50 protein-coding genes (1 of these 50 only partly in view) are annotated in these 57,671 nt (G+C 42.8%); 35 read left to right on the forward strand and 15 right to left on the reverse strand.

Annotated features, from left to right (window positions below; translation table 11 throughout):
• A protein-coding gene (locus tag I3252_RS00215) for an NnrS family protein (RefSeq protein WP_238033842.1) crosses the window boundary here: on the forward strand, positions 1–177 show its 3' end. 1,065 nt of this gene lie to the left of the window's left edge; the window shows 177 of its 1,242 coding nt (coding positions 1,066–1,242); its start codon lies off the left edge, out of view; the stop codon is at positions 175–177.
• 268 nt (positions 178–445) lie between these two features.
• Positions 446–955 carry an Rrf2 family transcriptional regulator gene (locus tag I3252_RS00220; protein WP_045446348.1) on the forward strand — a complete coding sequence of 170 codons (510 nt, stop codon included), beginning with the start codon at positions 446–448 and terminating at the stop codon, positions 953–955.
• Between the two features lie 94 nt (positions 956–1,049).
• Here I3252_RS00220 and I3252_RS00225 read toward each other — a convergent pair whose 3' ends face one another.
• On the reverse strand, positions 1,050–1,796 hold the full coding sequence (locus I3252_RS00225) for a hypothetical protein (protein ID WP_238033843.1): 747 nt from the start codon (positions 1,794–1,796) through the stop codon (positions 1,050–1,052).
• A 307-nt stretch (positions 1,797–2,103) separates the two neighbouring features.
• Here I3252_RS00225 and I3252_RS00230 point away from each other — a divergent pair, with 307 nt between their 5' ends.
• On the forward strand, positions 2,104–2,895 hold the full coding sequence (locus I3252_RS00230) for an ankyrin repeat domain-containing protein (protein WP_238033844.1): 792 nt from the start codon (positions 2,104–2,106) through the stop codon (positions 2,893–2,895).
• Positions 2,896–3,031: 136 nt separating this feature from the next.
• Here the strand turns inward: I3252_RS00230 and I3252_RS00235 are convergent, their stop codons facing one another.
• Positions 3,032–4,021 (reverse strand): dienelactone hydrolase family protein, encoded by a 990-nt coding sequence (locus tag I3252_RS00235; RefSeq protein WP_238033845.1) that lies wholly within the window; start codon positions 4,019–4,021, stop codon positions 3,032–3,034.
• A 412-nt stretch (positions 4,022–4,433) separates the two neighbouring features.
• Between I3252_RS00235 and I3252_RS00240 the strand changes: the two genes are divergently transcribed.
• The 8 genes from I3252_RS00240 (at position 4,434) to mmsB (ending at position 16,163) form a co-directional block, all read left to right on the forward strand.
• Positions 4,434–5,633 (forward strand): MFS transporter, encoded by a 1,200-nt coding sequence (locus I3252_RS00240; protein WP_238033846.1) that lies wholly within the window; start codon positions 4,434–4,436, stop codon positions 5,631–5,633.
• A gap of 297 nt (positions 5,634–5,930) precedes the next feature.
• Positions 5,931–7,601: a fatty acid--CoA ligase gene (locus tag I3252_RS00245; protein WP_238033847.1), complete on the forward strand. Its 1,671-nt coding sequence runs from the start codon at positions 5,931–5,933 to the stop codon at positions 7,599–7,601.
• 218 nt (positions 7,602–7,819) lie between these two features.
• Positions 7,820–9,874, forward strand: coding sequence for a propionate--CoA ligase (locus tag I3252_RS00250; protein ID WP_238033848.1), 2,055 nt, complete (start codon positions 7,820–7,822; stop codon positions 9,872–9,874).
• 359 nt (positions 9,875–10,233) lie between these two features.
• Positions 10,234–11,718 (forward strand): CoA-acylating methylmalonate-semialdehyde dehydrogenase, encoded by a 1,485-nt coding sequence (locus tag I3252_RS00255; RefSeq protein ID WP_238033849.1) that lies wholly within the window; start codon positions 10,234–10,236, stop codon positions 11,716–11,718.
• 63 nt (positions 11,719–11,781) lie between these two features.
• Positions 11,782–12,942, forward strand: a complete 1,161-nt coding sequence (locus I3252_RS00260) for an acyl-CoA dehydrogenase family protein (RefSeq protein WP_238033850.1) — start codon at positions 11,782–11,784, stop codon at positions 12,940–12,942.
• Positions 12,943–13,023: 81 nt separating this feature from the next.
• On the forward strand, positions 13,024–13,806 hold the full coding sequence (locus I3252_RS00265) for an enoyl-CoA hydratase (protein WP_238033851.1): 783 nt from the start codon (positions 13,024–13,026) through the stop codon (positions 13,804–13,806).
• Positions 13,807–13,865: 59 nt separating this feature from the next.
• Positions 13,866–15,095 (forward strand): enoyl-CoA hydratase/isomerase family protein, encoded by a 1,230-nt coding sequence (locus tag I3252_RS00270; RefSeq protein ID WP_238033852.1) that lies wholly within the window; start codon positions 13,866–13,868, stop codon positions 15,093–15,095.
• A 123-nt stretch (positions 15,096–15,218) separates the two neighbouring features.
• A complete protein-coding gene (gene mmsB, locus I3252_RS00275) occupies positions 15,219–16,163 on the forward strand; it encodes a 3-hydroxyisobutyrate dehydrogenase (RefSeq protein WP_201502133.1) in 945 nt (314 codons plus the stop codon).
• Between the two features lie 75 nt (positions 16,164–16,238).
• Here mmsB and I3252_RS00280 read toward each other — a convergent pair whose 3' ends face one another.
• Positions 16,239–16,997, reverse strand: coding sequence for an IclR family transcriptional regulator (locus I3252_RS00280; protein ID WP_045446365.1), 759 nt, complete (start codon positions 16,995–16,997; stop codon positions 16,239–16,241).
• A 628-nt stretch (positions 16,998–17,625) separates the two neighbouring features.
• Here I3252_RS00280 and I3252_RS00285 point away from each other — a divergent pair.
• A complete protein-coding gene (locus tag I3252_RS00285) occupies positions 17,626–18,510 on the forward strand; it encodes a hypothetical protein (RefSeq protein ID WP_238033853.1) in 885 nt (294 codons plus the stop codon).
• A 119-nt stretch (positions 18,511–18,629) separates the two neighbouring features.
• Here I3252_RS00285 and I3252_RS00290 read toward each other — a convergent pair whose 3' ends face one another.
• From I3252_RS00290 to I3252_RS00300, 3 genes are all read right to left on the reverse strand, one after another.
• The gene (locus tag I3252_RS00290; RefSeq protein WP_238033854.1) at positions 18,630–19,430 is read right to left on the reverse strand and encodes a 4'-phosphopantetheinyl transferase family protein; all 801 of its coding nucleotides are present in this window, start codon (positions 19,428–19,430) and stop codon (positions 18,630–18,632) included.
• 121 nt (positions 19,431–19,551) lie between these two features.
• The gene (gene pal, locus I3252_RS00295) at positions 19,552–20,070 is read right to left on the reverse strand and encodes a peptidoglycan-associated lipoprotein Pal (RefSeq protein WP_109590035.1); all 519 of its coding nucleotides are present in this window, start codon (positions 20,068–20,070) and stop codon (positions 19,552–19,554) included.
• A gap of 156 nt (positions 20,071–20,226) precedes the next feature.
• Entirely contained in the window at positions 20,227–20,823 is a 597-nt protein-coding gene (locus tag I3252_RS00300; RefSeq protein ID WP_055124945.1) for a DUF6231 family protein, read from the reverse strand.
• Between the two features lie 395 nt (positions 20,824–21,218).
• Between I3252_RS00300 and pepN the strand changes: the two genes are divergently transcribed.
• Positions 21,219–23,819 carry an aminopeptidase N gene (gene pepN / locus I3252_RS00305; RefSeq protein ID WP_238033978.1) on the forward strand — a complete coding sequence of 867 codons (2,601 nt, stop codon included), beginning with the start codon at positions 21,219–21,221 and terminating at the stop codon, positions 23,817–23,819.
• 122 nt (positions 23,820–23,941) lie between these two features.
• Here the strand turns inward: pepN and I3252_RS00310 are convergent, their stop codons facing one another.
• Entirely contained in the window at positions 23,942–25,024 is a 1,083-nt protein-coding gene (locus I3252_RS00310) for a 3-deoxy-7-phosphoheptulonate synthase (protein ID WP_060491198.1), read from the reverse strand.
• Positions 25,025–25,451: 427 nt separating this feature from the next.
• Here I3252_RS00310 and lpxB point away from each other — a divergent pair, with 427 nt between their 5' ends.
• The 3 genes from lpxB (at position 25,452) to I3252_RS00325 (ending at position 29,481) form a co-directional block, all read left to right on the forward strand.
• Positions 25,452–26,759, forward strand: coding sequence for a lipid-A-disaccharide synthase (gene lpxB / locus I3252_RS00315; RefSeq protein ID WP_238033855.1), 1,308 nt, complete (start codon positions 25,452–25,454; stop codon positions 26,757–26,759).
• Positions 26,760–26,832: 73 nt separating this feature from the next.
• Positions 26,833–27,687: a ribonuclease HII gene (locus tag I3252_RS00320; protein WP_238033856.1), complete on the forward strand. Its 855-nt coding sequence runs from the start codon at positions 26,833–26,835 to the stop codon at positions 27,685–27,687.
• Between the two features lie 564 nt (positions 27,688–28,251).
• Positions 28,252–29,481 carry a CAP domain-containing protein gene (locus I3252_RS00325; protein ID WP_238033857.1) on the forward strand — a complete coding sequence of 410 codons (1,230 nt, stop codon included), beginning with the start codon at positions 28,252–28,254 and terminating at the stop codon, positions 29,479–29,481.
• A gap of 287 nt (positions 29,482–29,768) precedes the next feature.
• On the opposite strand, the gene I3252_RS00330 is transcribed toward I3252_RS00325, so the two are convergent.
• The gene (locus tag I3252_RS00330) at positions 29,769–30,434 is read right to left on the reverse strand and encodes a DUF924 family protein (protein WP_238033858.1); all 666 of its coding nucleotides are present in this window, start codon (positions 30,432–30,434) and stop codon (positions 29,769–29,771) included.
• Positions 30,435–30,524: 90 nt separating this feature from the next.
• Here I3252_RS00330 and I3252_RS00335 point away from each other — a divergent pair, with 90 nt between their 5' ends.
• Both I3252_RS00335 and I3252_RS00340 read left to right on the forward strand, forming a co-directional pair.
• Positions 30,525–31,763: a carboxynorspermidine decarboxylase gene (locus I3252_RS00335; protein WP_238033859.1), complete on the forward strand. Its 1,239-nt coding sequence runs from the start codon at positions 30,525–30,527 to the stop codon at positions 31,761–31,763.
• A gap of 285 nt (positions 31,764–32,048) precedes the next feature.
• Positions 32,049–33,323, forward strand: coding sequence for a saccharopine dehydrogenase family protein (locus I3252_RS00340; protein WP_055124939.1), 1,275 nt, complete (start codon positions 32,049–32,051; stop codon positions 33,321–33,323).
• A gap of 104 nt (positions 33,324–33,427) precedes the next feature.
• Here the strand turns inward: I3252_RS00340 and htpX are convergent, their stop codons facing one another.
• Entirely contained in the window at positions 33,428–34,342 is a 915-nt protein-coding gene (gene htpX / locus I3252_RS00345) for a protease HtpX (RefSeq protein ID WP_238033860.1), read from the reverse strand.
• Between the two features lie 325 nt (positions 34,343–34,667).
• On the opposite strand from htpX, the gene I3252_RS00350 reads away from it, so the two are divergent.
• The 4 genes from I3252_RS00350 to I3252_RS00365 all read left to right on the forward strand — a co-directional run bounded on the left by I3252_RS00350 (position 34,668) and on the right by I3252_RS00365 (position 36,745).
• A complete protein-coding gene (locus I3252_RS00350) occupies positions 34,668–35,129 on the forward strand; it encodes an isoprenylcysteine carboxylmethyltransferase family protein (RefSeq protein ID WP_238033861.1) in 462 nt (153 codons plus the stop codon).
• Between the two features lie 61 nt (positions 35,130–35,190).
• Positions 35,191–35,520, forward strand: coding sequence for a DHCW motif cupin fold protein (locus I3252_RS00355; RefSeq protein ID WP_238033862.1), 330 nt, complete (start codon positions 35,191–35,193; stop codon positions 35,518–35,520).
• Between the two features lie 73 nt (positions 35,521–35,593).
• Positions 35,594–36,400 (forward strand): PhzF family phenazine biosynthesis protein, encoded by an 807-nt coding sequence (locus I3252_RS00360; RefSeq protein ID WP_238033863.1) that lies wholly within the window; start codon positions 35,594–35,596, stop codon positions 36,398–36,400.
• Between the two features lie 12 nt (positions 36,401–36,412).
• Positions 36,413–36,745, forward strand: coding sequence for a YnfA family protein (locus I3252_RS00365; RefSeq protein WP_201539692.1), 333 nt, complete (start codon positions 36,413–36,415; stop codon positions 36,743–36,745).
• Between the two features lie 88 nt (positions 36,746–36,833).
• On the opposite strand, the gene I3252_RS14175 is transcribed toward I3252_RS00365, so the two are convergent.
• A complete protein-coding gene (locus I3252_RS14175; RefSeq protein ID WP_020443648.1) occupies positions 36,834–36,956 on the reverse strand; it encodes a hypothetical protein in 123 nt (40 codons plus the stop codon).
• A gap of 314 nt (positions 36,957–37,270) precedes the next feature.
• On the opposite strand from I3252_RS14175, the gene I3252_RS00370 reads away from it, so the two are divergent.
• The 11 genes from I3252_RS00370 (at position 37,271) to radA (ending at position 48,469) form a co-directional block, all read left to right on the forward strand.
• Positions 37,271–37,894 carry a 6-carboxytetrahydropterin synthase gene (locus I3252_RS00370; protein WP_238033864.1) on the forward strand — a complete coding sequence of 208 codons (624 nt, stop codon included), beginning with the start codon at positions 37,271–37,273 and terminating at the stop codon, positions 37,892–37,894.
• Positions 37,887–38,411, forward strand: coding sequence for a tRNA (adenosine(37)-N6)-threonylcarbamoyltransferase complex ATPase subunit type 1 TsaE (gene tsaE / locus I3252_RS00375; protein WP_238033865.1), 525 nt, complete (start codon positions 37,887–37,889; stop codon positions 38,409–38,411). The genes I3252_RS00370 and tsaE overlap by 8 nt, the downstream gene beginning before the upstream one ends.
• A gap of 90 nt (positions 38,412–38,501) precedes the next feature.
• On the forward strand, positions 38,502–40,301 hold the full coding sequence (gene mutL / locus I3252_RS00380; RefSeq protein WP_238033866.1) for a DNA mismatch repair endonuclease MutL: 1,800 nt from the start codon (positions 38,502–38,504) through the stop codon (positions 40,299–40,301).
• Between the two features lie 88 nt (positions 40,302–40,389).
• The gene (miaA, locus tag I3252_RS00385; protein ID WP_238033867.1) at positions 40,390–41,538 is read left to right on the forward strand and encodes a tRNA (adenosine(37)-N6)-dimethylallyltransferase MiaA; all 1,149 of its coding nucleotides are present in this window, start codon (positions 40,390–40,392) and stop codon (positions 41,536–41,538) included.
• A 616-nt stretch (positions 41,539–42,154) separates the two neighbouring features.
• The gene (hfq, locus tag I3252_RS00390; RefSeq protein ID WP_193008159.1) at positions 42,155–42,688 is read left to right on the forward strand and encodes an RNA chaperone Hfq; all 534 of its coding nucleotides are present in this window, start codon (positions 42,155–42,157) and stop codon (positions 42,686–42,688) included.
• Positions 42,689–42,903: 215 nt separating this feature from the next.
• Positions 42,904–43,896, forward strand: a complete 993-nt coding sequence (locus tag I3252_RS00395; protein WP_045452836.1) for a KpsF/GutQ family sugar-phosphate isomerase — start codon at positions 42,904–42,906, stop codon at positions 43,894–43,896.
• A 99-nt stretch (positions 43,897–43,995) separates the two neighbouring features.
• Positions 43,996–44,562, forward strand: a complete 567-nt coding sequence (locus tag I3252_RS00400) for an HAD hydrolase family protein (RefSeq protein WP_060491184.1) — start codon at positions 43,996–43,998, stop codon at positions 44,560–44,562.
• Positions 44,559–45,143: an LPS export ABC transporter periplasmic protein LptC gene (lptC, locus tag I3252_RS00405; protein ID WP_045446404.1), complete on the forward strand. Its 585-nt coding sequence runs from the start codon at positions 44,559–44,561 to the stop codon at positions 45,141–45,143. Before I3252_RS00400 ends, lptC begins: the two co-directional genes overlap by 4 nt.
• Positions 45,144–45,329: 186 nt before the next feature.
• Complete coding sequence (gene lptA / locus I3252_RS00410) at positions 45,330–45,812, forward strand: lipopolysaccharide transport periplasmic protein LptA (RefSeq protein ID WP_193008236.1); 483 nt, start codon at positions 45,330–45,332, stop codon at positions 45,810–45,812.
• Positions 45,813–45,960: 148 nt separating this feature from the next.
• Positions 45,961–46,671 (forward strand): LPS export ABC transporter ATP-binding protein, encoded by a 711-nt coding sequence (gene lptB / locus I3252_RS00415; RefSeq protein WP_193008235.1) that lies wholly within the window; start codon positions 45,961–45,963, stop codon positions 46,669–46,671.
• A 358-nt stretch (positions 46,672–47,029) separates the two neighbouring features.
• The gene (radA, locus tag I3252_RS00420) at positions 47,030–48,469 is read left to right on the forward strand and encodes a DNA repair protein RadA (RefSeq protein ID WP_238033868.1); all 1,440 of its coding nucleotides are present in this window, start codon (positions 47,030–47,032) and stop codon (positions 48,467–48,469) included.
• A 168-nt stretch (positions 48,470–48,637) separates the two neighbouring features.
• On the opposite strand, the gene I3252_RS00425 is transcribed toward radA, so the two are convergent.
• Complete coding sequence (locus I3252_RS00425; protein WP_045446414.1) at positions 48,638–49,252, reverse strand: septal ring lytic transglycosylase RlpA family protein; 615 nt, start codon at positions 49,250–49,252, stop codon at positions 48,638–48,640.
• Between the two features lie 920 nt (positions 49,253–50,172).
• Positions 50,173–51,315 (reverse strand): rod shape-determining protein RodA, encoded by a 1,143-nt coding sequence (rodA, locus tag I3252_RS00430; protein WP_055124925.1) that lies wholly within the window; start codon positions 51,313–51,315, stop codon positions 50,173–50,175.
• Between the two features lie 263 nt (positions 51,316–51,578).
• Between rodA and I3252_RS00435 the strand changes: the two genes are divergently transcribed.
• Positions 51,579–52,523, forward strand: a complete 945-nt coding sequence (locus I3252_RS00435; RefSeq protein WP_238033869.1) for a D-Ala-D-Ala carboxypeptidase family metallohydrolase — start codon at positions 51,579–51,581, stop codon at positions 52,521–52,523.
• A 183-nt stretch (positions 52,524–52,706) separates the two neighbouring features.
• The gene (locus I3252_RS00440) at positions 52,707–53,282 is read left to right on the forward strand and encodes a hypothetical protein (protein WP_146192879.1); all 576 of its coding nucleotides are present in this window, start codon (positions 52,707–52,709) and stop codon (positions 53,280–53,282) included.
• Between the two features lie 154 nt (positions 53,283–53,436).
• Here I3252_RS00440 and I3252_RS00445 read toward each other — a convergent pair whose 3' ends face one another.
• From I3252_RS00445 to I3252_RS00455, 3 genes are all read right to left on the reverse strand, one after another.
• Positions 53,437–54,990: a pitrilysin family protein gene (locus I3252_RS00445; RefSeq protein ID WP_201553770.1), complete on the reverse strand. Its 1,554-nt coding sequence runs from the start codon at positions 54,988–54,990 to the stop codon at positions 53,437–53,439.
• Between the two features lie 69 nt (positions 54,991–55,059).
• Positions 55,060–56,571, reverse strand: coding sequence for a pitrilysin family protein (locus I3252_RS00450; RefSeq protein ID WP_238033870.1), 1,512 nt, complete (start codon positions 56,569–56,571; stop codon positions 55,060–55,062).
• 84 nt (positions 56,572–56,655) lie between these two features.
• Positions 56,656–56,820: a hypothetical protein gene (locus tag I3252_RS00455; protein ID WP_157908393.1), complete on the reverse strand. Its 165-nt coding sequence runs from the start codon at positions 56,818–56,820 to the stop codon at positions 56,656–56,658.
• Between the last annotated feature and the right edge of the window lie 851 nt (positions 56,821–57,671).

A 57,671-nucleotide genomic window follows, 5' to 3' on the forward strand; every position in this document is an offset into this window, starting at 1 on the left:
TATGGTCTGATGGTATTGGTATTTGTCAGTCGCGTGCTGTTGCCGCTTGCCGATATGAGTCACTATCTATTATGGATCATGATTGCCCAAGGGGCGTGGATTGCTTGCTTCGTGCTATTTTGCATCAGTTATTTGCCGATGCTGGCACGTCCTAGACCTGATGGTTTGTTTGGTTAGAGCCTGTAGAGCCGTTATAATGCTATCGCCAAAATAATAGGGGATTTATCCAAGTCTATCGACTGATTGTTGATATTTTTAAGTAGATTATTTTGCAAATGTTATAAGGTTTTAAGACCTTTGTTTTCCAGACACTGTTTGTTTGAAATACCGTTTGTTTGAGACACTGACTTTTCAAGACCCTCATTTTCAAAATTATAGAGTTACATTGCTAAAATTTAGGCTGATACATACTTGAGAGATTTATATAAAATAGGAGCGCAAATAAATGCGATTGACCAATTATAGCGATTATGCACTGCGCTCATTGATTTACTTGGCGGTGAGACCAGAGCCGCCATTACTCGCAAATATCAGTGGTATTGCCGACAGTTATGGCATTTCTAAAAGTCATTTGACCAAGATTATTCATCAGTTGGGTCAGCTTGGTTATATAGAAAGTGTGCGTGGTAAAAATGGCGGTATACGTTTGGCTCGTGCGCCAAAAGACATCAATTTGGGTGTATTAATTAAACAAATAGAGCCAGACTTTGATTTGGTCGAATGCTTTGCGACACCCGCGAATGATAAGGGTAGTGATGGTCGACAGACTGGTTTGCCTATTACGCTTATTGATGAAACGACAAATAACGCTAGAGGCTGTGTCATTAGCCCAGCATGCCAACTAAAAAGTGTATTCTTTGAAGCATTAACGGCATTTATTAACGTCCTTGAGCGCTATACCTTGGCAGATATCATCAATAACGAAGATGAGCTAGCGTCTTTATTGTTTCGTTAATAACTTTTGATGTTGATGGCGTCATTGCAAAAAAGGGAGCGACCATCTTGGTCACTCCCTTTGTTATACTTCTAATGTGAGGTTATACGGTCAATTAAGCTTTTTCTAATTTTGGACGGGCTTTATCAATGGCTTTTAATAGCGCCACTTCAAACTCACCGTCATTGAATGTCACTAAATAGGAATGTGCAGCGCAGAAATTACGCACATCGCGCCATTCATGTGCCAAATTGCTTGCCCAATCGCAATATTGCTTGCCTGCATCGGGCTCATTTTTTAGCGCTTTTTTGGTCGTTGGGTGTAGTATCAGTTCGGGTAATATCGCCTCTAATAACTTCATCGGTGGACTCATAAAGGTATCATCGACGTGCAAGCTTTGACTGGCAGGATGATAGGCTAATAGTGAGCCTGCATGAATCATCTCATTGGGTGAGATATAGTGGATGCCTTGTGACATTGAGAACTTAAGCTCAGGGTAACGCTTGGCGACCGCATCGCTTTCAACCAAGTCATCTGCCCATTTTACTTCAGGTACTTTTTTATGGTGGCGGCTACTGCCATAAAAGGTCGCCTGCGGGAAGTCTTTTGCCATTTGTGCACAGTGCACCGTATGGAATGGGTGGACGTTCAGTACTGCTTCGACATCTTGACCATTATTGGTTAATGCCATCACCTCATCGCGTACGTCACCAGTCAATGAATAGCTATCCAAAAATATAAACTTTCCTGAATTTAACTGTATAAGTGAGCAGTGAGTGCCAATGTTTAGAACACCGCCAATGCGAAAAGATCCGCGTATATTCCAAAATCCTGCCCCTAAATCATGAATTTTATCGGTCATTGAAATTATTCCTTAGTGTTTTTATTCGAGTTTTTTAATGTCTTAGTAATTTTAATAATAAATATTTCTCATCAATAGATGACAACTTATTATAAATGACCTCTTATTATGGTGAGTCATGTACCTAAAGTCTGTTATAAAAAAGATGTTGATCGTTAGGTTCAGTGTATAACGTTAAAGTCTGATATAAGCCTATATTAACCGAGGGTCATTGTCATTCATAGCTTATAATTTATAGATTATTATTTAATGAATCTGTATAATCACTATCACTATCGCTATTTAATTTGTATTTGAAGGTTGAGTCATGAGATTTTTTGGAAAAATGAGCGCATCAGCGGTTATGGCAACGATGTTATTAGCAGGTTGCTCAAGCCTAAACAATGATAACAGCGTCACTAAAATGGACACTATCCAAGCTGCTCAAACAGCACCAGTCCCACAAGTGGGTTTTCGTTTCAGCACTACTGAGAATTTTGATCTTGCCAATCAAAACAAACTTTCTTGGCGTGTGTTTTATGACAAACCCTCTACAGGTGCAGATGCTACTTGGTTTGACGCCGTAAAACATGGTGATCTAGCCACGGTCAAATACATGGTTGATAATGGTCAAGACTTAGAAGTTAAGGACACAGGTAGCCTTAATCAAACGGCGTTAGGCTGGGCTGCCTTTATCGGCTATGAAGATATGGTCGATTACTTAGTCAGTAAAGGCGCTGATATCTATGCTAAAGATGACGGTGATGTGTATAACGTCATGAAATCTGCTGTACTGGGAAAAAATACCAATATTGTCAAAAAAGTACATACGTTATTGAATGAAAAAGCGCCTGTGGACTTAAATGATCAGACGGTAGAAAGTGATGGTGAAACCTTGATTATGGTTGCAGCTAGTAATAATCGCCTTGAAACTGTCAAATATTTATTGGCGCAAGGTGCTAATCCAAATCTAGTGGCAACGACCAAAGACAAAAAAATGGGCTCGTATAATCAAGGTGCCTATTCATATGCGTGTTCGCGAGATTTGGTTGATATGCAAAAGCTATTAGCCGCCAATGGTGCTGTGAATCATCGCACTGGCAAAGCGAGCTGTGAATAATTGTGTTAATGACTTTACAAAAAAGGCTGCCATTTCGGTAGCCTTTTTCTATGCTAAGCGCTCCTAAGTCAGAGATTGACCATCAGATTGTTTATCAGTACCTAGTTTATAAGTGCTTTTCTCATGAATGCCTCGTTTATGAGCAGTTTTTATAGTCGTAAGCGGATATACGAGGATTGTTACCATAATTGTCGTTACGACATAAAAACTGATCGAATCGGGTATCGCCATTAATATAGCGATGCATCCAAGCAATACCTGGCTTGCTCAGTAATATCTCATTAAAACGATAACTTGGACAAAAATGGCTACCATTCTTTATCTCAATCTTCATTTTTGCGCCTGTAGCTTTATCATAAAAACGACTGCTGTATTTTTTATTTGAGGCAATACGGTCATTTTGGCAAGTAATGAATAAAGCAGGCGTGTTCATTTCGCCATACTCTTTATCATGATAGGGCGTTTGCGCAATAATCGCTCGAACCGTCTGACGTTTTGTCGCTAGCTGGAGCGCACCGCCGCCGCCCATTGACCAGCCAATAGCACCCAAGCGCGTACTATCTATCTGAGCGCCTACCGTATTGTCACGAAGCATATGATCGAGCGCGGCACTTAACTGCGCCGCACGGCTCTCTGGGTCATCATAAATGGAGTTGGTATCGATGGTAATAACCACAAATCCCCAAGATGCCAAACGCGGCCCCCACCATTTAATAGAAGATTCGTAGGACACATAACCGGGTATCACTGCGATTCCGCCTAACAGACCACAGCCGTCTGCGTTGGTTGGATAATAAATGGTTCCGCCGCCAAAGCCGTTGGCTAACTGACGAGGAACGGGTTTTTTGGCCACCGAAAAAGGCCCCTTATCACGCGTATCTGACAGATTAGCCGCTGTAATAATACTGTCGGCGATACAGTTTGATGGCACGGCTGGTGTTGATACAGGCGATGTTATTGCAACCGCTGACGCTATCGGGGTTGATACTATTTTGGTCGATTGCTCTTTAATTGTGAGCTTGTTCGTTGCGGCTACTTCGTCTAACGTAACTGCCGACGCACTTATAGAAAAAACTAGGGCACCTATAGCGACAATCCATTGCGAATAAAAAGGGTATTTGGGCATGATAGAGAGTCTGTTATAGGTGAGTTGGATTTTGTCGCAGGTTATATTTTGTGGATATAAGTTTTTGTGAATTGCATTTATATATAATAGATCAAAATAATAGTAGACAGTAATCTGCTTGCTGTCAAAAATATACGTCACCTACGCAGTATATAAATCAGCAGTTTTTAGTGTTCAACAGACCCTAAGCATCAATAAAGCAATACCGATAACACACCGAAACCAGAGTCTGGTATTTGGTGTGCTAAAATCATACATGACGCCTATCCCTAGCATCAGCCATTATTTACATTATTATTTTTGTCATTATTTCAGCTATTATCGTCCTATTTCTATTACTCACGCCAGATCATCCGCGTCCAACATAGCCTGTATCCCTGTGAAAAATACCATCAGTAAACCCCAGAATAATATGCCAGAACCTATATCTACACCAATCAATAATGCGACATCGTGGGTCTTAAAACTCACCATTGGCTTGATTGGGATGTTTGCTTTTTTGCAAGTGTATTCTATTCAGGCCATTTTGCCCGTATTAATGGTAGACCTGTCTGCAACTGAGGTGCAAGCTGGTATGATCGTCGGTGCAACGGTGATGGCGATTGCTATTATGTCGCCATTCTTGGGCATGCTGTCTGACGCTGTGGGGCGTAAATCCTTTGTCGTTGGCGCGTTATTATTTTTAGCGATACCAACTGCTTTAATTGCCCAAAGTCCGAGTATTGGTTGGATGGGCATGTGGCGGTTTATGCAAGGGTTGTCTGTACCGGGCATTACCGTGGTGACGATAGCTTATATCGGTGAAGAGTTTGAGGGACGCGCTGTCACGGAACTGATGTCGTTCTATGTCTCAGGCTCGGTACTTGGCGGCTTTATGGGGCGATTTTTACTTGGGCACTTGCACGAGCTTATCGGCTGGCGTGCAGGCTATTATGTGATGGCAGCGATGACCCTTATCGGTGCGCTGTGGGTCGGCAAGATGCTACCATCGTCACAGCAGTTTGTGGCCAATCCGAATTTTCGTTCCGCGATGCAGACGCTCGGTGAGCATTTAACCAATCGTTATGTGGTGACGGCGTGTCTGCTAGGAGCGTGTGTTTTATTTTCACTCGTGGGTTGTTTTACCTTTATCAATCTACATCTTGCTAAGACGCCATATGAGTTGAGTACGGGTGCGCTTGCCAATATTTTTGCCGTTTATTTGATAGGCGTTGTTATTACGCCATTGTCGACGACCTTGCTACGTCGCTTTGGTTCAGCGCGCACAGTACGTGTGGCTGTTTTCGTTTCTATGATTGGGGTGCTGTTAACACTAGTGACGCCGTTATGGGGCATTATTATTGGTCTTGCTATTATGTCCTCAGGTGTCTTTATCACCCAAGCTGCTACCATCAGTTATATCGCCGTCAATGTTAAAAAAGGGCGCTCATTGGCGTCTGGTTTATATTACATGGGGTATTATGCTGGCGGTACGATGGGTGCGTGGTTATGCGGTATGGCTTATGCGCGCGGGCAGTGGTCGCTCACAGTATGGCTGCTCTTATTTGTACAGATTTTGGCATTACTGGTTGCCAGTTTTGGCATGATTAAAACAAAATCACGTGTGGCTTGATGGCTGTTTTTGAGCAATTTTCATCAAGCTATTGCCTCTTAGGATGTTTACGTAAGGTTGCTTTACATAGCATCTATTTTTTCTTACTATCGATATAGCCTGTTCAATACACCCTAATAATTCTATTAATACTGTTAGCCACTATCAATTTTTAAACAGCCAATTTTTAAATAGCCACTGGTTAAACCGCAATTTTTTATAAATAAAAGCTAAAATAACTAGGGCTGCGTGCCATCAATTATTTATGATTCACCCGCATAATAACTTATCCGCATGACCAACAAGGACGTCACATCTATGTCAAATATTTACCACAGCGCCCCTTCTGCTTACGATTATCCCTTATTAGTTAAGCAGCTATTGAACCGTGCCAAAACGGTGTCGCTAGAGCAAGAAATCGTTTATGCTGACAAAAAACGCCTTACCTATAAAGATTTATTCAATCGTATCAATCGCTTGGCCAATGTCTTAGCAGGTTTAAATCTAGATGCAGGTGATATAGTGGCGGTGATGGATTGGGACAGCCATCGTTATCTGGAGTCGTATTTTGCGGTACCGATGTCAGAGTATATTTTGCAAACCGTTAATATCCGCCTATCGCCAGAAAAAATTCTTTATACCATCAATCATGCTAAGCCGAAAGTGCTGCTGCTCAACTCTGAGTTTGCGCCATTGGTCAAAAGCTATCAGTTTGAAAACTCTAGTATTGAGCACATTATTTGGCTAGATGATGATGGCGTGACATCTGAAGGAGTCTTTGGTGGTAATCAAAACCGAGTAGTGGGTGAGTATGAAGCGTTATTACAAGCTGCCGATAGTGAGTTTGACTTCCCAGATTTTGATGAAAACACCATTGCCACGACGTTTTATACCTCAGGCACGACGGGCGATCCAAAAGGCGTATTTTTTAGCCACCGCCAGTTAGTATTGCATACCCTCACCGAAGCGGCGACACTAGGTATGCTGCCCGACAAGCAAGGCGTCAGTTACGGTGATGTCTATATGCCGATGACGCCGATGTTCCACGTTCATGCATGGGGCTTTCCATTTACCGCGACCATGGCTGGTCTGAAGCAAGTGTATCCAGGACGCTATGCACCAGATGTGTTAATGGATTTGATTATTAATGAAAAAGTCAGTATTACCCATTGTGTCCCAACGATTTTGCAAATGGTGCTCAAAGAAGCGCAAGATCGCGGTGCTAGCTTTAATGGTTTAAAAATGATCATCGGTGGTTCAAGATTGACTGAAGGTCTGGCAAAAACAGCCATGGCACAAGGCATCGAAGTATATACCGGTTATGGTATGTCAGAGACAGCGCCCCTTATTAGCTTGACAGAATTTAGTCTCGACGAGCCTAAAATGAGTGAAGATGAAGATATCGCTCGCCGTTGTATGACTGGTAAGCCCGTACTGATGGTGGATGCTCAAATATGGAGTAGCAATAATGAGTCGGTTGGTACCGGTCAAGACAATACTGGTGAGCTGGTATTACGCGCACCTTGGCTAACGCAAAGCTATCTAAAAAATGACGATGCAGGCAAAGAGCTGTGGGAAAACGGCTATATGCACACCCAAGACATTGCTTATATACGTCCTGATGGTTATATTAGAATTACTGATCGCTTAAAAGACGTCATTAAGTCAGGCGGCGAGTGGATATCGTCATTAGAGATTGAGACGATTTTGTCGTTACATCCAGCGGTCGCTGACGTATCTGTGATTGGGGTACGTGATAAGCAATGGGGTGAGCGTCCATTGGCCTTGATTGTGTTAAAACCTAATGCTCAAGACACGAGCGTTGATGATATCAAAGCCATCGCCGAGAAAGCCGTAGAGCGGGGTATTATTCCGAAATATGGTGTGCCAAGTCAATTTAAGTTCGTCAATGAGCTACCAAAGACTTCTGTTGGTAAACATGACAAAAAAGTGATGCGTGAGATGTATGCTGATCAAACTGAGGTATAGGCTTAAAGTGGCTTAACTATTGAGCAGATAACTGGCTTAGTAGTTGACCTTTATTGTTAGCTCTGCTACATTTTAAACCGATACCTACTAAATCGATACGTAGTGTATCGGTTTTTTGTTCTATTAGAGATAGCTGGCAGGGATAGCCAATCTTTACTATGACATTATTAGACAATATTACATCGTATTACCCATCATTTATGCTAAGGACAGCTATTATGAGCGAGCAAACCGCCACTTCAGTGACCAACCAATCGTCAGACCAAGCTCAGACTTCTCAAGCGTCATCCAATACCACTCAAACTTTTGCTGAAATTTATCACTCTTCTATTGAAAATAAAGAGCAGTTTTGGGCAGAGCAAGCAAAGCGTATCTATTGGCATAAAGAGCCTGAACAAATCCTTGATGACAGCAATCTGCCATTTGCGCAGTGGTATGTCGGTGGCGAGACCAATCTTTGCTATAACTGTGTGGATCGCCATCTTGCAGAGCGCGCAGAACAGGATGCTTTTATCTGGTTATCCTCTGAGATTAACCAAGAGTTAATAGAAACCTTTCCTGCAGTCGTCGATGCGTTTAAAGACTTGGGTAATAACGTTGAGCTTTATACGGACTATACCAAGCGTCGTCTGACCTATAATGACCTATATAAAGAAGTCAATTATTTTGCTGATGTGCTACAGCGTCATGGTATTGGCAAGGGCGATCGCGTTGTCATTTACATGCCGATGATTCTAGAAGCCGCTTATGCCATGTTGGCTTGCGCTCGTATCGGTGCGGTACATTCGGTGGTATTTGGTGGTTTTGCGGCTCATAACTTAGCCATTCGTATGGATGATGCCGAAGCAAAAATGGTCATCACGGTGGATGCAGGTTTGCGCGGTGGTAAAGTTATTAATTATAAAAACCTTGTCAATCAAGGGGTCGAGCAAGCAACAGTTAAGCCCGAACATGTATTGGTTATCAATCGTGGCATTTTACCATTTGAGCCAAAAAATATTGATGTTGATTATGCAACCCAGCGCCGTATCAGCTGTGAAGCCAATGCGATTGTCGAGCCAGTTTGGCTTGAGTCAAATACGCCATCATATTTACTTTATACCTCAGGCACTACGGGTACGCCAAAAGGCGTGCAACGTGATACAGGTGGTCACGCGGTTGCGTTAACGACGTCGATGGACTATATCTACGATGGCAAGGCGGGCGAGACATTTTGGGCGATATCAGATATCGGCTGGGCGGTCGGGCATTCTTACACCATTTACGCACCATTGCTGGCTGGCATGACGAGTGTGATGTATGAAGGTCTGCCGCATCGCCCAAACCCCGGTATTTGGTGGCGAATTGTCGAAGCAAACAAGGTCAATATCTTATTCACGGCACCGACGGGTGTCCGTATGCTGAAAAAACAAGATGAGACATGGATGACGCGCTATGATGTCTCCAGCGTCAAATCCTTCTTTTTGGCAGGTGAACCACTGGATGAATCCACAGCCAATTGGCTGACTAAGCATTTAGGTGTGCCAATTTTAGATCATTATTGGCAAACAGAGTCTGGCTGGCCAATTCTGAGTAACACGCCCAAATTTAATCATAAGCCGCACAAGCAAGGTTCACCCGGTTATCCCATGTATGGTTATGATGCGCATGTCATTAATGAAGAAACAGGCGAACCTTGTAAAGCTGGCGAAAAAGGACTGCTCGCGATTCGTGCACCATTGCCGCCCGGCTGTCTGACCACGGTATGGCGAAATGACGAACGTTTTGTCAGTAGCTATTTTGGTCTGTTTGATGGCAAGCAATACTCAACCTCAGACTATGCCGTGACTGATGAGGAGGGTTATTTTTATATTTTAGGACGAACTGACGATGTGATTAACGTCGCCGGTCATCGTATTGGCACGCAAGAAATTGAAGAAGCGATTAGTACGCATCCAGAGATGGCAGAATGTGCGGTTGTGGGTATTCATGATGAATTGAAAGGAGAGTTGCCGATAGCCTTTTGTGTGCTGAGAGATCATGAACAAGTCACGACCACCGAAAATCGTTTCCGTATTGAGCAGCAGGTCATCGGTGCTGTGGTCAAATCCCTTGGTGGTATCGCAAGGCCAGCGGCAATTTATTTCCCGCAAGCACTACCAAAAACGCGCTCTGGCAAAATCTTACGTCGAGCCATTCGTGCTTTAGCAGAAGGCAACGAAACAGGAGATATGTCAACGCTTGATAATCCAACAGCGATTGACGCGATTAAGCAGTCTATGAAAGACTACTAATACGATGGCGTATTAATTGAAAAAAGCCATCTGACGTTAATATTGAAAAAAGCTCATGCACAATCATGGGCTTTTTTGTTTTTAATTTAAGGCGTCTCCTAATTTTTATCAGCACTTAGTCGCTTTCGCTCAAACTGAAAATATATCTTATATAAAGTTTTTTTCGTTAACATAAACTCAGATAAAATTTTGACAAAGCGCTTGACCCTAAAAATGATTTATTGGTATAGTCAATAACGATACGAAATAAATCATTTTATAAATTATGTTTGATCGATAAAAACTCATCATTTTTTCTCTCTTTTTGAATATTAAGACACCGCTTAAGGGTAGTCTCGCAAACAAGATAAGGATATCTTATGCACCACGTCAAGCAGCTTATCAATGGTCAATTTGTTGATTCTAATACCAGTGAATGGATTGATATCACCGATCCTGCCACGCAAGAAGTCATAGCCAAAGTTCCGCAAACTACTGACAATGAAATAAATCAAGCGGTCGCTGCTGCTCAAGCAGCGTTTCAAACGTGGCGCAAAACGCCCATTACCACACGTGCCCGTATCTTTTTAAAGTATCAGGCGCTGATTCGCGACCACATGGATGAGCTAGCAGAAATCTTGACCGCAGAGCAGGGCAAGACTATTGCTGATGCACGCGGTGATGTATTCCGTGGTTTAGAAGTGGTTGAGCATGCTGCTGGTATTGCCAATTTGCAAATTGGTGACTTCGTTGAGAACGTTGCATCAGGCGTTGATACTTATAGTATTTGGCAGCCATTAGGCGTCTGTGCGGGTATCACGCCATTTAACTTCCCAGCGATGATTCCACTGTGGATGTTCCCAATGGCGATTGCCACGGGCAACACTTTTATCCTAAAACCATCTGAACAAGATCCGATGGTAACCATGCGTTTGGTTGAGCTTGCTGTTGAAGCGGGTGTACCTGAAGGTGTGCTAAACGTCGTACATGGCGGCAAAGCTACCGTTGATGCGATTTGTGATCATCCAGATATTAAGGCAGTTTCTTTCGTTGGTTCGACCAACGTCGGCAAACACGTTTACGAGCGTGCCAGTCAATCAGGTAAACGCGCACAGTGTATGATGGGCGCAAAAAACCATGGCGTTATCTTGCCGGATGCTAATAAAGAGCAAACGCTGAATCAACTAGCAGGCGCGGCATTTGGTGCTGCTGGTCAACGCTGTATGGCGTTATCTGTGGTTGTCCTTGTCGGTGCTGCCGGTGAGTGGATTGATGATATCAAAGCCAAAGCTGAGGGTTTAATCGTCTCAGCTGGTAAGCATGATAAAGATTTGGGTCCCCTTATTTCTCCTGCCGCAAAAGCGCGTGTTGAGCATTTGATTGGTACTGGTGTAGAAGAAGGGGCGAGTTTGATACTGGATGGTCGTGGTATTACAGTTGAAGGTTATGAGAATGGCAATTTTGTTGGCCCAACTATCTTTGATAATGTCACAAGCGATATGCAAATTTATAAAGAAGAAATCTTTGGACCTGTCCTGTGTATCATGCGCGCTAATAGCTTAGATGAAGCGATAGAGATGCTGAATGCCAACCCGCATGGTAACGGTACTGCTATCTTCACTCAGTCAGGGGCTGCAGCGCATAAGTTCCAACAGGATATCCAAGTCGGTCAAATCGGTATTAACTTGCCGATTCCTGTGCCACTACCGATGTTCTCATTCTCAGGCTCACGTGCTAGTAAGCTTGGTGATTTGGGTCCTTATGGTAAGCAAGCGGTGCAATTTTATACCCAAACCAAGACCGTTACGGCGCGCTGGTTTGATGATGAAGCAAGTCGCGGCGTCAATACGACTATTTCAATTTAACGCTGAATCACCTATATTTGCACTGACGACTTAATATACCCTATTCAGCACAAGGATGACCCCATGGATTTTTCATTGACCGATGACCAAATTGCCTTTCGCCAAACGGCCAGACAGTTTGCCCAAAAAGAGCTAAAGCCCAATGCCGCTGAATGGGATCGCACTTCGCATTTCCCAATTGATGTCATCAAAAAATCAGGCGAGCTTGGCTTTTTGGGGTTATATACCAATCCTGAGTATGATGGCTTAGGTCTGCCGCGTTTAGATTCTGCCATGGTTTTTGAGGAGTTGGCATGGGGTGATACCGCAGTAGCTGCTTATATGAGTATTCATAATATGGCAGGCTGGATGATTGGCGAGTTTGGCAGTGATGCATTGTGCAAAAAATATTTACCCAATATGGTCAGCGGTGAATGGCTGGGCAGTTATTGTTTGACCGAGCCTAATGCCGGTTCTGATGCGGCATCACTGCGTACCAAAGCCGATAAGCAAGGCGAGCATTATATACTGACCGGCGAAAAAACCTTTATTTCAGGCGCAGGCTCAACCGATGTGTTAGTGGTTATGGCTCGTACGGGCGCTGCAGGACCCAAAGGCATCTCAGCATTCGTTGTCGATGCCGATAGTGCTGGTATCGAATACGGCAAAAACGAGCATAAAATGGGCTGGAAAGCACAGCCAACGCGGACGATTAGCTTTAAAGACGTCAAAGTGCCAGTAGAAAACCTCATTGGTGAGGAGGGTCAAGGCTTTCGTATTGCTATGAAGGGGCTTGATGGCGGCCGGATTAATATTGGTATCTGTGCAGTAGGAACAGCGCAAGCGGCGCTTGAGACAGCGACCAATTACGTGCAAGAGCGCAGTCAGTTTGGCAGCCCGATTGCCAGCTTACAGTCGGTACAGTTTAAGCTTGCAGATATGTTGACCCAAACCATTACCGCACGGCAAATGCTCTATTTAGCGGCGAATAAAGTCGACAATAATGATGCACAGGCCTCTACTTATTGCGCAATGGCAAAGCGTTTGTCTACTGACTTGTGTTTTGATGTCGCCAATGAAGCCTTACAGCTGCATGGCGGTTATGGTTATCTCAATGAGTATCCGCTTGAGCGCCATGTGCGAGATTTGCGTGTGCATCAAATCTTAGAAGGCACCAATGAGATTATGCGCGTGATTGTCTCACGTCAGCTGCTACAAGACGATGCGTTAAGCCAGTTACGCTAATCATTTTATATGAATAGATAATTTGCCTATTCGAATGTATGGATAACGCAATTTTATAAAAAATTATAACAAGGATATTTCATGACGGATTATGCCAACTTAAAACTATCGATTGATGGTCATACTGCAACGCTAACATTGAAAAACCCACCTGCTCATACGTGGACGATGGACAGTCTCAATGCGCTTAAGCAGCTGGTCACTGATCTCAATACCAATGATGATGTTTATGCGTTAATCGTCCATGGCGATGGCGAGAAGTTCTTTTCAGCGGGCGCTGATTTAAATAATTTTGCAGATGGCGATAAAGGTCGTGCGATCAGTATGGCGATAGCCTTTGGTGAAGCGTTTGAAGCGCTGTCAGCCTATCGCGGCGTAAGCATCGCTGTCATCAATGGTTATGCGATGGGTGGTGGTCTTGAGTGCGCACTCGCTTGTGATATCCGTATCGCAGAAGACCATGCACAAATGGCATTGCCTGAGACTGGCGTTGGTTTGTTACCTTGTGCTGGCGGTACCCAAAATCTAACAGCTTTAGTAGGTGAAGGCTGGGCAAAGCGCATGATATTGTGCGGCGAGCGCGTCGATGCCGAGACAGCCTTGCGTATTGGTTTAGTAGAAGAAGTTGCTATAAAAGGTGATGGATTACAAACAGCACAAGCCTTGGCACAAAAAGTCGCTAAACAATCACCAGTTGCGGTCAGTTATTCCAAAACACTTATTCAAGCTGCTAGAAATACGCCACCTGCACAAAACCTTATCCATGAGCGTGAAGCCTTTGTTAAATTGTTCGACACTGAAGATCAGCGCGAAGGTGTACAAGCATTTTTAGAAAAACGTAAACCCACTTGGCAAAATAAATAAACGCCATAAAGTCAAACTTAATGATACTATTTTTCTTTTAATATTTGTAGGTCACTTTTATGACAACAGCTATAGAAGGCAAACCAGAAGCGCCGGTACTATTCAGCACCGAACCGACAGATTGTGGTCACCTGATTGGGATAATGACGTTAAATATGCCAAAGTCTCTTAATGCCCTTAGCGTTAAGATGTGTCAATTGTTATCGCAGCAACTAGAGCAGTGGGAAAATGATGAGCAAGTGGTGGCATTGCTATTAAAAGGCGCAGGCGATAAGGCGTTTTGTGCTGGCGGTGATATTCGTAAGCTTTATGACAGTATGTCTAGTGATGCACCGCTACCGAATCCTTACGCGACAGAATTTTTTGGTCATGAATATCGTCTTTATCGGAAAATGCACTTTTATTCCAAACCACTAATACTCTGGGGTGACGGCATTATTATGGGTGGCGGCATGGGCTTGATGGCAGGTTGTAGTCACCGCTTGGTCACAGAGCGTACCCGTTTTGCGATGCCAGAAGTAACTATTGGGCTGTTCCCTGATGCTTCTGGCAGTTGGTTTTTGCAGCGTATGCCAGCTAAGACGGGCTTGTTTTTAGGGTTAACGGGCGCGATGTGTAATGGCAATGATGCGCTATTAGCCAATCTTGCAGAGTATCCCGTCGCCAGTAGTGACTATGATGCCGTCATACAAAGTTTAAAACAGAGTGATTGGCAGGTTGCCGCTAGTCGTACCGATAAATGCGATAACAATAGTGCTCATAGTATCGTTAGCCGTGTGCTTGCAGCGCAACCAATTGCCGAGTTGCCTGCTAGTAAATTGGCAATCCATTGGCAATCTATTCAGCAGTTGATGAACAGCGGCGGACTGGGTGATATCGATGCTTTATTACAAAGTGATGCGGCACTCGCAAAAATAGATACAGAGTTTGCCAATGATAGCTGGACGCAGCGAGCAGTAGATACTTATCGCCATGGCTGTCCAGTTACCGCTGCTTTAACTTATGCGCTTTATTATAAAGTCACTGACTTATCACTAGAGCAAGTTCTGTATTTAGAAGCCAATGTAGCCGTACATTGTGCCGCCAATCCTGACTTTAAAGAAGGGGTACGTGCGCTGCTCATTGATAAAGATCGTAATCCACAATGGTCGCGTTCACTAGCAGACTGCCTAAGTAGCGAAGGGCAGGCGTACATACAGCAGCACTTTGTGAATCCTTATGCTAAAGGTGAGCATCCGTTAGGCGATTGGTTGGGTGATGAGGCTTTAGGCAGTCAGTCTGTGCGTTAAAAATTGAATTTATCAATTCAATATAGACATCAAATTAAAATTACACTCAATTAAATAGTTTACAGCTATATGTGTAGCAACGCCTGCGCGCATGATTAATACTAACCATCAAGGAATGATGAGATGAATACAAAGGATGTAAATGCCACCGATAACGATACTACTAAGCCAAATATTGCTTTTATTGGGCTTGGTAATATGGGCGCACCGATGGCAGAGAACTTGTTAAAAGCAGGTTATACGTTGTCGGTTTATGATTTATCCGCAGAGGCGACCACGCGCTTGCAGCAAGCAGGTGCCAGTGTAGCAGACAGTCCTAAAGATGCTGCACGTCATGCACAGGTCGTTATCAGTATGTTGCCTGCTGGCAAGCACGTCCATTCTGTCTATTTAGGAGATAATGGCGCTGACGGCCTACTTGCAGAGTTACCGAAAGGTACTTTAGTCATTGATAGCAGTACCATTGCAGCCGCTGATGCAAGGAAGGTCGCAGAGGCTGCAAGTAAGCTTGGTATAGACTTCTTAGATGCCCCAGTCTCTGGTGGTACGGGCGGTGCTATCGCTGGTACGTTAACCTTTATCGTCGGTGGCAGCACTGATGCCTTTGCCAAAGCTGAGCCGATACTGGCTGTGATGGGCAAAAATATCTTTCATGCAGGCGAGCATGGCGCAGGACAAGTGGCAAAAATTTGTAATAATATGCTGTTAGGTATTCTGATGGCAGGAACAGCAGAGGCGATTAACTTAGGCGTCAAAAACGGTCTGGACCCTAAAGTACTATCAGATATTATGCTGCAAAGCTCAGGTCGTAACTGGACGCTAGAGGTATACAACCCTTATCCGCAAGTGATGGAGAATGTCCCATCGAGCAATGGCTATCAAGGCGGGTTTATGAGTAAGCTCATGCAAAAGGATCTTAACCTTGCCATGCAGACCGCTGAAGATACCAATGTAGAGACGCCAATGGGCGCTAAAGCGACTGAGCTTTATGCTGCACATACTGTCGAGAATGGTGATAGAGATTTCTCAAGCATTATGGCGCGACACGACAGCTCTGTATTGACTTAAATTATCAAAGTACCTATGAAAAAGGTCTGCATTAGTATCTTAATGCAGACCTTTTTTTTGCTTATATTGCATCATCTAGCTGGGTAGGTCATAGACGAGAGACTGAATATCTTTCGCTGCTTTTTGCAGTCGTGGGACATGGGTTAAGAGATCATCTAAAGACACTCTTATGGTCGGTGCATGAAGATACAGCGAGGCAAGGTAGCGCGACTTCCTATCCCGTATCGGTACGGCGATTGCCACCATCTCAGAGATAAACTCTTCATTATCGATACCAATACCTGTTTCAGCGATACGATCAAGCTCAGCGTTTAGCGCATCGATATCGGTAATCGTATTTTTGGTAAACTTATCCAGTGACAGGTTTTGCAGTATTTTGTCGCGGCTTGTGCGCGGTAACTGGCTTAAATACAGCTTGCCAGTCGCAGTACACCACATTGGTGATTTTGCGCCCACTGGCAAATAAATCTGTATCGGCAAGGTCGTATTTGCACGGTTGGTGTAGATCATGTTCATCTGATAAGGCACACCGATCCCGCAGGTCTCTTTTAGCTCATCAACCAGCTTTTGCAAAATCATTTGTCGCTCATTAAAGAACAATCGCTGTTGCCAAAGCTCAACACCCAAGTTGCGTACCCGCTTGCCCGGTATAATACCGCCGCCAATATCCACAGTCACGAATCCTTCATCGAGCAGATTTTGAATCAATCGATGAATGGTCGGCTTTGGAATATCAAGCTCTTGCGATAGCTCAAGTGGCGAGAGCGGTTTTGAGGCATAAGACACCGCCTCGATAATCTCTAACACACGGGTAATCGACGATACTTTAGGCATATGAGTGGCTCAATAAGAATAAAAAGAATATAGTAGGAAATACAACAAGGCATTAACAGATAAAAGTAAATACGCAGCCTTGCGACAAATTTTCCTATTCTCTAATTTAGCATAATATCAAGCTTAGACAAGATCTAGTTACTTTATATGCCAATACTAAATGCATCAATACTAACGTCACACAGTCATACGACATTGAAATTTATACTAATGCTTTATTTTTCTGAAAAGTTTTCTAAAAGCAATAATTACTACACCATCTCACAAAATACAACAAACTGTAGTAATAAGCTATATAACTGTCATTGAGTTAAATAAAGAGGTAGGTCATTATAATGACATATTTTGTAATATCCTTACATGAAGATTAAGCTAACCAATATTCATGTTTGCGCTGCTGAGTTACTTTAAGAGCATTGTGTAACAGAAAGTCGAAGTTTTGCGGATTGGTGTAGTAATTATTACAATATCTATGCAATCTTTACATAACGGCAAATAAAAAGCGCTCCTAGAGGGGTGACTTTTCCGGCCAAAATTGTTTTAATCTGCTCAACAAAATGATCGATTTAAGAAAAGCTAAATTGTCATTTTTTATGGGCGACTTATTCCACACTTTAGGAGAGTATTTATGAGACTTATTAAATTAACAGCAATTTCTGCTGCCGTTTTAGCGTCAACTGCTGCACTAGCTGCTGAACCTGTTATCGTTGTTGATGGTAACGATGCAGTTGTTTACGAAGCTGAGCCTGTTGCTGTTGCATATGAAGCTGAGCCTGTTGCTGTTGCATACAATGCTGACGCTGGTATCGTTCGCAACACTACTGGTGCTGTTGTTGGTGGTACTAAGACTTTCTTCCAAACTGCTATCAACCCAGCTTCTGTTAGCGCTGAAGTTGGTACACTAGGTTACGGTGCTAACATCGGTTGGTCACTAAATGAGAAAACTGAACTACAAGCTGGTTGGGCAGGTGGCGATGTTGCTGACCTATTCGGCGGTGATTTTGACGCAAATGACGTAAACTATGACGTTGATTCTGACTTCAGCAACCCATACCTAGGTGTGCAATTACGTCCTACTGGTAACTGGTTCACCATGGGTGCCGGTATCATCGTACCTGACAACGATTTTGACGTAACTGCTAATCCAGATGGCGGCGTATACAAAATTAATGATGTATCATATGTTGCAGATTCTGTAGGTGCTTTACAAGGCAGCATGGAACATCGTAACAAACTAGCCCCTTATGGTACTATTGGTTTCCGTCCTAACATCACTAACAACTTCGGTTTATTCGGTGAAATTGGTGCAGCATACATGGGCAAAACCAATGCTACTGTAACTGCAAGTAAAACTGGACCAGTACGTGTAGAAGATGGTTTTACTGATGGTGGCACGATTGTACCTGGAGTAACTCCTGGGGATGTTGCCGCTCTTGCTGAGAAAGAACTAGAAGATAAAGATTATCTTGAGTGGATGCCAATTGTTAAGCTTGGTGCAACTTACCGTTTCTAATCTAATCACAGTTTAAGTACTGTTATTAGAAGAAGAGTAAGAAAAAACGATCCTTTTTAGGGTCGTTTTTTTTGTTTGTGAAAGGGTAGTTGTTAGAATGAATTATATGTATAAATAATCTAGAAAATAACGATGGTTTGTTGCGCTGACAATACCGCGATACGGTAATCGGACTTAATGTCTGCTATGACCATTAAATATGACGGTTCTCTAATAGTATGAATCAAATCAGCAATCAGGTAGGAGTAATCTATTCCTAACCCTTGTACCAGTTTGTATTGATGAATTTTGATAAAACTTTCTTTTATTTGCCACAGTAATTTAGCGATAATCTTACGCTGAAGTGGGGACAGTGCTTGTAAAGCAGCCATCTCATGCTCAGAATAAAACCGCTGTGCCACGCGCCATGCTACATGATTGGTTTCAATATCAATACCAATGGGACGGTGACGACTAATGACCACGGTTACTTTACTGTTCAATGATGTATTGATTGTCTGAACGGTATTTTGATTAATATCATGATTCTTGCTGCCTGTATGACTAAAGCATACGTAATATTCACTGCTGCTAAGCCGGTACGGGAAATTTGACTCATCCAAAGTATCGCGCAACTTTAGCTCATCCAGTAATTGTTGTAGCAATAATCGAACGCCTTTACGTTGTATGTGACGTTGATGCTGCGCCATTTCACGCATTGATAAACTTACTGGTGACAGGCAGTAATGCCAATTAAGCTCGTAAATTTTCTGAAAATCTACCTGTGATATATTGTTCGCGGATGACCACAGTAATTCATCCCACAGTCTTTTAAAGTTGAGGGATGAACACTCGCTTACTTGTGCAGTGGCGCACCACGTTGCAGGATCGAGCTGGATATATTGTACATGGGTCAGGTTTAAGATAGAGCTTGGCATCATTAATTACATCTATTGGATTGGTTCGCTTAGTAACATGCAAAAAGCCCAGCGATATATTATTGCTGGGCTTTCAATTATAAAATATGTTGAGCTTTATCGACTGTGATTGGTTTTACTGGTGTTAGTAAGACAATTCAGCACGGCGATTTAGTGCGTAAGCTTCTTCAGTATTACCAGCGGCAGCAGGGCGCTCTTCACCATAACTGATGATGCGGATATTGTTTACTGCGACGCCTTGAGTAGCAAGGTAATCACGTGCTGCAGCAGCACGGCGCTCACCTAGTGCCATGTTGTATTCACGGCTACCGCGTTCATCAGTATTACCTGCGATAACAACGCTGGCTGCTGGATTTGAGTTGAGCAAGCTGGCATGTTGATTAAGAATGCTCGCTGCTTGTGAAGTAATTTCGCTGCTATCAAAAGCAAAGTAAACAACTGCCTGTAGGTTTTCTGCGCCCATAATAACCGCGCTTGAGTTATCTACGATGACTGCGCCAGTGTATCCAACTTGACCACCTGGGATACCTAGTGGGGCAACCACGACTTCAGAAGTAGCACGTTTGGTCGCACAACCTGTGGTTAGTGCCACAGCGCTTGATAATACAGCGAGGACTGCGATCTTAGAAAAACTGGTTGACATAATGAGCTCCTAAAATTTTAATTAATTAAAATTGTTTTTTTTGAACTGCTTACGATAAAACTTAGGCAATTGCTATCTATCATATACTAAATGTTACTTTATGTAAGTAGTATTACTGTAAATAATGCTAGAATTTACAGATAGATATGAGATCTACTACCAGCGGTGCTTGCCCCAATTTTCAGGATTGGCCCAATAATCCGCATTTAACCAATTTGGCAGCTGTTTATAGTCATATAAATTGAACTGCCAAAGTCTAGCGGACGCTGATGACTTTACAGATGAAGGCTGCTCTGATTTGTCAGTAGTATTCATCTCTAAAGATGGTTCATTCAAGATATCAAATGGGGTAAAGCCATAAGCTTTTAGATCTAAGGTGTCATCAAGGGCGATTAGCAGGTGTGCCGCATAAAGATCTCGATAGCGCATGAGCAGCGGAATATACTGCTGCAGAAACTCTGGTGAGAGTGTGGGCAACCAAAAACAGGCGAGCTCATAACGTTCAGGTAATTGTCGTTGATTGAGCTCTAATAATGTCGATATTTGTGGTGAGCGGGTATTTTTTAGCAGTGTCTTTAATGCTAACCGCGCATTTTGATCTGGGACGACCCACAGCAACTCAGTGTCATTATTAGTAGATTCAATCGTTGTGGATGCGTTCGCTTGTATGGTTAGTGAGGGCAAAAGAGCCTCAACGTAATCTATCAGTAATGGTAACGTAATGTCTGAGCGACTGTCGGTTTGCTTTATCATATAATAGGCCGTTTATCGAGTGTTGGTCATCAGTGACCCTATTAAATCATTTTAATCGCGATTATCCAATGGGTGATTGATGCTGATTATGCTGCTCTTTTAATATGTCGACTCTCTTATTCTTTTGATATATCGACTATCTCATTGCTATCGCATTTTGATAAGTATCAGGGACGATGAACATAATAAAATTGGGACCTGCTCTTGAAATTTGGCAGTTTAGGTCAATGTAGCAAGATACCATTATCATGTTAATGGTCATAAGATTATGCTAATTGATGACCTGCCTTAACCTAAATTATCCCGCTTTTTACCATATATATTTTTTGCCATAAATAATAATAGGAATACCCATGTCTATTGCTGAAACTGATGCTCAAATCATTAATCCTGATATGCCAGATGTGCCACCGCATGCACCAAGTAAAATTAATTTAAAAGATTACCAGAAACCTAGCTTTGATGTGGAAACGGTTGATTTAGATATTAAACTGTTCGAAAATCATGCACAGGTAGACAGCACTCTGAAGATGGTACGTCAAACAGCAGGAGATCTCGTATTGTTCGGTGAGGAGTTGGAACTGATCGCCATTACGATGAATGGTAAGCCATTGACGGCTGAGGATTATCAACAACAAGCAGGCACGTTGACGATTGCTAATGCACCTGATGTGGTTGTTTTACAGATTCAAGTACGTATCTGTCCGCAGACCAATACCGCACTTGAAGGGTTCTATATGGCGGGCAGTGGTGATGAGACGATGTTTGTCACCCAGTGCGAGCCGGAAGGTTTTCGTAAAATCACTTTTTATCCAGACCGCCCCGATGTGCTAGCGATATTTACCACGCGTCTTGAGGCGGATAAGCGTTATCCAACACTATTGGCCAATGGTAACTTGGTTGAAGCAGGTGAGGTGGCAGATGCCCCAGACCGTCATTATGCGATATGGCATGATCCAACCAATAAGCCAAGCTATCTATTTGCCTGCGTTGTCGCTGATTTAGACGTATTAACGGATTCTTATACCACTAGCGAAGGTCGTGAGGTGTTGCTGGAAATATACGCAAAGTCTGCTGACATTGATAAATGTGATGTCGGTATGCAAGCGTTGAAGGATTCGATGAAATGGGATGAGGTCAATTATGGTCGCGCCTACGATTTAGATCGCTATATGATTGTTGCCGTGAGTCAATTTAATATGGGCGCAATGGAAAACAAAGGTCTGAATATTTTTAATACCGCTTGTGTGTTATCCAGTCCTGAGACGACAACGGATGCGCGTAGCTTTAGTGTGAAAGCCATCATTGCCCATGAGTATTTTCATAACTGGACAGGCAATCGCATCACTTGCCGTGATTGGTTTCAATTGTGCTTAAAAGAAGGTTTTACTGTTTACCGCGATCAATCATTCTCAGCGGATCAGCAGTCGAGTGCCGTACAGCGTATCGATGATGTGGCGACCTTGCGTGCTCATCAGTTTGCGGAGGATGCAGGACCACTGGCACACCCAGTACGCCCTGAGAGTTTTGTCGAGATTAATAATTTTTATACGACGACTGTTTATGAGAAAGGCGCTGAAATCGTGCGCATGATTGCCAATACGTTAGGAGCCGAGAATTTTCGTAAAGGCACGGATGAGTATTTCCGTCGTTATGATGGGCAAGCAGTCACGGTTGAGGACTTTTTATCTGCGCTTAGCATCACTGATAGCAAGATTGAAAGCTTTATCGACTGGTATCGTCAGCCGGGAACACCAATGGTGTCTGGTCATCAACATTATGACCATGCAGCGCAGACACTGACGGTTACGTTAAGTCAGCAAACCCGTCATGTCAGTGGCTTTGCTGCGCCAAAACCATTGCCTATTCCGGTCGCGACTGCGCTATTTGATAAAGACACTGGTGACATTGTGGCTGAGCATATGCTGCTACTCGATCAAGCCACGCAAACCTTTACCTTCGAAAATATAACGCGTGAGCCTGTTGTATCCTTGCTACGTGATTTTAGTGCGCCAGTACAGCTCAATTATGATTATCAAGATGCAGATTTGGCATTTTTGCTCAAACATGAAACCAATGGTTTTAACCGCTGGCAAGTGACGCAGATGCTGGTCAATCGTATCTTGCTGCAAGGTCAAGGCGAGAAGAGCAGTCCTGATATCTATCTGCAAGCACTAGCGCAGACATTGCCTGTGCTCGCGGCTGAGGATGCGATGTTGGCTGCCCGCTTGCTTGATATTCCATCAGCGCAAGAGCTGGCGTCTGCTATTCATAAAGATTACGATCCAGCATTGGTGAAAGCGCAGCGCGACGACTTGTATCAGCAGCTTGCAGATGCTTTAAAAAATCAATGGTCTGAGCTTTATGAGCAGTTACCTATGCAGTCTTATGAAGATAGTGCCGAGGCTCGTGGCACCCGTGCCTTGCGTAATGTGGTGCTCGATATGGCGCTGACCGCGAATGTCGATGGCGCAGATGAATGGGCGCAGCAGCAGTATGATGATGCAAGCTGTATGACGGAGCGTTTCGGTGCGTTGAAAGCGATGGTCAATCATCAACTGCTAAATGCTGATGAGTATTTGGCGGACTTTTATAATCGCTTCCAAAATAATGATTTGGTCATCGATTTATGGTTTAGTGTGCAGGCGTCTGCTGATACTGTGACCGCTGATACTATCCAATCCTTGATCGCTCACGCAGATTTTGATTGGAATACGCCCAATCGTGTACGCTCAGTGGTCAGTGCCTTTACCTCGCAGCCAACGGCTTTATGGACGGCAGAAGGGTTAGAGCTTTATATTGGTGTGATTAAAAAGTTGGATGATGCCAATCCTGTTTTGGCGTCGCGCTTATTGCAAGTGCTAGCGCGTTGGAATACCTTGGCTGAGCCACGTCGTCAAATGGCGCATGAGCGGTTGATTGAGTTGCAAAAGCAGGCTTCTTCTAAGCATGTACTTGAAAGTCTAAACAGTGTTTTAGGTGCGGCAAATATATAAAGCGTAATATTTTATCAGTTACGTTGAAAAGTTAAACGTGATAATCTAATAAGTTAAAGCGTACAAAAAAGCCCGTCTGACATATCATGTCAGACGGGCTTTTTGATGAGGGGCTGTCAATATTAACGGTTAGGCAAAACGTCTTTAACCATATCACGTAGATTATATAGGGCAGTGACCGTACTCTCCCAATCTAAGCAACCGTCAGTGATAGATTTGCCATATTCGAGCTGACTTAAGTCAGCCGTCAATTTTTGATTGCCTCCCTTTAGATGACTCTCAATCATCATGCCGATAATTGATTTATTACCGTTTTGAATTTGCTCTGCAACGTTTTGGATGACCATCGGCTGTAGATATGGGTCTTTACCTGAGTTGGCATGGCTTGAGTCAATCATAATCTTGCTATTGGTTTTGCCTTTTGCCAGCTCGTTTTCCACTTGTGCAACCGCAGTTTCGTCATAGTTGGGCTTGCCGTTACCACCGCGGAGTACCACGTGCGCGTAAGGGTTGCCTTTAGACTTGATAATTGAGACTTTGCCATCTGCTGATAAACCCAAGAAGCTATGACCTTCTTTCACGGCTTGCATTGCGTTAACAGCGACCGTCATGCCGCCGTCTGTTCCATTCTTGAAACCTACTGGGCACGATAAGCCTGAACTCATTTCACGATGCGTTTGGCTCTCAGTGGTACGTGCGCCAATCGCTGACCAGCTGATCAAATCCTGCATGTATTGCGGCGTATTGGGGTCTAAAGCTTCAGTGGCGCAAGGAAGACCTTTTTCATTCAAATCGAGCAGTAGCTTACGGGCAGTACGCAGACCTTTTTCAATATCGAAGCTGTCGTTCATATCAGGGTCATTAATCATGCCTTTCCAGCCAACGGTTGTGCGTGGCTTTTCAAAATATACGCGCATCACAACGAACACGCTATCTTCGATTTCTTTTGCTAATATGGCCAAACGATCGGCATATTCGTGAGCGGCTTTGATATCATGAATAGAGCAGGGGCCGATGACCACAAAGAGGCGCTTGTCTTTACCATCCAAGATGTTTTGGATGGTATTACGACCGTTTAATACGGTTTTATAGGCTGCATCTGATAAAGGTAGCTCAGTTTTTAGCTCAGCGGGAGTGATCAAAGGAATGAACTTTTCAATATTCACGTCGTCAATATCTGCATTATGGGTAACTGATGTTGTCATGGTTATATATCGTCTAGCTGATTTATAGGGAGTTTCATTATGCGGACAAAAGTGTTGGTTGACAAGGGCAGTCGCGCAGTTAATTGACTGATAACTGGAATGAGGAAACCAAAACTTAGTTATACTTGTTCAGCGCCAATCGTATATGAGCGCTTCAACAAGCAAGATTGTTACTCAATTTATCTGTCCGTATAGAAAAACAAATTAACCCGTTAAGTAGTTATTTCTGGCTTTTATCAGCTAATTTAGCTATTTGTATCATCGTCACGTATGATGACAACATAAAAGGTATGACGATAAAATAGTGAGTATGGCGAATGCTTATATATCACAGAGCTTTCACGCAGATTTTATGCGTCGTATTTTATAATAATCATTCATTTATTTTATATGCATTTATTGTATTTTTTAATATCGAGAGCTTGTCATGACAGATTCTGCTACGCCTGATCAACATCATAACCTTATAGACCAAACAGAGACTGAAATTCGAAGTGCTGAATTACAGACTGTGCCATTGGTCATCGGTATCGTCGCAGGTGAGGTGTCAGGGGATAGCTTGGGCGCAGACTTCATGCAGCAGATGAATAATCTACGTGGTGATATTGTGTGGGTCGGTGTTGGTGGTACAAAGATGCAAGCGCAAGGGCTACACAGCATTTTTCCGTTGGAGCGTTTGGCGGTGATGGGTTTGGTAGAAGTCATGGCGCAATTGCCTGACTTGCTTAAAGCTCGCCGTGAATTATTGAGCGCATTTAAAGCCGCTGATATTGATTGGTTTATTGGCATTGATGCGCCTGATTTTAATCTTAGAGTGGCTAAAAAATTAAAACCGCAAGGCGTATTCTGCGTGCAGTATGTCAGCCCTTCTATTTGGGCATGGCGTGAGTCACGTATTCATAATATTAAAGCAGCGACCGACCTTGTGTTGTGTTTGTTCCCCTTTGAGCTGTCCGTTTATGAGCGCCATAATCATCCAGCAATATGTGTTGGTCATCCGCTGTTGCGTACGATCGATCAAACATTATTAGAGACACCGATCAATCAGCGCCGTAGTGAGCTGGTTTGGCACAACGATGGCTTGCAGCAGTTTTTTATTGAACGATTTGACGATGTCAGCCAGCTTATTTGTGTAATGCCAGGCTCTCGTCGCGGTGAAATCACTGCTATTTTGCCATTGATGTTAGATGGTATTCAAAAGTTGATATTGCTTGACCCCAAGCTGTGCTTTATCATTCCGACCGTCGACCAGAATCACCAATACATCGTCCAAGATGTTATTGATCAGCGCTCAGAGCAACTACGTGCTGCCATCGTTGTGGTCTATGATGATAGCCAGCCGGCCTTTAGTCAACAAGCGATGGCAGCCTCAGATATTGTGATGCTGGCATCTGGCACTGCAACGCTAGAGGCGATGCTATTAGAGCGACCGATGGTGGTGGTTTATCAATTAAATAAACTCACCTATCAGATTGCCAAACGCTTGGTCAAAGTGCCTTATGTGGCGCTGCCCAATATTTTGGCTAATACTGCAATCGTTCCTGAGCTGATCCAAGAGCAGGCGAGTGGTGACAATATCTGTCGTACGGTCATGCGGCTATTGCAACCGCGTGCCTATGCTGAGCAATTAAAAGATCTCATCGCCACTAAGCACTTATTACAACAGCAGAGTAATCATGATCCTGCTAATAGTGTGATTGAGCAATGGTTTATCCAAGCGAAACATCGGATTTAAGCCATTATTGATTGCGATCATTTCTTCTTCTATTAATCATAATGATACCTAATAACAAAGATACCGCGCCCCTATGAGTAACCAGTACCAAACCGACAACTCTGTCACCCCCATTGAAGTAAATATTGAGCAAATTGATATCAAAGGTCAATATCTACAGCTGGTTGAGCCTATTCGTTTATCGGGTCAGGTAGATGTTGATGAGCTACTTACTCAGTATCCGATCAAGGTGGAACAAGGCTTACAGCAGTCAACGCTACAAATAGGCGTTGATGAAGCAGGACGTGGGCCGTTGCTCGGTAGCGTCAATGTGGCTGCTGCGATATTGCCTAAAACTTGGTCAGGATTGATTGAGATGCAGCCATTAAAGGACACGCCATTATCTATCTTGACTGACTCCAAGCAGCTGAGCGAAAAGAAGCGTGACCGACTTTATCCATTGGTTCAGCAGCATGCTATTGGTCATGTTGTCGCCGAGATCCCAGCAGCGGTCATCGATCAAGTCAATATCTTGCAAGCGACGATGCTCGGTATGCGCTTATGTACCGAAGTGTTGTTAAAAGCCATTGCTCATCATCTTGTCAACTCTATGAGGCAGGTCGAAGTTTTGTTCGATGGTAATCGCTGCCCTGAATTAAATGAGGCAATGCTCGCTGAACTGGGTATAGAAAAATCGATTATCGATTGCCAAGCATGGGTAAAGGGCGATGCGCGTCATACCAGCATTGCTGCCGCCAGTATATTGGCTAAAGTCAGCCGTGACAAAGCCATGTATGCGCTTGATGCTGAGTATCCAGAATATGGTATCGCCAAACATAAAGGCTATCCAACACGCGCACACATGGAGGCAATCGAAAAATACGGCGTATTATCTGCGCATAGACGTAGTTTTGCACCAGTCAGAAAGTCATTAGAGAAAGCCACTTAAGAACAAGGCACTTAAAAATAAACGTTAAGCTGAGCATGCTTCTTTAAAATAGCCTAAGCGGAAATAGTCATGACTAAAAATAAGACAGTCTATAATGAACGTATCAGTCTTCAACAAACACCAAGTAAAAATTTTTGGACTGTATTACAATGCCATTACAAATAAATTCAATACTGTGATGTTAGGGCGTGTTAAACATTCGACTATGGCACTGACAGGGACTATTTTTCAGGCGATTCGACGTTAAAAATAGTAAGTTTAGTCATTCTAAGCGTATATTTTTAACAATGAAGCGGCAAAAAAGAGTTCTGTCCCCTTCTGTTAATATTGGGGCTGATACTAAAATTGCCCCCAGCTATTTACAAGCAGGGCGTTGCAATTCTAGCTAAGGTCTTAACATTATCGTCGACTTGCGCCTTGGCTGTAACAATTTTAGCTGTCAGCAGTGCCCATTTGTGAATGTTTAACACGCCCTAGCAGCTTAAGTCTACTTAGCTTATGTACCCATAATTAACGCTGGCATTTATTGACTTATATACGCGCTACTATTCTATAGGATAAAAAATGACGCTCAGTACACTACCAATCAGTACGCCACAGAAAAATCTTGCTGCAGTGCTTTTTTTGACAGTGTTTCTAACGGCTTGTGGTGGGGGCGGTGGTGGCTCTGATAGCAGCTCTAATACCAATGCGCCAAGTCCGAACCCACCTGCTATCGAGCCAAATGATCAGCCCAATGATAATACAAGTGACAATTCAAGCGATAATGTTGACGATCAACCTGATAGCACTACTGCTACTAATGAGGTAAAGGCTGCATTAATTGCCAACAATAAGTTCAGTTTGGCGCGTGCCAGCTGTGGTCTGAGCGGCTTATCTGTTGATACCGCGCTTGATGATGTTGCCATTAAACATGCAAATTATATTAAATACGTCTTTGCCAATAGCTCACCGACCGCATTCAGCGCGCATTACGAAAATAAGATTGCAGATATTTCGGGCGTTACCAGTAGCAATAATCCATTTTTTGGTGGGTTAAGTTTTACCGATCGCTTATCAAACGCAAATTATCCAAATGTACGATATGGTGTGACTGAGAATATTGCCCAATCTATCTACTATAGTTCAGCAGGCAATCTTATTCGCTCAGATGTTGTGGCAGGCTCGATGGCAAAGTCCTTGCTGGCAGCACCTTACCATTTGCGTTCATTAATGATGCCTAGTGCAAGCGTGACGGGTACTGGCGTGGTTATCTATAAGCCATACAATAAAGAGGCGGCGAATAACCAAGGTTATGTATTGGTCAACCATGCAGCAGCGACCCAAGCGACTAAAGATAATACGGTTAAAGGCGTATTCACTTATCCATGTGAAGGCGTGACGGATACAGTAACCGCACTATATAATGAGACGCCAGATCCTGTCAAGCATACAGGGCGTGACTTGCGAGTGGATCCTATCGGGCAACCCATTTATATCAATATGCCATCCGCTCAAACGATTGATATCAGCAATGTGACATTCCATGATATCCAGCGAAATATCGATGTACCGATTGAGCTGCTAGACTATCGCCAAGATCCCTATAAAAGTACGGCAAATGCACTACCAGCAAATGAGGCTTTTATATTACCAATCACTGATAATTTAAAAAGCTGCCAGATTGCCAGTAAAAAAGGCAAAAACTGTGGTTTACATGGCAACAGTGACTACCGTGTCAGCTTTGATATTTTAGTGGATAATAAAACTATCGAGCGTGAGAGCTTTACCTTTACGACAGGGATAGTGAACTAATAATTAAGTGAACTAAGACGTGTTCTTAATCTGAATAAAAGCACCAATCTGGACGAAAATATCTAAAGAGTAAGTAGAATAAAGCAAGGGCTGAACCAGTTATCTGATTCAGCCCTTGCTTTATTATCATAGTCAATCCATTACTCTATAAAAGAGTTCGGCGTTCCTCTCGCTTGAAATAGTGTATATGCCTATACTTGGTTGCCTTGTACTTCACACTTCTTTTGAGTTGAAGTAACTATATTGGAATAAACCATATTGCAATCAATCATATAAATATATAAGCGCTAAAACGATGAGTTCGGTTGTTGCAAGAAGGCTTCTTCTTTATCCGTTGACTCACGATCTAAAATGTCATTGCGATGCGGATAGCGACCGAATTGCTCAATGATATCTTTATGACGATTTTCGAAATCCAGCGTATTGTCATCATGTAATTTTTCAAACAATGGTAAGTAGCGCTTATGGATCATCAATGATTCAGAGTGCATAAATGGCATGATGATAAACTTGCGCCATTCAGTCGGTAATGTATCAAAGTGTGGTTGTCCAATAGCCTCTTGTGCCAATGCGATAGCCATACTATCTTGTGCAAAAGCGCCTGCTTGCCCGCGACATAAATTACGCGAAAACTGATCTAAGACAATAATTTCTGCTAGTCTGCCTGCCAACGCCGTGATGGAGCTATTGCTATCTGTTGGCGCGTTTGCGATACGCCATGTCACGCATTCACCTTGCTTGGCAGCTTGCCAGATGTCACCGAATTTATCCTTTATCTGCGTATCAAAGTCATCATTTTGCGCAAACCAATGTTGCTCATTGTCTTTGTCGAACCAAAACTCCAGTACAGCATGCGCATTAGCATCAAGATGTTCTAAATGAATATTTTTTGGGTCGAGCTGCGATGAATAAGCTTGGCTAGTAGCAGTGGAATAATCGGTTGATAGTGACATAAGATATTCTAATTATGATGGATTTAGTCTACTATAGCGCAAATATTTATGTCTGTCATGATGCCAACAGCAGCTATTAGGTAACCTCTTATGAATGCAAAAACTTCGCTAAACACTACCCAATCACCTCTACCGCCCACGCCTTATTATTTGCTTGATGAAGCGGCAATCGTTGCCAATATGCAGATTATCTCGCGGCTGTGTGAGCTATCAGGCGCTAAAGCATTATTGGCGCTCAAATGCTTTGCCACTTGGGGCGTGTTTGATGTGATGCAGCCTTATTTGCATGGCACGACCTCATCGTCACTGAATGAAGTGCGTTTAGGCTATGAGACCTTTGGTAAAGGTAAAGACAGTGATAATAAAAAAGAAACTCATGCTTACAGCGTCGCCTATAGCGCTGATGAGATCGATGAAGTATTGAGCTATGCTGATAAAATTATCTTTAACTCTATCTCACAGTTAAATGCTTTTAAAGGTCAAGCGGCGGCAAAAAATATACCAGTGGGACTGCGCTTAAACCCAAAGACCAGTAATTCATCGTTTATCATCGCTGATCCTGCGCGTCCATTTAGCCGCTTAGGTGAGCATGATAAAGATAAGATTACCGCCGTACTAGCTGATATCACAGGCGTCATGATTCATAACAACTGCGAAAATGACAGCTTTGAAGCCTTTAGTGCCAGCTTAGCAGATATCGAAGATAGATTTGGTGATGTTTTAGCGCAGCTTAAGTGGGTGAGTTTGGGCGGTGGCATTCATTTTATCGCGCCTGATTATCCACTAGAAAAACTGGCTGACAGGTTAAAAATCTTTAGTGAAAAATATGGGGTGCAAGTTTATCTTGAACCGGGTGAGGCAAGTATCCATGGTGCTGGGTCATTGGTCACTACCGTCTTAGATACTATGCACAATGAAAAAAATCTCGCTGTAGTAGATTCATCCATTGAAGCGCACATGCTTGATTTGTTAATTTACCGTGAGTCAGCGCCGATAGCGGCTGTTAATAGTGATTTAATGAATATTGCCTCTCTTGATATCGACCCGACCAATATCGTACCCATCAGCGAGAACGCTAAGTCAGCTGATAATACGATTGTTTATGGTCGTTCTTGTTTGGCGGGCGATATCTTTGGTGAGTATGCCTTGCCAAATAACCTAACAATAGGTGATACCCTAACCTTTGGTAATGCCGCAGGTTATACCATGGTGAAAAAGAACTGGTTCAATGGTGTTAATATGCCGGCGATTGTGATTCGTCGTCTAGATGGCAGTATAGATGTGCAGCGCGAATTTGATTATCAAGATTACAAAGCCAGCTTGTCTTAGTTTAATTGTGTCGATAAATTGATTTAAATGTTAGAAAACAAAGACTTAAGTGTGTTTTTAGATGACTTTAACTCGTCTGTTTTTTATACATTATTTTTACCGATGACTTCATAAAAATTGTTATAATCGCCACGGGCAAAAGCCAGTCATCAAATGCTGCTTTGCCCGACGGGTGCGTGGGTTTTCCTCGGTCTTCCTTTTTAATTCACGCATATCATTCACTCGTTTCTGTTTTGACTCGCCACTATCGATGGTATCGACAGAGACACAAAGGAGGATTGTTCATTGAACACAAACCAACAAGCCAAATCTAGCAAAAAAGACGTACTCATCATCGGAGCCGGTGGTGTCGCTCAAGTGGTCGCGCATAAATGTGCGATGCATAACGACATCCTTGGCGAGATTCATATTGCCTCGCGCACGCAAGATAAATGTGATGCCATCGCCCAAAGCGTGAAAGATAAGAATAGCTTCAAGCAGCCTGCGGTATTGCATACGCACCAAGTGGATGCTATGGATACTCAGGCGCTGATACAGCTGATTCAAGAGTCGGGTATCCAAATCGTCATCAATGTCGGTTCGGCATTTATCAATATGACGGTATTGGAAGCTTGTATCGAGACAGGTGTTGCTTATATCGATACCGCCATTCACGAAGATCCACGCAAGATTTGTGAGACGCCGCCATGGTATGACAACTATGAATGGCAGCGCAAACAGCGCTGTGCGGATAATAATGTCACGGCGATTTTAGGGGCAGGATTTGACCCCGGTATGGTCAACGCCTATGCGCGTCTTGGCTATGACATGATGGATGCAGGTTCGGTGACGGATATCGATATCATTGATATCAATGCTGGCAGCCACGGTAAATACTTCGCTACTAACTTCGATCCTGAGATTAACTTCCGTGAATTTACCGGTACGGTTTACTCTTGGCAGGACAGCAAGTGGCAGTCTAATAAAATGTTCGAAGTGAAGCGTACTGACGATTTACCAGTGGTCGGCGTGCAAAACAGTTACTTAAGTGGTCATGATGAAGTGCATTCGTTATCCGCCAATTTAGACGTACCAAATATCCGTTTTTGGATGGGATTTGGTGAGCATTATATTAATGTATTCACTGTGCTACAAAGTTTGGGTCTACTCTCTGAGCAGCCGGTGATGACTGCTGAAGGGCAAGAAGTTATCCCATTAAAAGTAGTGAAAGCGGTTCTACCAGACCCAAGCTCTCTTGCACCGAACTATACGGGCAAGACCTGCATCGGTGACAAAGTCAAAGGCAAAATCAACGGCGTTGATAGCGAGGTATTTATTTACAATATCTCAGATCATAAAGACGCTTATAACGAAGTCGGTAGCCAAGGTATCTCTTATACCGCAGGTGTACCACCCGTCGCTGCTGCGATTCTGGTCGCAACTGGTGAGTGGGATGCTGGCAAAATGGTCAACGTCGAAGAGCTGGATGCCAAGCCATTTATCAATCTGCTGAATAAGATTGGTTTGCCAACGCGTATCAAAGATAGCGAAGGCGACAGAGCGTTAGCGTTTGATATTTAAATAACGAGTTTGATTTAGAAAAGCCTATCTTTTATAGATAGGCTTTTTTGTTGTCTGGGTTTTTACGTTAATTTTACGAGGAGGTAGGGGAGCTGATCCTGTCATTACCCTTCATTAGGATTATAATTTCTCAACGCCGCAATACGGTCATCCAGCGTTGGATGTGAGCGGAAGAGGTTCGCGATACTAAAGCCCGTAGATTGTCCTGATGAAATAGCAAATGCTTTCATACTCTCAGGCATTTGATCTGGACGCTGCTCAGAAGGACGCAAGGCATCAAGCGCACTAATCATTTTGTCTTTGCTAGCAAGCTTTGCACCCATCTGATCCGCACGGAATTCGCGTAGACGCGAGAACCACATTACGATGGCAGATGCCAAAAATCCAAGTAAAATATCCATCACAATACTCGTGATGAAGTAGCCAATACCTGGGCTATCACTGGTGTTTTTAAACACCGTCCGATCGACGAAGCTACCAATAATACGCGCAAAGAACATCACAAAGGCATTCACTACGCCTTGAATGAGCGCAAGGGTGACCATATCACCGTTTGCCACGTGACCAATTTCATGCGCCAATACCGCTTCTACTTCATCGGGTGTCATGCTTTGCAGTAAGCCAGATGAAACAGCGACCAACGCTTTGTTCTTATTCCAGCCTGTGGCAAACGCGTTTGGCTGAGAATTATTAAAAATCCCCACTTCTGGCATGCCAATATTTACCGCTCGCGCTTGTCTAGCGACCGTATCTACCAGCCATTTTTCAGTGGCATTGCTTGGCGTTTCAATAACCACCGTCCCCGTTGATCTTTTGGCCATCCATTTCGAGATAAATAATGATACCATCGAACCAACCATACCGTATACGCCGCACATAATGGCAAGGCTGGTGTAATTTAGCCCGCCCGCACCATGTACGCCACCAATTCCAAAAAATCTGGATAAAATACCAAACACGATGCTAAATACCACAATCACCGCTAAGTTGGTTAATAAGAACAATCCGATACGCATCATGATGCCAGTTTCCTCATTTAAATTTAAATACAGCTTTAAGACATAATACTCTATGAGGTATTATATTTTTATATATGTTTTTACTTTACATAAATGGCGTTATTTTGATAAATAACAATCCCAGTTAACCGTATAAATACAGTGATATAGTTAGAGAGCAAAGAATGAAAATAAAGAATAGCGACATCTAAAAGGTGAAAACAATTATTTTTTGACGGTTTAAATAGTAAAGGGCCAAAAGTAAAAATTAAAACGAAAATAGTGAGCAGGTATAATGAGCACTCACTGTTGAGGTTTTTTATTTGACGCTCTATGAGGTCTAATCATGAACGCTCTAGCACTTAAAGTCCCTCCAGTCGCCCAAGTGATTATTACCGCCGCTGCTATGTATTGCGTCTCTAAAATGGTTCCTGCTTTGACGTTCTCACTCAACGGCTCAACTGTACTGGCAGTGGCTTTGGGTGTGGTGGGTCTGAGCTTAGGTATCATGGGGGTGACTCAATTTAGAATCGCTCAGACCACACCCAATCCGCAAGCGTTAGAGAAGGTCTCTAGTTTAGTGACCAGTGGTATATATCAGTATAGCCGCAATCCGATGTATGTGGGCTTGGTGCTTATATTATTAGGCTGGGCGTTCTATTTGTCTCACCTTCTGGCGTTTGTATTATTGCCTATTTTTATACTTTATATGACGCGCTTTCAAATCCAGCCAGAAGAGCAGATGATGGCACGAAAATTCGGCAAAACTTATCAGGATTATCTAAATAAAGTGCGGCGCTGGATTTGAGGTATAGTAAGTAAAGATTTTATGATAAATGAATGAACAATAAAATCAGGGAGATGACGTTATGGAAATGAAAAACATACCTTTTGCTATTACCGATTGGACGACAGTAGAAGCGGTAGAAAACAAAGGTGAAACGGGCACGGGGTATTGGAAGACTTGCGAATTTAACAATATCAATGTGCATATGGTTGAGTACTCCGCAGGCTACCTTGCCGATCACTGGTGCGATAAAGGGCATATTTTATTTTGTATTGAGGGCGAGCTAAACACCGAGTTAAAGGATGGGCGTACTTTTACCTTAACAGCCGGTATGACTTATCAAGTAGCGGACAATAAGATTGCACATCGTTCGTCAACGAACACAGGTGCTAAGCTATTTATTGTTGATTGATATTGCCAGTAACACCATAAAATTCATAAAGCTATAAAATCATAGATCTATAAAAATAAAGCGAGAACATAAAATGCAACTAGAAATAAATGTCGTTGATGCTTTTACGAATACAGTTTTTAAAGGCAATTCAGCGGCAGTCGTTATTACAGAAGATTGGCTTTCTGATAATTTAATGCAGTCTATTGCTTTTGAAAACAACTTATCCGAGACAGCTTTTATGGTTCTTGACGATGACGGTATTTATCATATTCGCTGGTTTTCACCATTCACTGAGATTGCATTTTGCGGGCATGCAACCTTGGCGTCAGCCTTTGTGTTATTTAACAAAAACCCCAATGTAGAAAACATTAAATTTTCAGCCAAAGCGGTTGGTGTTTTGACCATCGTGCAAACAGACGATGGCAAGATACAAATGGATTTTCCTAATACTAAGCCTGAGAAAGTTGACAATATCCCTGATAGCGTGCTTGCAGGACTATCTATTGCACCCGTTGCAGTCTATAAAAATGCTCAAGCCTATTTTGTGATTTATAATGCTGAGTCCGACGTATTAACAGTGGCGCATGATAACGAGCAGCTAAAACAGCTTGCGCCTTTAGATGTGGTGGTGACTTGTCAGGCTATGTCTGCTGACTACAAAAATTATGATTTTATTTCACGTTATTTTTGGCCAGCCAATGGTGGCGATGAAGACCCAGTGACGGGTTCAGCTCATACAGGGCTTGCACCATTATGGGCTGAGCGTTTGGGTAAAAATCACTTGGTCGCTTATCAAGCATCAAAACGAGGCGGTATTTTAGACTGTGTCGTCGCAGGTGACAGAGTAATGATTTCTGGTAATGCCGTTCAGTATATGACAGGTTTTATCACCGTTTAGGAGTAGATGGTTTTGACTGAATTAAAAACCGTTGGACTGTTTGCACTGACCGCATTGGCAGAGATTGCGGGCTGCTATTTGCCTTATCTATGGCTGCGAGAAGGTAAGTCTATTTGGCTGCTTGTCCCTGGCGTACTAAGTTTGGTCGCTTTCGTTTGGCTGTTGTCTTTACATCCTGCCGCAGCTGGTAGAGTCTATGCGGCTTATGGCGGCGTGTATATTTCGATGGCTATTTTATGGTTGTGGGCGGTGAACGGTATCAGACCGACCACGTGGGATATAGTAGGTTCTGCGGTTGCGTTATTAGGCATGGCAATTATCATGTTTGCGCCGCGCGGTGCTTAGCATAAAGACCGCACCTAGCATAAAAAATGCCAATCAAACCGTGAGGTTCGATTGGCATTTTTTAAATGGCACAATGATGCACTAAATATTAATGTTTACCTAAGATACTGCCGTTGTCGTCTTTCTTAGATTGTTTGGCGGCTTTTTTCTCTTTTGCCGTTAATAGCGGTTTCTTTTTTACGTTCTTTTTACTGTCTTGACCTTTACTCATGGTTCTTTCCTCTTGAGATAAGCCGTAATCCCTTTTAAGCCAGTGTAAATAGCTGAAAGGTTAGATTAATGCTGATGACGCAAATAGTGCGTACTGCAATGAGTATATGCTTAAGGGGTCGCAATAGATAGCGCTAGCACAATTCACCTACGATTTGAGTCAATCCTGTATCCATCCCTACTGCTATTAATAAGTGCTTACTTACGGAGTCATCACGATTTGCTATAATAAGCCACAAGCCGATAAGTCGTAGCGGCAAACTTTTATAATATTCATATTTAGCATAAAAATGCTTACTGTTTTGGTTGATTGTTATGCGTATCCGTAAACTTTTTAAATTTGAAAATGCACATATTGTGCGTAATTGTAGCTCTGAGCGCTGCAAACACTCTATCCATGGTCATAGTTATCAGATTGAACTGATTCTTGAGGCTAAGCGCTTGGATCACGGGCAAATGGTCTATGATTTTGGCTTATTAAAATCGTCTATCAAGGACATTATCGATAGCTTTGATCATGCGATTTGTTTTTGGAATAAAGACGACCCTGAGTATGTCGCTGCCTGTAAAAAATTTAGTGCGCGCTGGATAAGCTTGCCAGTATCGCCATCGGCAGAGCAGTTTTCACGCGTGATATTCTTTTGGGCGCAAGAAATTTTAAAACAAACCCAAATGCAAAACGGTGAATCTGATGTCAGCGTTTACTCGGTGATTGCACACGAAACTGCTACCGGTTACGCGCAGTGCTTTGCTGATGATGTGGCGAACGAGCAAATGGGTAAGCTTCATCTAGAAGCGTTTGAGTTTAGCGATCAAGTCAGTGCCGAGTGGCACGACCCTGAGCTATATGCCAAATTGATCCGCGGTGAAAGCTTTATCAACCCAATGGTGACTATGCAGGTACAGACGCAAGTGCAGGCAGGTAAGCCTGATGCCTAATAGTACAACAGAGGACAAAAACGCTAAGACGCTGACACTGTATACAGAAGCTGATACTCAACGTTTGGCTGCGCAATTGGCAGCGTTGCCATTGACAGGTAGTGTTTGGTTGGCAGGTGATTTAGGGGCAGGTAAAACGACTCTGACTCGCTATTGGTTGCAGGCGCTCGGGCATGCAGGTGCCGTCAAAAGCCCAACTTATACTTTGGTTGAGCCTTATAGCATCGAGCAAACAGACGGCTCAATCAAGCCAGTTTACCACGCGGATTTGTATCGTCTGCAAGACCCAGAAGAACTGTCTTTTATCGGTTTTGATGAATATCTAGATGAACCGAATGCGTTGGTTGTCATCGAATGGGCAAGCCGTGCGGACAGCTATTTACCGCCCCCGATCTTGTTTATCGATATGACACAAGCTACTAGCACTTATAAGGATAATGAGTTGCGTCAAGTTGAGCTGCGGCTATCGAAGACTGGGCAAGCGCAAGGCTTGGATTTATCCTCTGTTAAGATTTAATTATACATTTGAATGTTCAACAGACCTTAATATAAGTCATCAATATCTGCCAGTACTACTTATCATCACGTAAAACAACGATACCTCTTAATGCCGCAAATGCCAGACAATCATTCTTATACTCGCATCAAAAAACTATCGCCGCTGCTCATCAATCAATTGGCAGCGGGTGAGGTAGTGACACGCCCAGCAGCTGTAGTCAAAGAGCTGCTAGAAAACGCCATTGACGCTGGTGCGACCAATATTGAGATACATATTACCCAAGGCGGCATGGGTATGATTGAAGTGGTCGACAATGGCGTGGGTATTCATCCCGATGATATGGTCATGGCAATTACCCGTCATGCAACCAGTAAAGTCGCGGATGTCGCTAACTTACAGGGTATTACGACGTTGGGTTTTCGCGGGGAGGCGTTGGCGGCGACGGCGGCAGTATCTCGGCTGACTTTAACCAGCAGCTATGATGACAGTGGCATCGGTCGCCAGTTGCAAGTCGCGGGTGTGTTAGATGATGCGCCAAAGCTCATGCCAGTTGTGCATCATCGTGGTACCACCATTAGGGTTAAGGATTTATATTTTAACGTACCAGCACGCCGTGGCAATTTGAAATCTATTGCGACGGAGTTCGGTCATATCGAAACGATTGTGCGCGAAGTGGCTTTGGCGCGAGCAGATGTGGCACTAACACTCTTTCATGACCATAAAAAACGCTTGTCACTTTCTTCAAGTGCGATGTCTTTAAGTGCTGTTTCTACAAATGCTAATGGCAATAATAATGTCAATCCTTTGCCATTGGCACGTCTTGAGCAAGCGACTGGGTTGTCGTTAACCAAAAAGGCGTTAGAAATAGCGATAGACCTCACCAGTTTAATGCAGCCATCCAGAGAATATGTTAATAATGGCTTTGGCGATCAAGCAAGCGTTAATGGTTGGTTATGGCCTATCACTGATTCGCAGGACACCTTACCAAAATTAATCTATGTGAATGGAAGACTGGTCAAAGAAGCATTGATAAGCAATCAGCTACGCCAACTTGCCCAAACTGCTCAGTTGGTAGGAATTGGCTATGCGCTTTATTTTGATTTGCCCACTCAGTGGCTCAATATCAATGTGCATCCATCTAAACAGCGTATCAAAATAAGTCCGCTCAATAATATTATGGCGCATGTAAGCCATGCGATTCGGACAAAACTTAAGACAGTAGTGACTACAGAGACGATCAGATCTACTAATGCTAATGATACTATTCAAATACTAGGTAATAGTCAGATAGTAGATAGTAATCTGTCTATCGATAATGCATTCGCGACTGTAATGCCAAAGACATCAACGACCATTCATTCAAGCAAAAGCCATCAGGTAAAAGCGCCCAAACAACCCTATCAGTTGTCAGAAAATAGGTATTCGCCTCAAACCTTAAACGTATCAAGTGTTTCTGAGAAAATAAGTCAAAACACCAGAGATATCGCTAACGATGTCGCAATAAATTCGATATCTTTGCCTTATTGCCTAGATGTTGTTACTCATTTAAATGAGGTATCAACCGAATCTGTTGGCACAACATATAGTGAGGACAAAGCGCTGCCTTGGTTATTGTTTTATCATCAAAGCCAATGTGTATTGATCGGTGCAGAGAATTGGCAATCAAAGATGCATTCATTATTTGAGTCAAGTTTACTTAGTAATAGGGCAGGTAAAAAAGATCAATGGTTGCACAACGCAAATGACATTAATCAGCAACTTGCCGCCGTGAGCATGCAGATGTCAAAGCAAGACTTGATGGTGTTCTTGGCGGATATCGACGCGTTACTGACTCAGCATGCGATTAAAGCGATAGATGGTAATCAACTAGCAACATTGATGCTATTATCTGCGCCTGAGTCAAGATAGCTATAACGACAAAAAATATAATAAGCAAATTTTAGCAATGACAACGCTCAAGTTTATTGCTACTAATATCATTAATAAAGGCAAGCCTATGCAACTTTCATCTGACAGCTCATCTTATCGCCTAAACGCCAATTTAGCAGATAATAGCGTGGTGTGTTTGATGGCGCCGACAGCAAGTGGCAAGACTGCACTGGCTTATGAATTATATGATACAGGGCGTTATGAGCTAATTTCAGTAGATTCAGCGCTGATTTATCGTGATATGAATATCGGTACGGCAAAACCAACTGCTATTGAGTTGGCGCGTTATCCACATCATTTGGTTGATATTATCGATCCTATGCAGAGCTATAGCGTCGCTGAATTTGTGAATGACGTTGCCCGTTTGATTGCTAGCTGTCACGAGAATGGCAAAATACCGTTGCTAGTTGGCGGTACTATGATGTATTACATGGCGCTGCTAGACGGGCTATCTCCAGTACCTGATAGTGATGATAGCGTTCGCGCACGTGTGGAGCAGTGGCGGCAAGATAAAGGCATTAGTGCGCTTTACGACTATTTGGGTGAGATAGATCCGATCAGCCATGAGCGCCTTAATGCGACTGATACTCAGCGCATCACCCGAGCAGTTGAAGTTTATCTACAAACTGATATCCCTATCAGTGACTGGCAGCGAAAGCCCAAGCAGGCATTGGCAAATAATCCCAATCAGCAATGGCATGCATTGACAGTCATGCCTGATCGTCCATGGTTGCATACACGTATCGAGCAACGTTTAGATATCATGTGGAATGACGGGTTGGTGACTGAGGTCATTGATCTGCTGGAGCGCTATCCTTTAACACCAAATCTACCATCTATGCGCTGCGTTGGTTATCGACAAGTACTAGAATACCTAGTACATATCGATCACCCAGTATTTGAACAGCCTCATCTAGAAAAAGCGCAATTTTACAGTACTTTTGAAGTGCTCCAGTCTTCAGCTCAATCAAGCTTATCTGATGGTGCGACCGAGGCACTTGCTTGTCAGCAAATGCAAAATAAGGCATTATATGCGACAAGACAATTGGCAAAACGTCAGTACACATGGTTACGCAAAGTCATGCAATTGCCTAGTAATTCCATGGATGGGGCGATAGCAGCCGATACCTCTAGCGAGGAAGGCTATTCTATAGACCGCAATATGGTGGTAAAAGCATTCACCACCATGGCGCAGGCAAGAGACTATTTATATTAAATCTATCAATGATACTAGGGCGTGTCCTCATTTTAAAAATGGTGATAAAAATGAGATAAATTGCCGTCTAACAAGGAAAGTAGCGCAAATAATAATTGATAAACTATTTGACGATATTTAGCCCATTTAGAGGTTAATCGATTGAATTGAGAGCACGCCCTAGAGCTATTAGTTATAGCAAAACCACTATCGTCTAAAAATATGGTATGAGTTAATACCTTATAAATACAATATGGTGTACTAAAAATATAGTATTGCAAAAAGCTCTATGCAACTATTAGAAAGTAATGACAATTAGTATCAAAATAAATCGTAGATAGCTGTTATAATTTAAATTCATCAAAATAGTAGGTGTAATACTAGCCTAACTGTGTTTTTAATCAGTATTAATTGACGTTTGTTGATAAAAATAACTAATGAAACAACTAGTTACTTAATTATTTACAATAATAATGTATTCGCGATAAAGTGGAATCACTTAAGAACAAGTAGCGTTTATTTAGATACGTTTTATAAAGAAAATTTATTATTGTATCTGCCGTTAGCCATTATAATTAAATTAACACTTAAAATAATTGGCACTAAAACATAATTAATAATATTTAGGAGAGCTCTCATGTCAAAAGGACAAACTTTACAAGATCCGTTTTTGAACTCGCTGCGCAAAGATCGCATTCCTGTCTCTATTTTTTTGGTCAATGGTATCAAGCTGCAAGGTCAGATTGAATCATTTGATCAGTACGTGGTATTGCTCAAAAACACTGTCAGTCAAATGGTATACAAACACGCTATCTCAACCGTCGTGCCGGCACGTAATCCACGTAGCAGTACGACAACGACAGGTACGAGCACTCAACCGCAAAGCGCTGCTCCAGCAGGTTATCAAGGTGGTGGCTTTGAACGCGGTAGTAATCCTGCTAGCACAGGTGGCTTCGAAGAGCGCGGCTTTGCGTCTAATCGCAGTGGTTTTAATCGTGGCGGCTTTAGCCAAGGTCAAGATCGTGGTTTTGAGCGTGGTAGCTTTGGTCAGAGTCAGGAGCGTGGCTTTGAGCGTGGCGGTTTTGGTCAAGACCGTGGTTTCGAAAACCCAGCAGAAAATACAGGTTTTGAGGAAAAACCAAATGATGGATCTAATGATAACAATGGTTAGAGAGCAAGATTCATTATCGAAGGCGCATTACTAATACGTGATTTATCCGATCAAAACCTGCTTTTTATAGTGGGTTTTTTTTGTATAAATAAACGTATAATAATGGTCTAAAATGACGTGCCGAGTTGTTAGCGATTGGTTTCGTAGATTATTATTAATATTGGGCATAGTATAGTAAAATACAGTATTGATTCATTATAAAATAGAGCGAATCCATGAGTAATACCCAAATCAATCTAACCCATGAGCAGTTTATTAGTAAGGCTATCGAAGCGATTAACACTGAGATATCGGCATTGGCTTTACTAACAGAGCAGATAGACGATAGGTTTGCACAAGCATGCGATATTATTTTGGCTTGTAAGGGTCGCGTCGTGGTCACTGGTATGGGTAAGTCAGGATTGATTGGGCGTAAAATAGCGGCGACGTTTGCCTCTACTGGCACGCCAGCCTTTTTTATGCATCCTGGTGAAGCTGGGCATGGCGATTTAGGCATGTTGGTAAAAGGTGATGTACTGCTTGCTATCTCTAACTCTGGTGAGTCCGATGAGATTAAGATGCTGCTGCCAGTGGTCAAACACCTAAATATTCCACTGATTAGTATTAGCCGTGATAAGCGCGGTATGTTGCCTCGTGCCGCGAATATTGTATTGACGCTCGGTAAATCGCAAGAGGCTTGTCCACTTAATCTTGCTCCTACTTCCAGTACCACGGCGACCTTAGCGCTTGGTGATGCATTGGCCGTTGCCTTAGTCCATGCACGCAACTTTACCTCAGAAGATTTCGCATTATCGCATCCAGCAGGCGCATTAGGTCGTCAGTTGCTAACGCGAGTTGAAGATTTAATGCATACTAAGTCAGAAGATTTGCCGCTTATTCATCAGCAAGCGCCACTACAAGAAGCGCTTTTTACTATGTCTGCTGGGCGCTTAGGAATGACGGTGGTGACCGATGATAATGATAAGGTGGTTGGGGTATTTACAGATGGTGACCTACGCCGTGGTCTAGAAAAAGGCATCGATTTGCAAACGCCGATGGCTGAAGTAATGGTTAGTAATCCACGGCGCATTAGTAAGACCATGCGCGCATCAGATGCGCTCAGTGTGATGAATGAAAATGGTATTAGCCAGTTGCTAATTATTGACGACCAAGATCGTTTAGAAGCAATTATTACGGTACATGATTTGCTACAAGCTGGTGTAAAATAAATAGCATTAATAAAGATATCGGTTTATACAGTATAGATTCGCACAGTATCGATTTATAACAATAAAATGTAAAGAATAGCCTTAAGAAAGAGGGACATGATGCAAGACTTAATCAAAAAAGCCGGACAAGTAAAGCTGTTGATAATGGATGTCGATGGTATTTTATCAAACGGTCAAATTATCTATGATGCCAATGGTATCGAGACCAAGGCCTTTTCTGTCCATGATGGCGTAGGCGTTAAGTCGTTAGCACGTTATGGCATTTTGACGGCTATTATTACAGGTCGTAGCAGTGCCATGGTAGATAAGCGCGCCGCGGAAATGGGCGTTAATTATGTGGTGCAAGGTCGTGATGACAAGCTGGTTGCTTTAAATGAGCTACTAACCATACTTGATCCAGCGCTCAATATCACGGCTGCTGATTGCGCTTATATGGGCGATGATTTACCAGACATTAAAGCGATGCAGACCGTTGGATTTGCTGCAACAGTACCCAATGCGCATGCTGAAGTCATCAATCGCAGTGACATGGTCACCACCCGAGCAGGTGGCACTGGCGCTGTACGTGAAGTATGTGACCTCATTTTGAAAGGTCATGGACATTATCAAGACTTCATTGCGCACTATACGCTTGATGCAGCCAAAACTCAGGATAATTTGTCGTGAATACTCGTGTTTTAATAGTTCTTGCCTTGATTATCGCTGGTATTGCAGGTTGGTTTTTTCAACAGCAAGGAGAGATAGCGCCGCCAGTTAGTATGGAAGCGACCGATGTTGATTATGAAGCAACAGATATCAAAGCGGTACAGACTAATGAGAAAGGCGAAACTGAGTATGAGCTGACTGCCAAAACATTGACGCACAATCCAGAGACCAATTTAGACGAGATGTCAGGCATCACTATGAATTGGGAGCCATCGGCAGAGCAGCGTTATCGTATTGAAGCGGGTAGTGCTGCTATCAGTCAGCAGACGGGTGAACTCAGCTTGTCAGGGGGCTTTTCACTGGTTAGTGAAGGCAATAAAGACGCGCCAGATATTGAACCGATAAAGGTGACAGGTAGTATCCTTAAAGGCAATACCAAATCAGGGCAAGTATATAGTGACGCGCCTGTCAAGATTGAACAAGGCATGAATCGGTTTGAAGCTTCTAGCATGACCGCCAACCTTGAGACCGGTGAATATGAGTTTGGTCAAGTGGCTGTCGCTTTTACTCCAGCTGAACGCCAAGACAAAGCATTGTTTTGATCGCAATAACTCTTATTGACTATGTAATAAAAATAGCAGCTAGCATAAAGTTTGCAAATCCTACTACCCATTATAAAACGAGTGATTTTTATGACATCTAAATTTTTGCCTACTTTACGCTCATCATTAGCACGCTTCAATCTAACATCGTGCCGCTTGCGTCAATTACATGTGCTGCCAACGGTTATGCTGCTGGCACTGCCACTTTACAGTCATGCGCTGCCATCAGATGCCAATCAAGAAATCAAACTATTGGCAGATAAAGCGACCTATAGTGAGCGTACAGGCGTTACCAGCTATTCGGGTAGTGTCATTATCACTCAAGGTACGTTTAAAATGACCGCTGATAACATCACGGTTAACCTATCACAGGGTCGCAGTATCAACTCGGCAGTAGCGACCGGACGCCCTGCAACCATGCAACAGGTAGTCACACAAGAAAAAGGGCTGGCGAAAGGTCAAGCCAATAAGATTGATTATAATGCGGTCACTGGTATTGTTACTTTGACGGGTAATGCTAAGTTGGTTCAAAATGGCGCAAGTTTTGCGGGTAATGTCATTCGTTATAGCCTAAAAGCTGGTGATGTTGAAGCAACTGCTGGCGGTAATCAGCGCGTAGAGTTGGTGTTTCCGCCCAGTAGTAATAGTAGCCAAAGTAGCATCCGCTAAAAAGCTGAATGGTTAATGTAACTGTATCAACACCCCTTAGTGTATTAGTGCTTGAATTCTGCAACCGTATGAGTAAGTTATGAGTGATAATAAAAATACAAACCCTTTGGCAACCAACGATAACGCAGCACCTGCGACGCGACTATCAATGCAAAATCTAGGCAAACGCTATGGAAAGCGCTGGGTTGTGAAAGATGTCTCTTTCTCCGTAGAACAAGGGCAGGTCGTTGGTTTATTAGGTCCAAATGGTGCAGGGAAGACAACCAGCTTTTATATGGTGGTAGGGTTGGTCAATATGGATAAAGGCCGTGTCACTTTAGGAAAAATGGATCTGTCTAAATATGCCATGCATGAGCGTGCGCGTGCAGGAATTGGTTACTTACCACAAGAGGCGTCTATCTTTCGTAAATTGTCTATCGAAGACAACATCTTGGCTATTTTAGAAACTCGTAAAGAATTGAGTAAAAGCGAGCAAAAGCAAGAGCTGGAAAAACTAATCGGTGAATTCCATCTAGAGCATGTACGAAAATCATTAGGCATGAGCGTATCAGGTGGTGAGCGTCGTCGCTGTGAAATTGCCCGTGCATTGGCGGCTGACCCAAAGTTCATTTTATTAGATGAGCCATTTGCAGGCGTGGATCCTATCTCTGTTGGTGATATCAAAGACGTTATTTTGACCCTCAAAAATCGTGGTATTGGTGTTTTGATTACCGATCATAACGTTCGCGATACCTTGGCTATTTGTGAGAAAGCTTATATCGTCTCAGAAGGTGCTATTATTGCTGAGGGTACTTCTAGTGAAGTGTTAGAAAATGAATTGGTGAAAGCCGTTTATTTGGGTAAAGACTTTCACGTATAAATGAGGATGTGTTGAGCATTGGACTTGTCTCGAATACATTTTTTTGCCAAATGCGCATCGATTAGCTCTGCGTATTTTTAAATGTTCAATACACACCTAATATCTCAACGTGTTTTTCGCGCTACTATTTACGCTGTCTGTTAGACTTATAATTTCCATTAAGTCCTCAAGACAGCGCTTGCTACTTTTCCTATATCTAGCTATTCATCACATTTAGCATCACCTCTTCTATAAGATCTAGTCCATGATACTGATGGCTAATTTATCTCAAAAATCATTCTCAAATTAACGCTTATCAGAGCGTCACGATATTTTATCAATTAATCTTGATTGGACACTTGAATAAGGTTCATATGTTATGGCAAAAAATAAGAGCAGTTATGTCTGTCAGCATTGCGGCGCGCATTTTGGCAAGTGGGCAGGGCAATGTACCGATTGCGGTGAATGGAATAGCTTGGTCGAAGCACCAAATGTGAGCATGCCGCATCACAATAAAAACGTTTCTAAACCAGCAGTAAATCGATCAGCCTCTCGTGAATCAGGCAGTGCACCATCAGGGAATTATTCAGGTACGCATAGTGCGGTAATGCCGCTCAATGCCGTGAGCGTAACGCTAGACACACGCTTACCAACTGGTATCAGTGAGTTCGATCGTGTACTTGGTGGAGGATTGGTTGCTGGTTCAGTCGTTTTAATCGGCGGTGATCCTGGTATCGGTAAATCGACGATTTTGCTGCAAACTGCGACTAATATGGCACGTGCCGACTCATTGGCAGGTAGCGCCTTGTATGTGACTGGTGAAGAATCATTGGCACAGGTTGCTATGCGCGCTAGGCGCTTAGATTTACCGGCTGATAGATTACGCGTACTGGCCGAAACCAATGTAGAAACTATTTGTGCCGCCTTGACTCAAGAGCAGCCTGCCATCGCTATTATTGACTCTATTCAAACCATTTATACGGATGCAATCAATTCTGCACCCGGCGGCGTCAGTCAAATTCGAGAGTCTGCGGCTATCTTGACTCGCTATGCCAAACAGACTGGCACCGCGCTATTTTTAGTGGGTCATGTAACCAAGGAAGGCACGCTCGCAGGGCCGCGCGTTCTTGAACACATGGTTGATACGGTCTTATATTTTGAAGGTCAATCAGACTCACGTTTTCGGATGATTCGTGCCGTCAAAAACCGCTTCGGTGCCGTCAACGAATTAGGTATTTTCGGTATGACAGATATGGGGCTGAAAGAGGTCGCCAATCCATCAGCGATATTTTTGAGTCGCTATGACAAACCCGTTGCTGGATCTGTCGTCATGGTCAGCCGCGAAGGCACACGACCCTTGTTGGTGGAGGTACAAGCGTTAGTCGATGATTCGCAAGGATCACCTAGACGAATGGCATTAGGATTGGATTTTCAGCGTCTGTCTATGCTGCTGGCCGTCATGCATCGTCATGGCGGTATTCATACCAGCGGACAAGATGTGTATGTCAACGTCGTCGGTGGTGTCAAGGTCATAGAGACTGGGTCTGACTTAGCAGTATTGTTGGCTTGTGCCTCAAGTATTAAAGAAAAAGCCTTGCCATCGTCATTGGCCGTATTTGGTGAAGTGGGATTGTCGGGTGAAATTCGCCCTGTACCGAACGGTCAAGAACGTTTAAAGGAAGCGATGAAACATGGGTTTAAGCATGCCATTATTCCAAAAGCCAATGCGCCTGCTAAGGATGCTCCTCAATTTAAAGGCATCAATGTGATTGCCGTTGAACGTCTCGATGATGCCATTGAGAGTGCATTTGAACTATAAGGTGTAAGGGTTAATCATTTTGATTATGGTTGTTTTATAAGTCATTGCTAAGCGCTACAGCTTCATTTGTAGCTTAATGGATACAATAAACTGAAAATACAAAAAAGCGCCTAACACTGATGTGTTAGGCGCTTTTTATAGTCTAATTTAAATAGACTTTTTTTAGAATTATGGTCCTGAAACGCGCTCAATAGCAACATTACCCACACCTTTACCCGTAATACCAAGTTTTTTGGCAGCACCATAAGACAAATCTAGCACACGGTTACCATGGAATGGACCACGATCATTCACTTTTACCACGACGCTTTTACCGTTGGTCTTATTCGTGACTTTAACATAGCAATTCAATGGCAGTGAACGATGCGCTGCTGTCAAACCATTCATATCGAATGTTTCGCCACTGGCTGTTTTACGACCATGGAATTTACGACCATACCAAGAGGCTAGGCCTGTTTGCTTAAATTTGCTGACCGAGTTAGAGGCTACGGCTGTCAGACGCTCTAATACATCTTCATCATTAGTCAGTTGAGAGGTGTCACTGGCTAACAGCGAGCTGCTAAGTGCCAATGAAGTTGGTTGGCGTGCTGACTTCACCAAACTTGATGCACCATCATGCTGACGGCTAAGCTCACCAAGTACACGATCGATATGGGAGGCGTTATCTTGTGAAATCATCGCAAGAGAGGTTTTTGCTTCTACAGCATTTGCATTAGTAGCAACTGCGGAGCCAGCAAACAATACTGCTGACATGGTAAGTAAACCAGATAAACGCTTATTCATAGATACCTCTATAACTTATACTTTAAAATCTAACTCTAATAGTTCTAGACTGAGCGTGGCAATGTTAGACCAATCTAACAGCGTCACAAACTCTAAAGCCGCATCATCAATATTTTTTTCATATAATTATTGATACTAAACGTGGCTTTTATAGATTTTAAGGTATGGTAATTTTTCATTTTATTATCATAAGCGGGTCAGGATAACACGACCAAAGATACTTATGAAACGCTCAAATGACAGCTAACGATATTAGTAGAACACCCAATCCGAATACAAAGGTTGAGTACCGAGTCCGCTATATGTGCTATTTACAAGCTTTCTAACATTGCTAAATTAATAAAGGTTTTAGAAGGCCTTACGTGTGTCTTTGTTATTAAACCGTTAATTAAGTAGTGTATTTGAAAGCTTGGAATCTACAATTCGCTAACTATACGTACGAGCTACAACTAAAATATAATTAAATGCAAAGTTTATTAGTAGCTATGTACGGGTTATGTATCAAAGTACAGTTAAATGAGGTTAACGCAATTATTTGTAAAAAACAAGGATTAAAATCTATCAGTACCAATTGGCAACGAAGTGTTTTAATGAGAGTAAATATGAGGGTATTTTTAATTACTTCAATTAAATCAATGGCTTGTATTTATTATTAAAAATAGATAGAAGGATTTTTATGGCAAGTTATATGACTTGCCATAAAATGATGAAACAATAAAATTTGTTAGAAACCCTTAATTTGTTGTTGATTTATATTTATTTCCAACCATTTTGCATGTGAAGAAATTCTAAGTGAAGGCTTTAATTGGCTGATTTATTCGCCTTACAACTTTTATATAGCCTGTGTTTTTTGATTTTTAACATGAATAGCATTAAGGTAAATTTTGAATGTTCATTAGAGAATCACTGGTAACTGTGCATCAACTGGGCTTATGAGTGTGAATGGACATAAGTAGTCCAAATCCTGCCATCAAAGTGACGATCGCAGTACCGCCATAGCTAATGAATGGCAGAGGAACGCCAACGACGGGTAAAATACCACCAACCATACCCACATTAACGAACACATAAACAAAGAAAGACATGGCAATTGCACCCGCTAGTAATCTACTGTATACATCAGGATGGGTAAAAGCGATGTATAAGGCGCGCAGGAGTAAACAGGAATAAATGAACATTAATAAAATCACGCCCAACAAGCCAAACTCTTCTGAAAAAGCCGCGATAATAAAATCAGTATGACCTTCTGGTAAAAAATGTAAATGCGACTGCGTGCCTTCTAAATAGCCCTTACCAGTGAGCCCACCCGCACCGATAGCGGTTTTTGACTGAATAATATTCCATCCAGCCCCTTGTACATCGGCTTCAGGATTGAGCAGTGTTAAGACACGGGTACGCTGATAATCATGTAATAGAAAATTCCAAGCAATCGCAATAAGCGGTATCGCTAATATGGCGGCAGCTGAAATCAATCGCCAAGACAACCCTGCCAAAAAAAGCACAAAAATACCACTGGCTGCTACCAATAGCGACGTCCCAAGATCAGGCTCTTTTGCAATTAATAATACAGGGACGATGATTAAGGCTAAGGTAATGACGATGCTTGATAGAGAAGGCGGTAGATCACGCTTGGATAAAAACCAAGCACACATCATTGGCATCCCAAGTTTCATAAATTCTGAGGGTTGCACACTGCCAAACCCTGGTAAATTAATCCAGCGCTGAGCACCCATACGTACTTCACCGATGATATCGACCAATACCAATAAAATTAATCCCATTACATAAAAGATGGGTGTAAAAGTGCGATAAAGGCTAGGCGGTATCTGTGCCATGATAAACATAACCGTAAAGGCCACACCATAGCTGACCATTTGACGTAATACCATACCGACATCTTGACCGGCCGCACTATATAAAATTGTCAAACCAATGCAGCAAACCGTCAATAAGAGGAGGGTCAACCATGGATCGATATGTATACGCTGCCATAACGATGGTGCATGGCCTTGGCCTAAATGATGGCTCTGACGTGAAAAACGGTATTGCGGATTAGAAGACATAGGCAAAGTGTGTCTGGCAATTGAGGTAAGAGGGAATTTTCAAATCAGATCAACATTTAAAGGTAATCGCACCATATCTATATCTATGCAAGTAAAATATCGTAGATAAAGTAACACATAAGAAATAAAGTCACATAATTATAAAAATTATAAGGATAAGTGTTAATTACCAATAACACGCCTCTGATTAGAGGCGATAGTTTAGCTTGCTTGCTGAAAATTTGATAGTATCGATAAAACGTTTTTAGCGGTAGCTTGTTGCAATGACCAATACAAAAAAATATCCTTATAGGCAGATTCACAAGCCTATGCTTGCACTACTCATGTGTGCCAGTAGCATCTCTGTTCATGCCGCTATTATCAGCGATAATAGTGAGCGCCGTATCCAAGTACGTCAGGGTAGTAGCAGTAACGCTCACATCAGACCTTCGACGAATACTACAAGCTATAATTCTGGCGTTACCATGCTGAGTGGCGATAGCATGCAAGGATTGATTGCTCAAAAGCAGCGTGATTTTGATTTCGATGACAGTCTGTCTATTGAAGAAAATAAGCGCATGAATGTCAATCGGCGCGCGCCTGCTTATAATACAACTTACAGTAATAACAGCTACAGCACTGCGAATAATACTTACAATAGTACTTATACTGATTCTATTAGTATGGATTTTAACGCGTGGTTGAATAGCAATAGCTACCGTGCTAGGCAAGTAGCAGATTTTCAACGCTACTTAAATTCGCGGGTAGGGGTACACAATGTACCGCCTATGTCGCAGTTGCTCACAACAGCGCGAAGCTGGAGCAAATGTGGTTATGAGCCTTATCAGTTGCCACCGCAAGAGTTATGGGCAAATATCGTCCCAACATTACGTTTATACGGCGAATTGAAGCATCAAGGAATTCTACCCATCAGTAGTGAAATACGCTCGGTATATCGCAGTCCTGGTCTTAATGACTGTGCAGGTGGCGCCGATAGTAGCAAGCATATGAATGCCAGTGCTATCGACATCTGGGTACCAGAGTATGAAGATAACTTATGGCGGCTCAGTACGATGCAAGATGGCCTATGCCAGTTTTGGCAATATCAGGGTCAATCTCATAATTTTGGTTTAGGGCTATATGCTACGGGTGCGATACATCTAGACACGGATGGTTATCGTAAATGGGGCTTTAATCATGCCAGCAGCTCATCTTCGTGCCGCTATTAAGTCATTTATGATCTATCAAAAAACCAAATAAATATAAACCAGAGCGAATTAAAGTAGAGTAAAAGCGCTATAATAATACTGATGAAAGGCAGCGCTAAATGATGAATAGTTTAGTATTAAAAAACTATGGTTAATGATCATTTAGTTTATGAAATCACATAGCGTCTATTGTAAGTAGGATTTATGAAGAAGCGGTATTCAACGATGGTGAAGATACATAAGTCTGATAAGCCAAAAAAAGCATTTTTGCAATCAAATAACACGTATATAGCTTTGTTTGGTTCGGTCTTGCTCTCTCTTTTATTGATCAGTGCTTGTAGCCCAGAAACGTTTTCTGAACAAGGCTCTCTAACGGCAGAAGATTCCGCTACTGATCCTGACAGAAACTTACAGGACGTTGAAGATATTGAAGATAATATTAAGAACTCTTACGCTCGGCTGGCTTCAAAGCGCTCAGATATCTGTCCAAAACTCATACAAGAAGAAATAGGCAGTCAGGTCGTTGAGCGTACTGCAGAAGTGATGGTGAATAATCATTGTGATTATTTTTTATACCCACGCAGTGGTCAGCAGATCTCGGTTAGCATTAACGACAGTCAAATTGAAGCACTACTCATAGTCCCAGCGCTGCATGACTTCGCCAATGGTGATTATCAAGTAGACTCTTATGACAAGCACGTGATTCGATTGACCTATAATGGTGCAACTTATAAGCCTGAAAATTTCATGTATGACGTGGCAGTGACTATTTCTGGTTAAGAGCATTATTTTTTGTATGGACAACCCACTATCTACTTTTAGTACCACTCATAAACAGTGCTACTCATAATTTATTAAGACTCATAAAGAGTGCCAACCTATAAAGAAATGCTGGGCAATACTAAATAGTGTTGCCCAGCATTTCTTTGTGCGGCTATTTATTGGTCTTTTTATCTTTCCAAGGATTCTCTTGTCCAACGGTGACAATCAGGAAATCATCAGGTTTAAGGGTATCACGCATGGTTTGATTGACTTCTGATAGCTTTACTTGATCAACACGTTTGACATAATCAGTCAGATAGCTGTTTGGTAATTGATAAAAATTCATCATCCCAAGTAAGCCATTAATTCCTGCATTGCTCGCAAAACCCATCGGAAAGCTATTTTTAAGATTGTCCGTCGTTAAGCGCATCTCAGTGCTGGTGATACCTTTTTCTAAAGTGTCATTGATAACGTCTAAGCTGGCATCAATGGCCGCGCGCGCCTTATCATTGCGCGTTGAAAAACCGATTTGGTATGGTCCTCGTGCCAGCATGGGATTCATAGAGCCTGATATGCCATAAGTGTAGCCCAAGTTTTGTCTAATCTCAGTCATGAGTCGCGCATTAAAATCACCGCCCGCAAGTACCTCATTACCAACCGCAAAATTGGTTTGCTTCTGCTGAGACTGGGGATCGGTGGCACGCTTATCTCCCAATTGTCCCATGAGTACGGTGGTTTGAGTACTTGGAAAGGGGATATGAATGTGCTTTGCTTGGCTCAGTGGTTTTGGTTCAGGCAGCTCAGTTGCAGGCTGACCCTTCGGTAATTTGCTAGTGATATCTTCAGCCAGTTTTTTTGCTTGCTCTAAGGTTAGATTACCAGTGATGGCAACAGAGGCATTTGCTGCGACCAAATAGCGGTTTTTGAAATCTATTAGCTGTTGCTTTTCGATAGTAGGAACGCTTTCAAGTGTACCCGCTGATGGATGGGCGTAAGGATGCTCGCCATACAATGCTTCGCTAAATGCGATGCTAGCAAGGCTGTTGGGATCTTGTTTTTGCTGCTGCAAACCAACCAATAATCGTGCTTTATTACGTGCTAGGATGCTGTCGTCAAAAGCGGGTTCGCTGAGCATCTGAGTCATTAAATCAACGGCTGGAAGTAAATGCTTATCATCAGATAAGCTACGTAGCGAGACAATAAACATGTCTTTATAAGCACTACTGTTTAGATTGATGCCCAAGGTTTCGACAGCACGAGTAAATTCATTTTCGTCTAAGCGTTTAGAGCCTTGCGTCAACATAGTGGCAGTCATATTAGCAATACCAAAACCTGTGTTACTAATACTGCCATCACGGGCGCTACCAGCGTTAAAACGCAAGTCGATATCGACAATCGGTAAGGCTGTTGTTTGTACAAAACGTACGGGAACGCCTGCCTTGGTTTTGAACTGCTGAATCGTTGGGATGGTAACGGTTAACGGTTTATCATCGTCAAGGCTGGTTAGCTTTGATAATGCAGCAATCGGTGCGCTGGTATCCACTGCCGCAGAGCCACGATATTCTTCAGCACCTGTTGTGTTTGCTTGTGCTGTCATCGTCAACGTTGTTAGACCTAGCAAGATGCCAACACTAAGATGCGACAGTTTTTGCATGGTGGCGGTTGCTGAGGGTATTGAGCTGCACACTTTTTTTCTATTTTGCAACAAATCACTATTTTGAGTCATGGTTTTCTTCTTATAAATAAGGTCTTTATGATTGGCGCTTGTATCGAATAAAGAGCTAACACGGCACGATTATTTCTCTGTCGCTGCTTGGTCTTTAGGTGGGATGACATGCATCACTGTTAAATTGTCCTTTACCAAATATTTTTTGCTAGCAGCTTGTATGTCAGCAATCGTCACGTTATCGAGTTTGGTTGGCAATTCAGCAAGCAGCGTATCGTCGAGACCGATAGACTGTAATGAGCCAATCATCTGCGCCTGACCTTCCATACTGTCTTGCGCATAGACGAGCCCTGTGACCGTATTGGTTTTGGCACGCTCGATTTCATCGGCAGCGATGGGATCGGTTTTAAGCTTTTCTATTTCAGCCATAATGGCTTGTTGTGCTTGCTCTAAGCTGACACCTTCACGTGGAGTCGCTTGTATCAAAAACAGTCCATCGCCACGATCTAGCAAGTCATATGAAGTGCCCACCGTGGTCAGCAGACCTTGCTCGCGTATCAATCGACTCTCAAGGCGGGCAGAGAGACCACCGTCTAATACATCTTGAGCCAGTGAGAGCGCATAAGCTTGTTTTTCATTAGCTGCACCAGCAGTGACGAGACTGGGTACGTTGTAACCCATTAATAATACTGGCACTTGTACGGCTTGCTCGGAGTCAACTTTCTGATAGCCACGGAAGCCTTTTTGACTGACGGCAGGACGTTTAGGTAGATCGCTTGGTGTTAGCTCACCAAAGTAACGTTTGACTTGAGCCAACACCTCTTGCGGTTTAACGTCGCCAACGATGACTAACGTTGCATTGTTTGGTGCGTACCATGTTTTATACCAGTCTTTTAAATCTGTAAGGGTAATGGATTCAAGCTCATCCATCGGACCAATAACGGATTCGCCTTTTGGACTATTCGGAAGCGCCAATAAGCGAAATGACTCATAAGCCTTGGCAAGTGGATTATCATCAGTGCGTTGGCGGCGCTCCTCCATGACAACTTGGTGCTCTTTGGTAAATTCCTGCTCATTAAACAGTAGGTTTTTCATACGATCCGCTTCTAGCTCTAGTGCTAAAGGAAAGCGGTTGGCAGGGAATAGCTCGTAATAGCCCGTATAGTCGTAGCTGGTAAACGCATTATTGACGCCGCCAAATTTAGCAATCAAGCGCTCATAGTCGTCGCTCGAAACGTTAGTAGTGCCTTTAAACATCATATGCTCAAGCAAATGTGAGATGCCCCCTTTATCCAGTGGCTCATCTGCTGACCCAACTCGATACCAGATTTGAGTCATTACCACAGGTGCGCGATGGTCTTCTTTTACCACTACCTTTAGACCATTTTCTAATTGATATTCGTGTCGACCTGACATATCCATGGTCAATGCTGATGAGGGCTGAATGTCCTGACCTGATTTAGCTGTGTTTAGCTCATCTTTACCCAAGGTATTTTGAATGACTGGCTTCTGAGCAGTCGACAATGTGTTGGCGTTGATAGTACTGGTTTGGCAAGCAGCAAGAGTCGTTGCTATTGCTAAGGCACATGCAAGACGTAGAGAGGCGGTAGGTAAGGGCGACGATGATAAAGGCAGTGGCATGGTATATTCTACTTATATAAAATGGCAACTTGTAAATTGATCAGTGGTTAGAACACTCTCAATATTAGCGATAGATAGCAGGTTTTATAAAGATTTATGTGCCCCAACCATCACACTGGCTGTTGGCTTAAATTCTTGGGTGGTATTACAGCCTGTCGCGGATAGTACCAGTGTCGCTACTAATAAAGCTGCGCTGATGCTGATTGCTTTTTTACCGTACGTTTTGTCAGTATTAGATAGTGATGGCATAGATAATTCCTAAAAATGAGGGTTGAGTGAGCGATAGTGAAGTAATTGGTAAGTTTTGGAATAAGGCTTGTTCTACAATAAACTCTGGTAGAGTAGGCGAAGTTTAGCATGTGTAAGGTCAGATTTTTGTTGCCAAATCTTAAGCGAAACTTTCTAAATAGATGGTATGACTTGCCAGATTTGCAAAAATTGACGATAGGCTATGATGGTAAGGTCTGAGCACAACTCGAATTATGATAAACTAGGCTAAAAATTGACTCCCGTGTGTCATGACCCATGGCAAAAACATGACTACATACCAACCCATTTAAAATAATCAAATAACTGACCGTGATAACTTTTAGGGCAAGCTTATGAATAACTCCAATAATAGCAGTCGTGTAATCATTAATCTCGATGGCAATCTTGATGACTTAGATGACGATGATATTACCTTACCCAGTCTGCCTTCGCAATCTGTGCCCATTATCGATGAGAAGGAAGATGCAGGCTCTATCCAAGCGCCCAAAGATAAAAGCATCGAAGATCAGCAAAAAGACAGCACGATAAACAAAGATGTCTCAAGTGCTGATGCGGCACAAAACATTGCTTTGGGTGCGCCAATTGTGAGGACAGAAGAGCAAAGCACGTCTAAAAACGCCTCTGAAAGCTTTATAAGCGCTTCCTCAACTGATAACAATAAAAATAATAATAAAAATATTGATACTAAGCTTAGCACTATTTCTACTGCCCCAACCATGCCATTACAAGAGCAACTTGGCGATAGCCCAAATGTCAGTCCTGCGAGTAGTGCGGTACAAGCGACCACTCAAGCAGAAATCGAATCTACAGAGCTGCAAGAAAACAAGAAA

This window comes from Psychrobacter sp. Ps4 (genome assembly GCF_022129285.1).
Lineage (GTDB): Bacteria > Pseudomonadota > Gammaproteobacteria > Pseudomonadales > Moraxellaceae > Psychrobacter > Psychrobacter immobilis_A.

What these genes read in the sequence shown, in the direction of transcription:
- mmsB (WP_201502133.1), top strand. Translation starts at nt 15,219, where the DNA reads ATGAATACAAAGGATGTAAATGCCACCGATAACGATACTACTAAGCCA.
- lpxB (WP_238033855.1), top strand. Translation starts at nt 25,452, where the DNA reads ATGACAGATTCTGCTACGCCTGATCAACATCATAACCTTATAGACCAA.
- I3252_RS00235 (WP_238033845.1), bottom strand. Translation starts at nt 4,021, where the DNA reads ATGCCCAAATACCCTTTTTATTCGCAATGGATTGTCGCTATAGGTGCC.
- I3252_RS00225 (WP_238033843.1), bottom strand. Translation starts at nt 1,796, where the DNA reads ATGACCGATAAAATTCATGATTTAGGGGCAGGATTTTGGAATATACGC.
- I3252_RS00260 (WP_238033850.1), top strand. Translation starts at nt 11,782, where the DNA reads ATGGATTTTTCATTGACCGATGACCAAATTGCCTTTCGCCAAACGGCC.
- I3252_RS00250 (WP_238033848.1), top strand. Translation starts at nt 7,820, where the DNA reads ATGAGCGAGCAAACCGCCACTTCAGTGACCAACCAATCGTCAGACCAA.
- I3252_RS00320 (WP_238033856.1), top strand. Translation starts at nt 26,833, where the DNA reads ATGAGTAACCAGTACCAAACCGACAACTCTGTCACCCCCATTGAAGTA.
- miaA (WP_238033867.1), top strand. Translation starts at nt 40,390, where the DNA reads ATGCAACTTTCATCTGACAGCTCATCTTATCGCCTAAACGCCAATTTA.
- I3252_RS00245 (WP_238033847.1), top strand. Translation starts at nt 5,931, where the DNA reads ATGTCAAATATTTACCACAGCGCCCCTTCTGCTTACGATTATCCCTTA.
- I3252_RS00325 (WP_238033857.1), top strand. Translation starts at nt 28,252, where the DNA reads ATGACGCTCAGTACACTACCAATCAGTACGCCACAGAAAAATCTTGCT.
- mutL (WP_238033866.1), top strand. Translation starts at nt 38,502, where the DNA reads ATGCCGCAAATGCCAGACAATCATTCTTATACTCGCATCAAAAAACTA.
- I3252_RS00370 (WP_238033864.1), top strand. Translation starts at nt 37,271, where the DNA reads ATGCGTATCCGTAAACTTTTTAAATTTGAAAATGCACATATTGTGCGT.
- I3252_RS00335 (WP_238033859.1), top strand. Translation starts at nt 30,525, where the DNA reads ATGAATGCAAAAACTTCGCTAAACACTACCCAATCACCTCTACCGCCC.
- htpX (WP_238033860.1), bottom strand. Translation starts at nt 34,342, where the DNA reads ATGATGCGTATCGGATTGTTCTTATTAACCAACTTAGCGGTGATTGTG.
- rodA (WP_055124925.1), bottom strand. Translation starts at nt 51,315, where the DNA reads ATGTCTTCTAATCCGCAATACCGTTTTTCACGTCAGAGCCATCATTTA.
- I3252_RS00310 (WP_060491198.1), bottom strand. Translation starts at nt 25,024, where the DNA reads ATGACAACATCAGTTACCCATAATGCAGATATTGACGACGTGAATATT.
- I3252_RS00255 (WP_238033849.1), top strand. Translation starts at nt 10,234, where the DNA reads ATGCACCACGTCAAGCAGCTTATCAATGGTCAATTTGTTGATTCTAAT.
- I3252_RS00395 (WP_045452836.1), top strand. Translation starts at nt 42,904, where the DNA reads ATGAGTAATACCCAAATCAATCTAACCCATGAGCAGTTTATTAGTAAG.
- tsaE (WP_238033865.1), top strand. Translation starts at nt 37,887, where the DNA reads ATGCCTAATAGTACAACAGAGGACAAAAACGCTAAGACGCTGACACTG.
- I3252_RS00360 (WP_238033863.1), top strand. Translation starts at nt 35,594, where the DNA reads ATGCAACTAGAAATAAATGTCGTTGATGCTTTTACGAATACAGTTTTT.
- I3252_RS00220 (WP_045446348.1), top strand. Translation starts at nt 446, where the DNA reads ATGCGATTGACCAATTATAGCGATTATGCACTGCGCTCATTGATTTAC.
- lptA (WP_193008236.1), top strand. Translation starts at nt 45,330, where the DNA reads ATGCTGCTGGCACTGCCACTTTACAGTCATGCGCTGCCATCAGATGCC.
- I3252_RS00440 (WP_146192879.1), top strand. Translation starts at nt 52,707, where the DNA reads ATGAAGAAGCGGTATTCAACGATGGTGAAGATACATAAGTCTGATAAG.
- lptB (WP_193008235.1), top strand. Translation starts at nt 45,961, where the DNA reads ATGCAAAATCTAGGCAAACGCTATGGAAAGCGCTGGGTTGTGAAAGAT.
- I3252_RS00425 (WP_045446414.1), bottom strand. Translation starts at nt 49,252, where the DNA reads ATGAATAAGCGTTTATCTGGTTTACTTACCATGTCAGCAGTATTGTTT.
- I3252_RS00285 (WP_238033853.1), top strand. Translation starts at nt 17,626, where the DNA reads ATGAGACTTATTAAATTAACAGCAATTTCTGCTGCCGTTTTAGCGTCA.
- pal (WP_109590035.1), bottom strand. Translation starts at nt 20,070, where the DNA reads ATGTCAACCAGTTTTTCTAAGATCGCAGTCCTCGCTGTATTATCAAGC.
- I3252_RS00270 (WP_238033852.1), top strand. Translation starts at nt 13,866, where the DNA reads ATGACAACAGCTATAGAAGGCAAACCAGAAGCGCCGGTACTATTCAGC.
- I3252_RS00350 (WP_238033861.1), top strand. Translation starts at nt 34,668, where the DNA reads ATGAACGCTCTAGCACTTAAAGTCCCTCCAGTCGCCCAAGTGATTATT.
- hfq (WP_193008159.1), top strand. Translation starts at nt 42,155, where the DNA reads ATGTCAAAAGGACAAACTTTACAAGATCCGTTTTTGAACTCGCTGCGC.
- radA (WP_238033868.1), top strand. Translation starts at nt 47,030, where the DNA reads ATGGCAAAAAATAAGAGCAGTTATGTCTGTCAGCATTGCGGCGCGCAT.
- I3252_RS00330 (WP_238033858.1), bottom strand. Translation starts at nt 30,434, where the DNA reads ATGTCACTATCAACCGATTATTCCACTGCTACTAGCCAAGCTTATTCA.
- I3252_RS00400 (WP_060491184.1), top strand. Translation starts at nt 43,996, where the DNA reads ATGCAAGACTTAATCAAAAAAGCCGGACAAGTAAAGCTGTTGATAATG.
- I3252_RS00445 (WP_201553770.1), bottom strand. Translation starts at nt 54,990, where the DNA reads ATGACTCAAAATAGTGATTTGTTGCAAAATAGAAAAAAAGTGTGCAGC.
- I3252_RS00355 (WP_238033862.1), top strand. Translation starts at nt 35,191, where the DNA reads ATGGAAATGAAAAACATACCTTTTGCTATTACCGATTGGACGACAGTA.
- I3252_RS00290 (WP_238033854.1), bottom strand. Translation starts at nt 19,430, where the DNA reads ATGATGCCAAGCTCTATCTTAAACCTGACCCATGTACAATATATCCAG.
- I3252_RS14175 (WP_020443648.1), bottom strand. Translation starts at nt 36,956, where the DNA reads ATGAGTAAAGGTCAAGACAGTAAAAAGAACGTAAAAAAGAAACCGCTA.
- I3252_RS00265 (WP_238033851.1), top strand. Translation starts at nt 13,024, where the DNA reads ATGACGGATTATGCCAACTTAAAACTATCGATTGATGGTCATACTGCA.
- I3252_RS00435 (WP_238033869.1), top strand. Translation starts at nt 51,579, where the DNA reads ATGACCAATACAAAAAAATATCCTTATAGGCAGATTCACAAGCCTATG.
- I3252_RS00240 (WP_238033846.1), top strand. Translation starts at nt 4,434, where the DNA reads ATGCCAGAACCTATATCTACACCAATCAATAATGCGACATCGTGGGTC.
- pepN (WP_238033978.1), top strand. Translation starts at nt 21,219, where the DNA reads ATGCCAGATGTGCCACCGCATGCACCAAGTAAAATTAATTTAAAAGAT.
- I3252_RS00450 (WP_238033870.1), bottom strand. Translation starts at nt 56,571, where the DNA reads ATGCCACTGCCTTTATCATCGTCGCCCTTACCTACCGCCTCTCTACGT.
- I3252_RS00230 (WP_238033844.1), top strand. Translation starts at nt 2,104, where the DNA reads ATGAGATTTTTTGGAAAAATGAGCGCATCAGCGGTTATGGCAACGATG.
- I3252_RS00300 (WP_055124945.1), bottom strand. Translation starts at nt 20,823, where the DNA reads ATGATAAAGCAAACCGACAGTCGCTCAGACATTACGTTACCATTACTG.
- I3252_RS00455 (WP_157908393.1), bottom strand. Translation starts at nt 56,820, where the DNA reads ATGCCATCACTATCTAATACTGACAAAACGTACGGTAAAAAAGCAATC.
- I3252_RS00280 (WP_045446365.1), bottom strand. Translation starts at nt 16,997, where the DNA reads ATGCCTAAAGTATCGTCGATTACCCGTGTGTTAGAGATTATCGAGGCG.